Source organism: Novosphingobium sp. KCTC 2891 (genome assembly GCF_025938155.1).
Classification (GTDB): Bacteria; Pseudomonadota; Alphaproteobacteria; order Sphingomonadales; family Sphingomonadaceae; genus Novosphingobium.
This window is the reverse complement of sequence record NZ_JAPCZG010000012.1, coordinates 1-57,138: the sequence shown is the minus strand read 5'-3', so window position 1 is coordinate 57,138 and position 57,138 is coordinate 1. Positions and strand designations below refer to the sequence as shown.

52 protein-coding genes and 1 pseudogene are annotated in these 57,138 nt (G+C 63.5%); 32 read left to right on the top strand and 21 right to left on the bottom strand.

What is annotated here, in order from left to right; translation table 11 throughout:
* Nucleotides 1-225: 225 nt before the first annotated feature.
* Entirely contained in the window at nt 226-1,662 is a 1,437-nt protein-coding gene (locus tag OLX02_RS17595) for an NAD(P)/FAD-dependent oxidoreductase (RefSeq protein ID WP_202189422.1), read from the bottom strand.
* Here OLX02_RS17595 and OLX02_RS17590 point away from each other — a divergent pair.
* The 7 genes from OLX02_RS17590 to OLX02_RS17555 all read left to right on the top strand — a co-directional run bounded on the left by OLX02_RS17590 (nt 1,661) and on the right by OLX02_RS17555 (nt 11,119).
* On the top strand, nt 1,661-2,857 hold the full coding sequence (locus OLX02_RS17590) for an alkane 1-monooxygenase (RefSeq protein WP_202189423.1): 1,197 nt from the start codon (nt 1,661-1,663) through the stop codon (nt 2,855-2,857). The genes OLX02_RS17595 and OLX02_RS17590 overlap by 2 nt on opposite strands.
* Nucleotides 2,858-3,019: 162 nt before the next feature.
* On the top strand, nt 3,020-3,397 hold the full coding sequence (locus tag OLX02_RS20220; protein WP_040110214.1) for a rubredoxin: 378 nt from the start codon (nt 3,020-3,022) through the stop codon (nt 3,395-3,397).
* Between the two features lie 57 nt (nt 3,398-3,454).
* Entirely contained in the window at nt 3,455-4,909 is a 1,455-nt protein-coding gene (locus tag OLX02_RS17575; protein ID WP_040110215.1) for an aldehyde dehydrogenase family protein, read from the top strand.
* Nucleotides 4,910-4,955: 46 nt separating this feature from the next.
* Nucleotides 4,956-6,620, top strand: a complete 1,665-nt coding sequence (locus OLX02_RS17570) for a GMC family oxidoreductase (RefSeq protein ID WP_052209042.1) — start codon at nt 4,956-4,958, stop codon at nt 6,618-6,620.
* Between the two features lie 84 nt (nt 6,621-6,704).
* The gene (locus tag OLX02_RS17565; RefSeq protein ID WP_052209043.1) at nt 6,705-7,391 is read left to right on the top strand and encodes an OmpW/AlkL family protein; all 687 of its coding nucleotides are present in this window, start codon (nt 6,705-6,707) and stop codon (nt 7,389-7,391) included.
* 243 nt (nt 7,392-7,634) lie between these two features.
* The gene (locus tag OLX02_RS17560; RefSeq protein ID WP_040110216.1) at nt 7,635-9,395 is read left to right on the top strand and encodes an acyl-CoA dehydrogenase C-terminal domain-containing protein; all 1,761 of its coding nucleotides are present in this window, start codon (nt 7,635-7,637) and stop codon (nt 9,393-9,395) included.
* A 65-nt stretch (nt 9,396-9,460) separates the two neighbouring features.
* Nucleotides 9,461-11,119 (top strand): long-chain-fatty-acid--CoA ligase, encoded by a 1,659-nt coding sequence (locus tag OLX02_RS17555; protein ID WP_040110217.1) that lies wholly within the window; start codon nt 9,461-9,463, stop codon nt 11,117-11,119.
* A 5-nt stretch (nt 11,120-11,124) separates the two neighbouring features.
* Here the strand turns inward: OLX02_RS17555 and OLX02_RS17550 are convergent.
* The 4 genes and pseudogenes from OLX02_RS17550 to OLX02_RS17535 all read right to left on the bottom strand — a co-directional run.
* Nucleotides 11,125-11,337: pseudogene (locus OLX02_RS17550) on the bottom strand (IS630 family transposase); the annotation flags it as partial.
* 142 nt (nt 11,338-11,479) lie between these two features.
* Nucleotides 11,480-14,761 carry an efflux RND transporter permease subunit gene (locus OLX02_RS17545; protein ID WP_040110218.1) on the bottom strand — a complete coding sequence of 1,094 codons (3,282 nt, stop codon included), beginning with the start codon at nt 14,759-14,761 and terminating at the stop codon, nt 11,480-11,482.
* Entirely contained in the window at nt 14,758-15,858 is a 1,101-nt protein-coding gene (locus OLX02_RS17540; protein ID WP_052209044.1) for an efflux RND transporter periplasmic adaptor subunit, read from the bottom strand. Before OLX02_RS17540 ends, OLX02_RS17545 begins: the two co-directional genes overlap by 4 nt.
* Before the next feature lies 1 nt (nt 15,859).
* Entirely contained in the window at nt 15,860-16,435 is a 576-nt protein-coding gene (locus OLX02_RS17535) for a TetR/AcrR family transcriptional regulator (protein ID WP_052209045.1), read from the bottom strand.
* A 106-nt stretch (nt 16,436-16,541) separates the two neighbouring features.
* Here OLX02_RS17535 and OLX02_RS17530 point away from each other — a divergent pair, with 106 nt between their 5' ends.
* The gene (locus OLX02_RS17530; RefSeq protein ID WP_040110219.1) at nt 16,542-17,945 is read left to right on the top strand and encodes an efflux transporter outer membrane subunit; all 1,404 of its coding nucleotides are present in this window, start codon (nt 16,542-16,544) and stop codon (nt 17,943-17,945) included.
* A gap of 524 nt (nt 17,946-18,469) precedes the next feature.
* Here OLX02_RS17530 and OLX02_RS17525 read toward each other — a convergent pair.
* A complete protein-coding gene (locus tag OLX02_RS17525; RefSeq protein ID WP_011607925.1) occupies nt 18,470-19,039 on the bottom strand; it encodes a recombinase family protein in 570 nt (189 codons plus the stop codon).
* Between the two features lie 140 nt (nt 19,040-19,179).
* Here OLX02_RS17525 and OLX02_RS17520 point away from each other — a divergent pair, with 140 nt between their 5' ends.
* Both OLX02_RS17520 and OLX02_RS17515 read left to right on the top strand, forming a co-directional pair.
* Entirely contained in the window at nt 19,180-22,149 is a 2,970-nt protein-coding gene (locus OLX02_RS17520; protein ID WP_053556553.1) for a Tn3 family transposase, read from the top strand.
* 312 nt (nt 22,150-22,461) lie between these two features.
* Nucleotides 22,462-23,316 (top strand): lytic transglycosylase domain-containing protein, encoded by an 855-nt coding sequence (locus tag OLX02_RS17515; protein WP_264424904.1) that lies wholly within the window; start codon nt 22,462-22,464, stop codon nt 23,314-23,316.
* Between the two features lie 250 nt (nt 23,317-23,566).
* On the opposite strand, the gene OLX02_RS17510 is transcribed toward OLX02_RS17515, so the two are convergent.
* A complete protein-coding gene (locus tag OLX02_RS17510; RefSeq protein ID WP_264424902.1) occupies nt 23,567-24,073 on the bottom strand; it encodes a hypothetical protein in 507 nt (168 codons plus the stop codon).
* Nucleotides 24,074-24,177: 104 nt separating this feature from the next.
* Nucleotides 24,178-24,537, bottom strand: coding sequence for a hypothetical protein (locus OLX02_RS17505; protein ID WP_264424900.1), 360 nt, complete (start codon nt 24,535-24,537; stop codon nt 24,178-24,180).
* A 336-nt stretch (nt 24,538-24,873) separates the two neighbouring features.
* Between OLX02_RS17505 and OLX02_RS17500 the strand changes: the two genes are divergently transcribed.
* The 20 genes from OLX02_RS17500 to OLX02_RS17405 all read left to right on the top strand — a co-directional run bounded on the left by OLX02_RS17500 (nt 24,874) and on the right by OLX02_RS17405 (nt 45,044).
* Nucleotides 24,874-25,188: a hypothetical protein gene (locus OLX02_RS17500; protein WP_264424898.1), complete on the top strand. Its 315-nt coding sequence runs from the start codon at nt 24,874-24,876 to the stop codon at nt 25,186-25,188.
* Nucleotides 25,189-25,263: 75 nt separating this feature from the next.
* Complete coding sequence (gene traL, locus OLX02_RS17495) at nt 25,264-25,548, top strand: type IV conjugative transfer system protein TraL (RefSeq protein WP_022674957.1); 285 nt, start codon at nt 25,264-25,266, stop codon at nt 25,546-25,548.
* A 1-nt stretch (nt 25,549) separates the two neighbouring features.
* Nucleotides 25,550-26,155 carry a type IV conjugative transfer system protein TraE gene (locus OLX02_RS17490; RefSeq protein ID WP_264424895.1) on the top strand — a complete coding sequence of 202 codons (606 nt, stop codon included), beginning with the start codon at nt 25,550-25,552 and terminating at the stop codon, nt 26,153-26,155.
* Nucleotides 26,155-26,949 (top strand): type-F conjugative transfer system secretin TraK, encoded by a 795-nt coding sequence (locus tag OLX02_RS17485; protein ID WP_264424893.1) that lies wholly within the window; start codon nt 26,155-26,157, stop codon nt 26,947-26,949. The genes OLX02_RS17490 and OLX02_RS17485 overlap by 1 nt, the downstream gene beginning before the upstream one ends.
* Nucleotides 26,949-28,328: a TraB/VirB10 family protein gene (locus tag OLX02_RS17480; protein ID WP_264424891.1), complete on the top strand. Its 1,380-nt coding sequence runs from the start codon at nt 26,949-26,951 to the stop codon at nt 28,326-28,328. Before OLX02_RS17485 ends, OLX02_RS17480 begins: the two co-directional genes overlap by 1 nt.
* 10 nt (nt 28,329-28,338) lie before the next feature.
* Nucleotides 28,339-29,229: a DsbC family protein gene (locus tag OLX02_RS17475; protein ID WP_264424889.1), complete on the top strand. Its 891-nt coding sequence runs from the start codon at nt 28,339-28,341 to the stop codon at nt 29,227-29,229.
* Nucleotides 29,205-30,377 (top strand): hypothetical protein, encoded by a 1,173-nt coding sequence (locus OLX02_RS17470; RefSeq protein ID WP_264424888.1) that lies wholly within the window; start codon nt 29,205-29,207, stop codon nt 30,375-30,377. The genes OLX02_RS17475 and OLX02_RS17470 overlap by 25 nt, the downstream gene beginning before the upstream one ends.
* Before the next feature lie 5 nt (nt 30,378-30,382).
* Nucleotides 30,383-32,989, top strand: coding sequence for a type IV secretion system protein TraC (traC, locus tag OLX02_RS17465; protein WP_264424886.1), 2,607 nt, complete (start codon nt 30,383-30,385; stop codon nt 32,987-32,989).
* The gene (locus tag OLX02_RS17460; protein ID WP_264424884.1) at nt 32,986-33,336 is read left to right on the top strand and encodes a hypothetical protein; all 351 of its coding nucleotides are present in this window, start codon (nt 32,986-32,988) and stop codon (nt 33,334-33,336) included. The genes traC and OLX02_RS17460 overlap by 4 nt, the downstream gene beginning before the upstream one ends.
* Entirely contained in the window at nt 33,329-33,913 is a 585-nt protein-coding gene (locus tag OLX02_RS17455; RefSeq protein WP_264424882.1) for a type-F conjugative transfer system protein TrbI, read from the top strand. The genes OLX02_RS17460 and OLX02_RS17455 overlap by 8 nt, the downstream gene beginning before the upstream one ends.
* Nucleotides 33,914-33,953: 40 nt before the next feature.
* Nucleotides 33,954-34,427, top strand: a complete 474-nt coding sequence (locus OLX02_RS17450; RefSeq protein WP_124810742.1) for a S26 family signal peptidase — start codon at nt 33,954-33,956, stop codon at nt 34,425-34,427.
* Entirely contained in the window at nt 34,424-35,098 is a 675-nt protein-coding gene (gene traW / locus OLX02_RS17445; RefSeq protein ID WP_264424880.1) for a type-F conjugative transfer system protein TraW, read from the top strand. Before OLX02_RS17450 ends, traW begins: the two co-directional genes overlap by 4 nt.
* On the top strand, nt 35,095-35,361 hold the full coding sequence (locus tag OLX02_RS17440; protein WP_264424877.1) for a hypothetical protein: 267 nt from the start codon (nt 35,095-35,097) through the stop codon (nt 35,359-35,361). Before traW ends, OLX02_RS17440 begins: the two co-directional genes overlap by 4 nt.
* On the top strand, nt 35,361-36,380 hold the full coding sequence (gene traU, locus OLX02_RS17435) for a conjugal transfer pilus assembly protein TraU (protein WP_413630390.1): 1,020 nt from the start codon (nt 35,361-35,363) through the stop codon (nt 36,378-36,380). The genes OLX02_RS17440 and traU overlap by 1 nt, the downstream gene beginning before the upstream one ends.
* A gap of 8 nt (nt 36,381-36,388) precedes the next feature.
* Complete coding sequence (gene trbC, locus OLX02_RS17430; protein ID WP_264424873.1) at nt 36,389-37,165, top strand: type-F conjugative transfer system pilin assembly protein TrbC; 777 nt, start codon at nt 36,389-36,391, stop codon at nt 37,163-37,165.
* A 1-nt stretch (nt 37,166) separates the two neighbouring features.
* A complete protein-coding gene (traN, locus tag OLX02_RS17425) occupies nt 37,167-39,293 on the top strand; it encodes a conjugal transfer protein TraN (RefSeq protein WP_264424871.1) in 2,127 nt (708 codons plus the stop codon).
* Nucleotides 39,274-39,687: a hypothetical protein gene (locus OLX02_RS17420; RefSeq protein ID WP_264424869.1), complete on the top strand. Its 414-nt coding sequence runs from the start codon at nt 39,274-39,276 to the stop codon at nt 39,685-39,687. The genes traN and OLX02_RS17420 overlap by 20 nt, the downstream gene beginning before the upstream one ends.
* Nucleotides 39,684-40,514, top strand: a complete 831-nt coding sequence (locus OLX02_RS17415) for a thioredoxin family protein (RefSeq protein WP_264424868.1) — start codon at nt 39,684-39,686, stop codon at nt 40,512-40,514. Before OLX02_RS17420 ends, OLX02_RS17415 begins: the two co-directional genes overlap by 4 nt.
* The gene (locus tag OLX02_RS17410; protein ID WP_264424866.1) at nt 40,514-41,953 is read left to right on the top strand and encodes a conjugal transfer protein TraH; all 1,440 of its coding nucleotides are present in this window, start codon (nt 40,514-40,516) and stop codon (nt 41,951-41,953) included. Before OLX02_RS17415 ends, OLX02_RS17410 begins: the two co-directional genes overlap by 1 nt.
* A 25-nt stretch (nt 41,954-41,978) precedes the next feature.
* A complete protein-coding gene (locus OLX02_RS17405) occupies nt 41,979-45,044 on the top strand; it encodes a conjugal transfer protein TraG N-terminal domain-containing protein (protein WP_264424865.1) in 3,066 nt (1,021 codons plus the stop codon).
* Nucleotides 45,045-45,047: 3 nt separating this feature from the next.
* Here OLX02_RS17405 and OLX02_RS17400 read toward each other — a convergent pair whose 3' ends face one another.
* The 3 genes from OLX02_RS17400 to OLX02_RS17390 form a co-directional block, all read right to left on the bottom strand.
* On the bottom strand, nt 45,048-45,245 hold the full coding sequence (locus OLX02_RS17400; RefSeq protein WP_264424863.1) for a DUF4346 domain-containing protein: 198 nt from the start codon (nt 45,243-45,245) through the stop codon (nt 45,048-45,050).
* 170 nt (nt 45,246-45,415) lie between these two features.
* The gene (locus tag OLX02_RS17395) at nt 45,416-45,784 is read right to left on the bottom strand and encodes a hypothetical protein (protein ID WP_264424861.1); all 369 of its coding nucleotides are present in this window, start codon (nt 45,782-45,784) and stop codon (nt 45,416-45,418) included.
* Between the two features lie 40 nt (nt 45,785-45,824).
* Nucleotides 45,825-46,490: an FCD domain-containing protein gene (locus tag OLX02_RS17390; protein WP_223806775.1), complete on the bottom strand. Its 666-nt coding sequence runs from the start codon at nt 46,488-46,490 to the stop codon at nt 45,825-45,827.
* Between the two features lie 193 nt (nt 46,491-46,683).
* On the opposite strand from OLX02_RS17390, the gene OLX02_RS17385 reads away from it, so the two are divergent.
* Complete coding sequence (locus OLX02_RS17385) at nt 46,684-47,475, top strand: FCD domain-containing protein (RefSeq protein ID WP_264424858.1); 792 nt, start codon at nt 46,684-46,686, stop codon at nt 47,473-47,475.
* A gap of 6 nt (nt 47,476-47,481) precedes the next feature.
* Here the strand turns inward: OLX02_RS17385 and OLX02_RS17380 are convergent, their stop codons facing one another.
* From OLX02_RS17380 to OLX02_RS17340, 9 genes are all read right to left on the bottom strand, one after another.
* Complete coding sequence (locus OLX02_RS17380; RefSeq protein ID WP_264424856.1) at nt 47,482-47,691, bottom strand: hypothetical protein; 210 nt, start codon at nt 47,689-47,691, stop codon at nt 47,482-47,484.
* Nucleotides 47,692-47,892: 201 nt separating this feature from the next.
* Entirely contained in the window at nt 47,893-48,108 is a 216-nt protein-coding gene (locus OLX02_RS17375; protein ID WP_264424854.1) for a DUF5818 domain-containing protein, read from the bottom strand.
* A 156-nt stretch (nt 48,109-48,264) separates the two neighbouring features.
* Nucleotides 48,265-49,170 carry a sigma factor-like helix-turn-helix DNA-binding protein gene (locus OLX02_RS17370; RefSeq protein WP_264424852.1) on the bottom strand — a complete coding sequence of 302 codons (906 nt, stop codon included), beginning with the start codon at nt 49,168-49,170 and terminating at the stop codon, nt 48,265-48,267.
* A 73-nt stretch (nt 49,171-49,243) separates the two neighbouring features.
* A complete protein-coding gene (locus OLX02_RS17365; protein ID WP_264424850.1) occupies nt 49,244-49,579 on the bottom strand; it encodes a hypothetical protein in 336 nt (111 codons plus the stop codon).
* A gap of 17 nt (nt 49,580-49,596) precedes the next feature.
* On the bottom strand, nt 49,597-49,800 hold the full coding sequence (locus OLX02_RS17360) for a hypothetical protein (RefSeq protein ID WP_062345031.1): 204 nt from the start codon (nt 49,798-49,800) through the stop codon (nt 49,597-49,599).
* Nucleotides 49,790-50,008 (bottom strand): hypothetical protein, encoded by a 219-nt coding sequence (locus tag OLX02_RS17355; protein WP_264424846.1) that lies wholly within the window; start codon nt 50,006-50,008, stop codon nt 49,790-49,792. The genes OLX02_RS17360 and OLX02_RS17355 overlap by 11 nt, the downstream gene beginning before the upstream one ends.
* A gap of 38 nt (nt 50,009-50,046) precedes the next feature.
* The gene (mobF, locus tag OLX02_RS17350; protein ID WP_264424844.1) at nt 50,047-53,088 is read right to left on the bottom strand and encodes a MobF family relaxase; all 3,042 of its coding nucleotides are present in this window, start codon (nt 53,086-53,088) and stop codon (nt 50,047-50,049) included.
* A 3-nt stretch (nt 53,089-53,091) separates the two neighbouring features.
* Nucleotides 53,092-55,422: a type IV secretion system DNA-binding domain-containing protein gene (locus OLX02_RS17345; protein WP_264424843.1), complete on the bottom strand. Its 2,331-nt coding sequence runs from the start codon at nt 55,420-55,422 to the stop codon at nt 53,092-53,094.
* Entirely contained in the window at nt 55,409-55,699 is a 291-nt protein-coding gene (locus tag OLX02_RS17340; protein WP_124810858.1) for a ribbon-helix-helix protein, CopG family, read from the bottom strand. The genes OLX02_RS17345 and OLX02_RS17340 overlap by 14 nt, the downstream gene beginning before the upstream one ends.
* Nucleotides 55,700-56,106: 407 nt before the next feature.
* Between OLX02_RS17340 and OLX02_RS17335 the strand changes: the two genes are divergently transcribed.
* Nucleotides 56,107-56,382 carry a hypothetical protein gene (locus OLX02_RS17335; protein WP_264424840.1) on the top strand — a complete coding sequence of 92 codons (276 nt, stop codon included), beginning with the start codon at nt 56,107-56,109 and terminating at the stop codon, nt 56,380-56,382.
* Nucleotides 56,383-56,512: 130 nt separating this feature from the next.
* On the opposite strand, the gene OLX02_RS17330 is transcribed toward OLX02_RS17335, so the two are convergent.
* Nucleotides 56,513-56,824 carry a hypothetical protein gene (locus OLX02_RS17330; protein WP_264424839.1) on the bottom strand — a complete coding sequence of 104 codons (312 nt, stop codon included), beginning with the start codon at nt 56,822-56,824 and terminating at the stop codon, nt 56,513-56,515.
* Between the last annotated feature and the right edge of the window lie 314 nt (nt 56,825-57,138).

The following is a 57,138-nucleotide window of genomic DNA, read 5'->3' as shown; positions in this document are numbered from 1 at the left end:
ACAGGCGCGGGCGCGGAAGGCATCCAGACGCGAGCCTCGCTACCCGTTCATTGACACCATCCATGATCGTCGAACTTCCTCTCCTGCTCTAGCCTGCCTTTTCCGTCGGCTCTCAGCGGCACAACCGAACTCCTATATTACAGAGATTGTCATTCCTGCCAAACCCAGCCGGAACGCTGGTGACCATTCCCCCGCAACGCCTCCGCCGGCGATGTGCAAGGCGGGTCAGATGACGGCCTCCTTCAAAGGGATGGCGGGATTGCTCAGCTTGCTAGGGTCGATATTCGTGCGCGCGCTGATGAATTGCTTACCAACCAGGAAATCCTGTGGCGAATTGATCGCTTCGACGCACTGGATCCGATCGCCCTTCAAATGGAAAATCGCAAAGCCTGCGGCACACGGGGTGCCTCGCAGAAGGACATTGTCGACATCGGTCGCCTGGCCGGCGATCTGCAGTTTCATGTCATATTGGTCGGACCACTGCCAGGGGACTTCGTGGGTCGACGAGGGGCCGCCGACAATGGCGTTGGCGGCCTGTCTGGCTTGTTCGAGTGCATTGGGCACGCTCTCGAGACGAGCGACGTGGGCGTAGTGGGGGATGGGGCGACGGGCGACGTCGCCGATGGCGAAGATGGCGGGATCGGATGTGCGCGCTTCAAGATCGACGAAAATGCCGGCGCCTGTATTCAGCCCGGCATCCCGCGCGATTTCATCATTGGGAACGGCGCCGACGCCGACGAGGACGGCATCGCACGCGATCGTTCGACCATCGTCGAGACGCACACCGCTTACACGCCCATCATGACCTTCGAACCCCGACACGGTGACACCCAGTTCGAAGTGGACGCCCTGTTTCGCATGGTATTCGTGAAAGAAGGTGGAAAGTTCTGGGCAGGCTACGCGGGCGAGCAGCCGCAGGTCGCGCTCAATCACCGTTACTTCCGCTTCAAGCGCTCGTGCGGACGCGGCCACCTCCAGGCCGATGTAGCCGCCGCCGACTATGGCAAGGCGCCGGCCGGCTCGCAGGGCGTTTTTGAGTCGTTCCGCGTCGCCCGCCGTTCTCAATTCCATAACCCCGTCTAGGTCCGACCCCTCTACCTGCAGCTTGATCGGGCGAGCGCCCGTCGCGATGATGAGATAGTCATATTGCAGAACCTCGCCGGTCGAGAGTGTCACCGTCCTGGATTGGCGTTCCAGCTTGTCCGCCCGAATACCCAGGCGCAGGCCGATCTGGGATGCTTCGTAGAACCCGGCCGGTTTCAGGAGTGTCGGAGCTTTACCCGGTTCGGCCCGGAGCGAAGCCTTGGAAAGCGGCGGACGATGGTAGGGAAGGAGGGATTCTTCACCAACGAGCGTTATCAGCCCCTCGAATCCAAGCTGGCGAAGGATGGCTGCCGCCGTTCCGCCCGCGTGGCCCGCCCCCAGAATCACGACATGTTCATCCGCTCGGCCCATAGATGCTCTCTCCTGAAACGCTGTGGTTTGACCGGCAGGGCGATCATTCTGATCTTCAGGCTCATTCGATAGAAAATTCGGATAGGGATAAAACCCCACTTTAGTTGGGTTGTTCCACGAGATGAAGTAGCCAAGAATACAAAGCGGCACGACTTGCCCAAAGTTAGAGACGCAGGAAGTGCGTGCGCATCGAGAGGAAATGTCCATGAGCACAACCATTTTGAGTGACGGCGCGCCTGATCGCTATGTCGACAGGAAGCGTTATCTTTGGGTATTGTCGGTCGTTTGGCCGGCAGCACCGCTAATCGGGCTTTATCTCGTCCACCTGACGGGATGGAGCATCTTCTACGCATTCACTCTGTTCGTCTGGTACGGCGCAATCCCGGTCTTCGACGTCCTCTTCGGCAAGGATCCGAACAATCCTCCCGAAGCGGCAGTTGCCCGCCTCGAGGCAGACCGCTATTATCGAGTTCTCACTTGGCTTACCGTTCCGGTGCACTATGCTTCGCTGATCGGCTGTGCATGGTGGATCACGACGCAGCCGATCGCGTGGTGGGAGGTAGTGGCTCTCGCTTTCTCCCTGGGGATCGTCAACGGGCTGGCGCTGAATACTGGCCACGAACTCGGGCACAAGAAGGAACCCTTCGACCGCTGGATGGCCAAGATCGTTCTCGCCGTGGTTGGCTATGGGCACTTCTTCATCGAGCACAACAAGGGCCATCATCGCGACGTAGCGACTCCCGAAGACCCCGCCACTTCTCGCATGGGCGAGAGCATTTACAAATTTTCGCTCCGCGAAATTCCGGGCGCGTTCCTGCGCGCGTGGAATCTTGAAAAAGTGCGGCTGGAACGTGTCGGAAAGGGTGTCTGGAGCCTCGACAATGAGATCATCCCCCCGCTAATGATTACCTTGGCAGTCTACACCGCGCTTGTTCTGGCTCTCGGTCCCAATCCGAAGTTGCTGGTGTTCCTGCCCATTCAGGTCGCCTTCGGCTGGTGGCAGCTCACCAGCGCGAACTATATCGAGCATTACGGACTGCTGCGCCAGAAGATGGCGGACGGACGGTACGAGCGCGCTCAGCCGCGTCACTCGTGGAACAGCAATCACATCGCGTCGAATCTCATCCTCTTCCACCTTCAGCGGCACTCCGATCACCATGCTCATCCGACGCGCAGCTATCAGTCGCTGCGCGACTTCAAGGGCCTGCCGGAACTGCCCACGGGATATCCGGGCATGTTCTTCATGGCGATGATCCCGCCGATATTCCGGTCAGTAATGGATCCTCGCGTTGTCAAATGGGCCAATGGCGATATCGACAAGATCCAGATTGATCCGGCGCGCAGAAAGCGAATCGCCCGCAAATACGGTGCATCGCAGGGTAGCCGGCTTCCCGTAACATAAGTTCATACCGCAGGCGATCTGACTCGACTCGATCGCCCTTCAGAAGGTCGGACGTTCCTCCCAGTAGCGATGCTGGATGCAAGACCTGGCGACGGCGCCCCAGGCGGCGTCGCCTTTTCTCCGGAATTCGTCCACCGCTTAACGCAGGAAGAAAGCAGCGCGATGACCGAATATAAATGCCCAGACTGCGGCTACATCTACGACGAAGCCAAGGGCAACCCACATGAGGGCTTTGCACCCAACACGACATGGGCGCAAATTCCCGACGATTGGGCATGCCCTGACTGCGCCGTTCGCGACAAGGCGGACTTCATCCCTCTGCTGGCGCAGGGCGCGAGTGCGACGGCGATCGAGGCTTCAACAGACGCCGAACCGTTCGCGAAATGGCACTGCGTGACCTGCGGTCACATCTATGACGAGGCGGTCGGCGACCCGGCGACAGGTCTGCCGCCTGGAACCCGATGGTCCGATGTACCTGCGGATTGGTACTGCCCTGACTGCGGCGCGACGAAAGAAGATTATGAGCGTCTCGACTTCTGATGGGCGCCGGGTGCCGCGCTGTGGCTCTGGTCGCTGCGTCAGCTTGAGGGGAACTCCATGAATATCCAAGCATTCACGCGCGCCATTTCCGACTCGGGCGGCGGCATGAAGGAGGTTCAGTCCCTTTTTGCCTGTCAACGCGAGGCAGCCGAACGGGACAGAGCGCGGTTCGGCCTGCAGGAACGCCTGGATAGCCTGACGCGGCTGAAGAATGCGATCAAGCGGCGCGAAGGCGACATCATCAGGGCGCTAGATGCTGATTTCAGGAAGCCGGAACCTGAGGTGCGGCTGACCGAACTCTTCCCGGTCTATCAGGAGATATCCCACGCCCGGCGGAACCTGAAGTCCTGGTCGAAGCCGCACAGCGTTCGAGGCTCGCTCGGCATGTTCGGCACGACCGCGCAGGTTCGCTACCAACCCAGAGGCGTGTGTCTGATCATCGCGCCCTGGAACTATCCGGTCAATCTGACCTTTGGACCGTTGGTATCCGCCTTGGCCGCCGGTAATACGGTCATGCTCAAGCCGTCCGAGCTGACGCCGGCGACATCAGCCGTCATCCGGCAGATCGTGGAGGAAACCTTCCCGGCGAATCGGGTTGCCGTCTGCGAGGGCGACGCCTCGGTCTCGCAGGCACTGCTCGACCTGCCTTTCGACCACATTTTCTTCACCGGTAGCCCACAGGTCGGCAAGATCGTGATGGCGGCAGCCGCAAAGCACCTGACCTCGGTGACACTCGAACTCGGCGGCAAATCCCCAACGATCGTCGATTCGACAGCCGATATCGACGATGCAGCGCGCAAGATTGTCTGGGGGAAGTTCTCCAACAATGGCCAAACCTGCATCGCACCCGACCACATCTATGTCGCACGCGATCAGGCGAAGCCCCTGGTCGATGCCCTCCGCCGCGAAATCCGGGGCGTATACGGGGAGACGGAGCGCGATCAGAAATGCGGTGCGGATTACGGGCGGATCGTAAATTCTCGGCATTTCGATCGCCTCAGCGCGCTGCTAGACGATGCAACCTCGCGTGGCGCGCTGGTCCTCGAAGGCGGGGTCCGCGATCCGGATCAGAAATATCTCTCGCCAACGCTGATCGGGGGGACCGACCCCGAAATGGCAATTTCGCGGGAAGAAATTTTCGGGCCGATTCTGCCAGTGATCGAATATGACGATATCAGCCGCGTTATCGATACAATCAACACCGGCCCCAAGCCGCTCGCTCTTTATATCTTCAGCAAGCATGCCCCAGCTTGGGAATCAATCATCGAAAGGACCAGTTCCGGCGGTGTTTGTATCAACCAGAACGTCGTCCAGTACCTGCACCCCAATCTGCCGTTCGGAGGGGTCAACAACAGCGGTATCGGAAGCGCGCATGGCTTCCACGGCTTCAAGGCATTCTCGCACGAACGCGCAGTGTTGAGGGACAGGTTCTCTGTTTTGCGGCTTCTGTTTCCGCCCTACACGCCCGCCGTGAAGCGATTGATCGATATTACGGTTCGCATTCTAGGCTGAGCGCCCAGACAGAGAGTGGTCTTGGCACTACAGATCGGAGACATGGATGTTTGATTATATCATAGTGGGTGGGGGATCCGCTGGTTGTTTGCTAGCAGAGCGCTTGTCGGCAAACCCTGACATAAAGGTCTGTCTGCTCGAAGCGGGGCCGCCGGACCGCAGCCCGCTGATCCACATGCCCATCGGGATCGCGCTTCTTTCCAAGAGCAAGACGCTCAACTGGGCCTACGAGACTGAGCCGCAGCCCAACCTCGGCAACCGGAGACTGTTCTGGCCGCGTGGAAAGACACTCGGCGGCTCAAGCTCGATCAATGCAATGGTCTATATCCGTGGTCATCGCGAGGACTATGACGCCTGGGGAGAGGCGGCCGACCCAATCTGGTCCTTCGATAATGTCCTTCCGTTGTTCAAGGCGATGGAGGCGAACGAGCGATTCGGATCCGACGCGCACCACGGCGGTTATGGCGAGCTTCATGTCAGCGATCTTCGGACCGTCAACCGGCTGAGCGAAGCATTCGTGGAGGCTGGGCAAGAAGCGCAGTATTCGCACAACGCCGATTTCAATGGCGACACGCAGGATGGGATCGGCTTCTACCAGGTTACGCAACGCAAAGGGCGGCGTTGGAGTTCCGCCCGAGCCTTTCTGTCAGGCGCAAAAGGGCGGCCTAATCTCCGAATAGTAACCGGAGCGCGGGCAACGCGGATCATTCTGGAAGGGCGCAAAGCTGTCGGGGTGACCTATGCGTCGGGTGACAAGCTCACCGACCTGCGCACCAGGGGCGAGGTCATTCTGTCGGGCGGTGCGATCAATTCACCACAGTTGCTGATGCTTTCCGGCATCGGCGACGCGGCAGAATTAGGGGTGTTCGGCATTCCGGTCGTCGTCGATCTGCCGGCGGTTGGAAAAAACCTGCAAGATCATCTCGACATCACGATCATGCACGAGGCGAGCGATCGCACGCCGATCGGGGTTGCCCCATCATTCATCCCGCGAGCGCTGGCTGGCGCATTATCCTATGTGTTCCAGAGGCGGGGGTTTCTGACGAGCAACGTTGCCGAATCCGGCGGATTCGTCAAAAGCTCACCCTCACAAAGTCGCCCGAACCTGCAGTTTCACTTCCTTCCTACTCTGCTGAAGGACCACGGCCGCCAGATCGCCTTCGGCTATGGCTACACGTTGCATGTCTGCGATCTGTTGCCGAAGAGCCGGGGACGGATCGGGCTAAAGAGCCGGAATCCGCTCGACGATCCCTTGATCGATCCCGCCTATCTCTCGGCTCCCGAAGACATCGAGACGATGGTCTGGGCGGTAAGGATCGGGCGTCAGATCCTGTCGGCGCCGTCGATAGCGACCTTTTCGAAACGCGAGCTGGTTCCCGGATCGTCAATCGAGAGCGAAGCTGACGTCATAGCGGACATCCGCCATCGGGCCGAAACGATCTACCACCCGGTTGGGACATGCCGGATGGGAAGAGATCCGCATTCCGTCGTCGATCCGGCGTTGCGCGTCCGCGGGGTGGAGGGCCTTCGTGTCGTCGATGCCTCCATCATGCCCACCCTCGTCGCCGGGAACACCAACGCGCCAACGATGATGATCGCGGAACGGGCCGCCGAACTCATTCTCGGGAAAACAAGGCTCATGGCGGGCACGGAGGAGGGATCATCCTCCACCGTATCGCTAGGTGCCAGGCAGCGAAGTCAGGTCGGATGAACGGGCATTCCGACGGCTGATCTGGCCGACAAATTACAGACGACGTCCTGCAGTGGCGGCGCATCACAAGGAGAGGAGAATAACATGACCTTCATTCGTAAGCCTGCGGATCCAACGGCTTTGCCGCTTGCCGGAGCATTGTTCCTACTGAGTGCCGTTCTTGCCACGCCCGCTTCCGCGCAGGACTCGCCGAAACTGAAGCGATGGGCTGTCACTGTGAATGCGACCGAGGTTTTTGTGGATGAGAACGCCCCGAACATCACTCTGGCGGGCGCACCTCTACCCGGCTCTAACGTGCGAATTGGAAACGCGACTACGCCGACTCTGGACGTCGGGTATTTTTTTACGCCGAACATCGCCGCCAATGTGTTTTTGGGGGTGCCCGCACCTGCCGAAATCGACGGCACCGGCAGCATCGGACCGCTCGGGACACTGGCCAAGGTCCATTATGGACCAGTAATCCTTTCGGCTCAGTATCATTTCAATAGCCAGGGCAAGCTTCATCCCTATGTGGGAGTAGGCGTCGGCCGTGTCCTGTTCTTCAACAAGCACGACGGAGCATTGAGCGATTTCAACATCCGCGACAGTTGGGCGCCGACTGGGCAATTGGGCGTTCGGTACGAACTCAATAAATCATGGATGCTGAACGCTGACGTTCGGTATGTTCCATTCTCCACGCACGCGTCAGGTTCGCTAGGTGGAGCGCCCGCGCTGACCCGGCTCGACATCGATCCCATTCTGACGAGCGTTGGGGTTACCCTTCGTTTTTGAATATATATTCGAATACATCGCATGGAAAACTATATGTTGACCCTAATGATGCACCGCCCATTGCGTATCCCGCAGGTCATTCAACATATGACGGAGTAAAATGACGATGGTGGAATTGTTGCCTAGTCGATCTAAGGGGGTTGTCAATGGTCTGGGTGAGGAGGCACAGGCCGTCACCTTTAAGATTTGATTTGTGCTCGCCCCGGCAAGCCCCTGCGAAACTGATCTTCCGAGAATGATACTATGACTATTTATACCGCTCCCGTCGCGGATATCTCCTTCCTGCTGCGGCGGGTGTTCGGCTTCGACGCGATCATGGCCAGCCTACCTGGCTATGAGGAGGTGAATACAGAGCTCGCCGTCACTATTATGGAGGAGGCTGGCAAGTTCGCAACCAGTGTACTGGAGCCGCTGAACCGCCCAGGTGACGAGGAGGGCTGCACGCTCGAAAACGGTGTCGTCACCACCCCCAGCGGCGTTGCTGCCGCTTACCTCGCTTTCGCGGAGGCTGGCTGGTGCTCGCTCTCGGGCGACCCTGCCTATGGTGGCCAGGGTCTGCCGCGGGTGCTACAGATTCTGCTCGACGAGATATTGTCCTCGGCCAACCTGTCCTTCGGACTGTTTCCCGGCCTCACCCGCGGGGCGGCAGAAGCCATCGGCCATCATGCTTCAGCGGAATTGAAGGCAGCCTTCCTGCCGAAGATGATCTCCGGCGAGTGGACTGGCGCCATGGCGCTGACGGAGTCCTCCGCCGGAACCGACCTTGGCTTGCTTTCGACCCGGGCCGTGCCGAACGCTGACGGCTCCTTCGCTATCACCGGCACGAAGATTTTCATTTCCTCCGGCGATCAGGATTTCGGCGGCAACATCGTCCATCTGGTGCTTGCCCGCCTGCCGGACGCGCCCAAGGGCGTGAAAGGCATCAGCCTGTTCCTCGCCCCGAAATTCCTGGTGAATGCCGACGGCAGCCTTGGTGCACGCAATTCCATGAGCGTCGGTGCACTGGAGCGCAAGATGGGCATTCATGCGCAGCCCACCTGTTTGATGAACTATGATGGCGCTACCGGCTGGCTGGTGGGACAGCCGGGCCGCGGACTGAATGCCATGTTCACTATGATGAACGCGGAACGGCTGTTCGTCGGCATCCAGGGCCTCGGCATCGCCGAAGCAGCCAATCAGAAGGCCGTCGCCTATGCCAAGGAGCGCCTGCAGGGCGGCGGCAGCGACGGCACGCCAGGCCCAGTGGCAATTATCGACCATCCCGACGTGCGCAAGATGCTGCTGTCGGGGCGCGCCTTCGCCGAAGGCGCGCGCGCCCTCGCGATATGGACGGCGCTGCAGATGGATATCGCCGACCGCCATACGGATGCCGCAGTGCGAAAGGAGGCTGACCTCCTCGTGGCGCTCATGACGCCGGTGGTAAAGGCCGCCTTCACCGATTTCGGCTTCGAGACCGCGGTGGCCTCCCAGCAGGTGCTGGGGGGGCACGGCTACATCCGCGAATGGGGAATGGAGCAGTATGTGCGCGATGCCCGCATCGCCCAGATCTACGAAGGCACCAATGGCGTTCAGGCCATGGACCTCGTGGGACGCAAGCTCGCCCTCGACGGCGGCACGCTGACCCAACGCTTCTTCGCCCTGATCCGCGCAGAACTCGACGCCGCGCTGCCAACCGCCGGTGAAGGGCTGGTGGCGCCCGTGGCGCAAGCCCTGGCGCGGCTGGAGCGGGTGACGCAGCGCCTCGCCGGGAGTGGCGGTGGAGCGGAACTGGGTGCGGCGGCCACTGACTATCTGCGCCTGTTCGCTCTCGTCTCCTTCGGCTGGATGTGGGTGCGCATGGCCGCCGCCGTGCCGGCCCTGGACGAGGCGACGGCTGTGGAAGTGCGCAAGACCGCCCTTGCCCGCTTCTTCGTAGAGCGCATGCTGCCGCAGACGCTCGGCCTGGAAGCCGCACTCGCCAGCGGCGCGTCCTCGCTCATGGCGCTCGACGCCGACGCCTTTTGAAGATCTGGCCGAGACGACCGACGCCCGGAACCCACGCACAAGCACCAAATAATCGGAGGGAAACAATGCTCGGAACCATGATGGACGTGCCGCTGCTGGTGTCAGGGATACTGAGGCATGCTGAGGCGTATCACGGTGACGCCGAAGTCGTATCCGCCACGATGGAAGGCGGCCTCCACCGCTACACCTACGCGGACCTCGCCCGGCGCAGCCGACAGCTCGCGAGTGCGCTCGCGCGCATGGGTCTGGAGACCGGAGACCGCGTCGGCACGCTGGCGTGGAACGACTATCGGCACATGGAACTGTATTACAGCGTGTCCGGGTCCGGCTTCGTGTGCCACACCATCAACCCACGGCTATTCCGCGAGCAGATAGCCTACATCATCGAGCATGCTGGTGACAGCGTGCTGTTCTTCGACCTCACCTTCCTGCCCGTCATCGAGGAACTGGCGGACCAGTTGAATGGCCTGAAGGCGGTGGTGGCGATGACAGACACAGCGCACATGCCTGAATCCGACATCCTCGCGCAGAAGCTGCCAGACCTGAAGTGCTACGAGACCCTCATCGACGGCGAGCAGGACAGCTTCGACTGGCCAAGCTTCGACGAGAACACTGCCTCCGGCCTGTGCTACACCTCGGGCACCACGGGTGACCCCAAGGGCGTGCTCTATTCCCACCGCTCCAGCGTGCTGCACGCTATGGCCATCACTGCGCCGGATGCGCTGGGGCTCTCTGCCAATGACGTGGTGTGCCCCATCGTCCCCATGTTCCATGTAAATGCATGGGGCCTGCCCTTTGCAGTGCCCATGGTGGGCGCCAAGCTGGTACTGCCCGGCGCGCGGCTCGACGGGGCGAGCCTGTACGCATTGTTCGAGGCGGAGGGCGTCTCGTCCACCGCCGGCGTGCCCACCGTGTGGCTCGGCCTCTTGGATTGGATGGACGGCCACGCCAAAGAGTTTACCTCTCTCAAGCGGGTGATCATCGGCGGGTCGGCGGTACCAGCCATCATGATCAGTCGATTTCACCACAAGGGGGTGGAGGTGCGACAGGCCTGGGGCATGACGGAGACCAGCCCTCTGGGCCTTTCCGCGGCGCTGAAGCCCAAGCACCGTCTCCTGCCCGCAGAGGATCGTTTGGCGCTGGAATGCAAGCAGGGCCGGCCGGTGTTCGGCATGGAGTTCCGTGTGGTCGGCGGCGAAGGGCGCGAGGTGACGCACGATGGCAGGAGCTTCGGCTCGATGCTGGTGCGTGGACCGTGGGTGGCCGCGGCCTATTTCAACGCCGCCGCTGGCTCCGCCCACGAGCAGTATCCAGGCTGGTTCGACACCGGCGACGTGGTGACCATAGACAAGGACGGTTTCATCCAGATTGTCGACCGCACCAAGGACGTTGTGAAATCCGGTGGCGAGTGGATCTCCTCAATCGATCTGGAAAACATCGCCCAAGCTCACCCAGCCATAAAGGAGGCGGCCATCGTCGCCCGGCCGGACACCCGTTGGGGAGAGCGCCCGGTGCTGGTGGCAGTGCTGAAGCCCGGTGCCGAATTTAGCCGTGCCGAAATGCGTGCCCATTACAAGGGCAAGACCTCCAAGTGGTGCGTGCCGGATGATCTTATCATCGTTGACGAACTGCCGCACACCGCCACCGGCAAGCTCTCCAAAAAGGACATCCGGCAAATTGTATTGGAAGACCCTCGTACCTTTTCCTCGGAGTGGCGAACATGAGAACGGATTACTTGCAACGTTTGGTGTCCGCGCCTGACGGCGGCGATGTTTGATCGGAATCGGCTTTCTAGACGAAGGGGTGCGGGTCATAGGTGTTGTTCCGAGATAAAACAGTTGATGGCGTCCTGCAGATCGACGACGGAGTGGAATATGCCGTTTTTCAACCGCCGTCGGGTGAGCTTGGCATAGAAGCGTTCGACAGCATTGAGCCATGAGCAAACGTTAGCAAATCCTATCCCGGTTTCCACCAACCCGGCCGCAGGCCAGTCAGTGTCTCCCTCAATCCGAGCGCTTGGTGGTCAGTTCGTATCAATTGCCGGATTTGCCGGTGACGACGCGCCATCGAAGATCCGGGGCGCTTCATATCCGCAAGAACCTCTCGTAAAGAAGGGGTACGACAAAGATGGTGAGCGCGGTCGAGGCAAGCGTACCGAAGATAAGCGAGATGGCGAGGCCGCCGAACACGGGGTCGGGAAGCATGATGGCCGAGCCCAGCACAATGGCAAGCGTAGTCAGCAGGATCGGGCGCAGGCGCACGGCGCCGGCCATGCGGGCAGCCTCCGCGAGAGGCATGCCATGCTTCTGGTTGTCCTGAATGAAGTCGATAATGAGCAGCGAGTTACGGATCACCACGCCGGAGAGTGCGATGATGCCGACGATCGAGGTCGCGGAGAAGTCGGTACCCAGCAGCCAGTGCCCCGGAAAGATACCAATGATCCCGAGTGGCACAGCGGACATCGCGATCAGCGGAATGAGGAACGACTTGTAATAGGCGACGAGCAGGAAATAGACTGCGGTCAGCGCAGCGCCGAGCGCCATCAGCATGTCGCGGTAGATATCGAGCGTCATGCGCATTTCACCATTCCAAAGAAGTTGGTAGCCGTTGATGATATCAGGCGCGGCCTCGCTGAGGCTGAGATTACCGATGGCGAGTGGCTGGCCGTCGGGCGCGTGCATCCTGGACAAGCGGCGGTTAAGATCGAGCACGGCATAGACCGGCACGCTGTGCGAGAGTTCTCCCCCGATGAAGATCACGCGCTCATTGTCCTTACGCTGGATCGGCTTGTCGGCCTCGGTCGGAGTGCGTCGGACGAGTTCGGCCAACGGAATCTGACGTCCCTCCCGACCGGTCACATAGAGACCCTCGAGTTGGGACGGCGCAGGCTGCTCTGCTCGCGGCACATAGGCCCGGATCGGAACGGGATTGCGCTCAGGATCGATATGCGCGCGCCCGACTACCTGACCATCGTAGACGAGGCCCAGGACATTAGCGATATCCGCGGCCGATACGCCGGAAAGTGCCGCTTTTTCACGGTCTGGCACGAAGCGCCATTGCGCCACGTCGGTGGGCTCGCTGTTTGAGATATCGACCATGTCGTAGGTCTTGGCAAACTCGGCTTCGACCTGTTTAGCCAGTCGACGCAGGCCTACCAGATCCTCGCCGTGTAACTCCGCCAATACCGTGGCGCGCACAGGCGGCCCCGGCGGATCTTCGACCAGCCTCACCTGGGCGCCCGGATAACGGGCACGGATGGCATCGACCTTCGTGCGCAACTCGCGAACAAGCATGATCGAACTTTCCGAACGATGTTGCTTGTCCACAAGGTTGACGCGGATTTCGGCGACATTCTCGCCCGTTCGAAGCGAGCTGCCCTGCATCAGCCCATTGAAATCCGGGACGCCGGCCTGTCCGATCCAGTTCTGATAGTTCGTCACCAGCGGATCAGCGGCAAGAAGTCCGTCGATCTCATGGACCATCCTGGCCGTGTTTTCGACCGGGCTGGCTTCGACCATGGTGATGACGATGTTGAAGGTGTTCTTGTTGTCCTTGGGCAGAAAGCCCATGGCGACGCCGAGCGGGGGCACTGGCCCGCCCACGCCGGATGGGCGGATGAACTGCCAACCGCCTTGCGCCGCCGATAGGAGCAGAGCGAGGATTGCACCGATCATCAGGGCCCGGCGCGCGCTCGAACGCTCCTGCAACGGCTTGATCAGCCAGAGATAGACGTCCCGCAACTTGTCGGGCTTGCGCTCCTCATGGGTGTTTGCCTCTGATTCTGCCTCGCTTCCATCATCCAATATGCCGCCGGTCGGAGCCGGTCGCTTGACCCAGCGGTTCGCCGCCCATGGGGTGACGATATAGGCGACGACGATGGAGGCGAGCATCGCGATCGGGACATTGTAGGCGATGGGGTAGAAATAATCGCCAGCCATGCCGGTCACGAGCAGCAGCGCCGCGAACACCAGCATCACGGCAAAGGTCGCGAGATTGGTGGCGCCGCCGATTTCGTTGGTGGCGAGGACGGTCACGTCCTCCTTCGCGGCCGTAGAGTGGCCATGATAATGGCGGTGGATGTTCTCGATGACGACGATCGACGCATCGACCAGCAAGCCCAGCGCCAGGATCAGCGCGAACAGAGTGATGCGGTTGATCGTCACCCCGCCAAGCAGATCGGCGCCAAGGGTGATCGAGAAGATGACGGGCACCGTCACCGAAACGATCAGCGCCTCGCGCCAGCCGAGGAACAGCAGCATGATGAAGCTGACGGTGATGAGCGCGATCGCCAGATGCTCCATCAGCCCGTCGACGGCCTCGTCGGCTTTCTGGCCGTCGTCCCGGGTGGTGACGACATGGACCGCGCGGGGGATGAAGCTCGCCTGCATCCGTTCGACTCGGTTGGCCACGGCTTCGGACACGGTGACGGCATTCTCACCCTTTTTCTTCGCCACGGCGATGGTGACCGCGGGCATTTCGCCTTCGCCCAGCTTGGCGCGAGGGTCGCCAGCCGCGAAGGCGAAGCGGCTGAGATGCATGATCTCGTCGCGCGGGCCGTCCGACACCGTGGCGACATCGCCGATCTTGATCGTGCGGCCGTTGCGCACGCCGATCACCAAGTCACGAACCGCTGCCGCCGATCCCAGTTCGCCGGCATAGCGTAGTCGTTCGAGTTTGCCCGCCTCCACCGGTCCCGACAGGTTAAGGCCTACATCGGAGGCGGCCAACGCTCCACGCGCTTCGGCGAGCGATATCGAGAAGGCTTGGAGCCGGACCGGATCGAAGGCGACATCAATCTCGCGGTTGCGGCCACCATAGACGGACACCACCGAGACGCCTGGCGTGCTCCGAAGCCGTTCGGCCACCGAATCCGCCAGTCGCTTGAGCCCGTAATCGTCATAGGTGGGGGAAGCGAGCGTCACGGTGACGATGGGCACGTCGTCGGCGTCGACGGCCTGGATCAACGGGATACCCGCGTCCGCTGGAAGCCGGCCACGGTTGGCGATCACCCGGTTGTAAAGCTTGACCAGCGAATCTTCGGGCGGCTGGCCGACCTTGAACTGGACCTGCACCATGCCGACGCCGGGCTGGGCCACGCCATAGCTGTGATCGACGCCGGTCATTTCGCTGAGCACGCCTTCGAGTGGAGCGACCACCAGCCGGTCCACCTCCTCGGCAGTCGCGCCAGGCAGCGCCACTGTCACCATCGCGCCCGGTACCACGATTTGGGGATTTTCCTCGCGCGGGGTCAGCGCTACGGCCAGCGTTCCCAGCAGCAGCGAGGCGAGCAGGAAGACGATGGTCAGCTTGGAAGTGATGAACGTCTTTGCGAGGCGGCCCGCGAGATTGAGCGGGGCTTCTGTCATCGCGCCGCTCCGTCGGCAAGGCGCGCGCCGTCTCGGACAGTCGGGTCGACGCGGGCCAGGATGCGCTCGCCTGTCGAGAGGCCGGAGGTCACGACGACACGATCACCAACAGGGTCGCCCAGCCGCACCCATCGGAAGGTGACGCGCTGGTCCTTGCCGACCACGAACACGCCGGTCAGCCCGCCGCGATCGGCGACCGCGGCGGCAGGGACGGAAACAGCGCTTCCGCTATTGCCCTGGTCGCCCACCGAAGGAAGCCGGACACGTCCGAACATGCCTGGCATGATCCCGCTATCGGCGGGAAGGACGACCTCAACTGTATAGCGCCGCGTCGCGGGATCGGCCGAGGGGACGACGCCCCGGACCCGGCCGGTCACGGGGCGATCCTCTCGCCCGTCGAGCAGCACCGGAACCGTCGAGCCGGGCGCGAATAGCCCGAGGCTCGCCTGGGGAGCGGCAAAGCGGAACAATAGTCGACCCCGGCTTTCCACGGTCACCAGCGGCGAACCGGGCATCACCATGTCGCCGTCGTGAATCTGCCGGGAGACGACGACACCGTCGATCGGGCTGACGATGGAGGTATAGCTGCGATCCGCTTGCGCTGTGGCGAGCGCCGCCTGTGCTTGGGCGACTCCGGCCACCGCCGCGTCGTTGCGGAGCTGCTCCTTGCGATAGGCATCCGTTGCGAGGGCCCCGCTCTGGGCGAGTGGTGCATCGCGCGCGACGTCGCCACGTGCGTCATGCTGCTCGGCGAGAGCCGCATCCAGCCCGGCGCGTGCGCGGCGAACCGCGGCCTCGGCTTGCCGGGCGTCTATGGTCGCCAGGATCTGTCCGCGCCTGACAGGCTGGCCATCGTAGAGACCTGCCGCACGGATCGTACCCGAAGCGCGAGCGACGAGTTGTGCCCGGTCATCGGCTTCGACGGTGCCGCTTGCCGTGGCGCCGTCCATCGATGCCGCCGGAGAAGCGGTCGTCACCGGAAGATCGACCGCCGGAGGTTCCGCCGATTGCGACGCTTCGTGTCCGCTGCCGCAACCTGCGAGCAGCAATGGGAGTGACAGGGCAAGCGCCTTCATCGGCGGGAAATCGCGGCCCATGTCAGGCCTCCACCGTCGCGGGTTGGATCAGGGCTAGGAACCGCGCCACCACCCGATCCACTGTGTCGGCTGTCTCGCTTTCTCCGGTCAGCCCGGGCGCTAGAGGCAGAACCAGTACTTGCCCCAGGGCGAAGCCGACTAGCGACAGCGCGACTTCCCTGGCGGGCACGTCCAACCTGCCTTTCCGCACTGCCGCGACGATGGAATGAAACGGCTTTTGGAGCACTGTGCGCGAAAGGGCGGCGATGCGGGCTTCGTCCCCGTCCAGCAATTCCCGATAAAGCAGACGGGCGAAGATCCGGTCGGTCATGAGCATCTGGACGAACCATCGAACGAAGGCTTCGATCTGGTTCGAGGGATGCCGGGCCAGCCACGCATCCAGCTCCTGGGCGCGGGCCTCGAACACCGAGGCAAGCGTGGCCTCGATCAGGTCGGCCTTGTCCCGGAAATGGTAATAGAGGTTGGCCTGCGTCACGCCGACCAGCTTGGCGATGTCCCGCATCGACACGGCCTTATAGCCGCGCTCCGCGAACAGGCGGGCGGCTGTGTCGAGCAGTTGGGATCGCATATCGGACATCAGAAAAGCTCACTTGTTGAACGACCGTTAAGTGCGCTAGTAAGCGATTCGCCGATGGCTGTCCAGCGGGCTTGTGCCGAGGCGATCCGAACCGGAGATTCTGCCAATGCGTGTGCTTCCTCTTGTCCCGCCGCTCCTGCTGATACCGATGCTCGGTGGATGCATGATGGGGCCGAATTTCCATGGGGCACCGCCGCCGCCGGCTTCGATGAGCAAGACCTTCGTGCGCGCCGATCAGGCCGCGATGCCGGTACCGCCGCAATTGACGCCATGGTGGCGGACCTTGAACGACCCGCTTCTCGATCAGCTGATCACACGCGCGCTGTCTTCGAACCCGTCCATCGAGGTGGCCGAAGCGCGCGTCCGACAGGCGCGATCCCAGATGCGCGGCGCGCGCGCGGCCCTGGCGCCGGTTGTCGGCGCCGGGGCCGGTGCGGGGAATATCCAGGCACCGGGGTTGGTGACGGGCGGAGAGGCCAAATCCTCGTCGCTGTTCCTCGCGGGGTTCGACGCGCTGTGGGAGATTGATCTCTTCGGCGGCGCGCGACGGAACATCGAGGCGACGCGCGCGCAATTCGGCGCGGCGCAAGCCGATGCGGACGATACGCGTCTCACTCTGACTGCAGAGATCGCGCGCCAATATATCGCGCTGCGCGCAAGCCGGCAGCGTCTGGAGATTGCCCGCTATTTGCTCACCAACCAGCAGAAGATCGCCGATCTCACCGCGCAGCTCGAAGGGGCGGGCAAGGTGTCGCGTATCGAGCGCGAGCAGACCGACCGCGGCGTGGAGGCCAGGCGACAGACGGTTGCTGCCCTGGAAGCGGAAGTGAACGATCACAAGGACGCGATCGCCGTGCTGGCGGGAGAGGCACCGGGTGCGCTCGACACCATGCTCGATGGGCCCGGCACGGTTCCGCTTCCTCCGGTCGAGGTGGCGGTAGGCGATCCTGCGGCCATGCTTGCACGGCGTCCCGACATCAGGGCAGCCGCGCAACGTCTTCACGCCGCAAACGCCGGTATCGGCGTGGCGGAAGCTGCCCGGATGCCCAGGGTCAGCCTTGCCGGCGTAGTCGGTCTTGGCGGCGCGCTGAAGGGCGATATCACGAGTGCGGACAATCTCTGGTCGGTCGCGGGCCCGACGATCCAGTGGAATCTGGCCGACTTCGGGCGCGGGCGGGCAGGTGTGGATCAGGCTGTCGCCGGTCGCGATGAGGCTGCAGCAGGGTATCGCGCCACGGTGCTCGCCGCCCTCCAGGATGCGGAGGGCTCGCTCAACCGGTTCGGCGAAGCCCGCAAGATGTTTGCGATGCAGGCGCGCAATGGCCTATCAGCCGTTCACAGCAATGACCTTGTCCAGCAATCCTGGCGCGTGGGGCGATCTTCCGCGCTCGTGGCTCTGGCCGCCGAAAATGAGCAATTGGCGGCAGAAGATCTCCTGGTCCAGGCTCGCATGGCTCTGACAACGCAGTTTGTTGCGCTCCAAAAGGCGTTGGCGATGGGGGTGAACTGATAACCGTCGAGTCTGGGAGATGATAACGGATTGTATATCATCTTCTCTGGCGGCTGCATGTTACATGGTATTTGATGCGGGTGATCTCGTGTTCGTCGGCTTTTGCATCGTAAGAGCGGTGTCTCACACCCACCTTGTGCGTGTGGGGGTGAGTGCTGTGGCGCGTCGCCATGGGTTGGATCCGTCGCAGATTTGCGCCTGGCGCAAGAACTTGCATCGGCAGTTGGTGGACCACAGATTGGCGCCGTTAGCGGCAGAGCCGGTCTCCGAAACGTTTGTGCCAGCACTGATCGAACCGACCGTTCCACCGGCACCTGCCGCTTCTCCAACTCCGGCGCGACGCGGCAAGCGGCGACGGCCATGGAACTGGAGATCGACGGCGTTGCGGTGAAGATCGCGAGTGGCGCCGATGCTGGAATGATTGCGGCCGTGATCGAAGCGGAGGGCATAGCGTGGAAAGTACGCTAAACAACGCTAAGCGAGAACGCATGGCGAACGCTCGATGCGAACGGACGGGCGCTTAATCAGGCGGGCCGTTCGATTCCCATCCTACGCATTTCGCGATAAATGGTCGATCGGCCGATGCCGAGTTGCCGCGCTGCTTCGGTAGGCGAGATACGAGCTTCGACCAGCTTGATGGCCGCATCCACTTTGGACATGTCCAGCGGCTGACGGCCAGGCTGTTTGCCCTTAGCACGGGCGGCGGCAATACCATCTCTGGTTCGCTCAGAAATCAGCCGTCGCTCAAAATGGGCGATGGCCCCAAACACATGGAAGATGAGCTCGCCGGCAGCTGACGAAGTGTCGATCTTTTCTTCAAGGCTCAGGAGCGCGATGCCCTGACCGCGTAGCGTCTCAACCGTGGTGAGAAGTTCGGCAAGCGAGCGCCCAAGCCGATCGAGGCGGACCACCGCCAGCGTGTCACCCTTGCGGGCATAGGCGATTAGCTCAGCCAGACCGGGCCGTTCCATGCTCTTACCTGAAATGACATCGGTGAAGATTTTGATGGCGCCAGCCTTCTCCAGACGCATGGTCTGGCCCGCAACGTCCTGATCGCCGGTGCTGACGCGGGCATAGCCCAGAATATCACCCATGCCGCACGTCTCCCAAACGGTCGTTCTGTGGACGCTATGGAGGGCAGCCGCTGCGCCCCACCCATATCCGTCCACATACTATGTCTCTTTACTCCTCGCTGTCCATAGGCCCAGATGACCTTTTGTGGACAGGAAACGGCATGACGAAGCGCAAGCATCAACTCCTGACCGAGAGCGAACGCGATCAGATACTCGCCATCCCGACCGATCGCGACCATTTGGCCCGGCTCTATACCTTCGAGCCTTCCGATATCGAGATCATCGGCGCGCGACGGGAGCGACGGAACCAGTTGGGCGTGGCGCTGCAACTCGCGCTCCTGCGGCACCCGGGCATCACGCTTGCGCAGTTGATACAGGACAGGGGAGCAATACCCCATGATCTCGCCGCTTTCGTCGCGGAGCAACTTGGTCTGCACGTAACCGAGCTGGCCAACTATGCGGCGCGGGATCAGACAATGACGGATCATGCCCGTGAGCTGGCGGCGCGTTTGGGGCTTCGGGGGCCAACCCGCGCCGATATTCCCTTCATGGTCGAGGCGGCCGCGAGAACGGCATGGGCGACCGACAAGGGGATGACGATTGCGATGGGCGTGGTCACCGCCCTGCGCGAGGCCCGGATTTTGCTGCCGTCCATCTCCACCATCGAACGCGCCAGCAGCGCGGGACGTGCCCGCGCGCGCAAGCAGGCCGCCCACGCCCTGATCGCCGATCTCAGCGCCGAACAGGTCCAGGCCCTCGATCAGCTCTTCGACGCCGCCGGCGGCATGAGCCATCTCGCCTTGCTTAAGACCATCCCCGTCGCGGCCAAGCCCGATCACGTCCGCCAGATCCTCGACCGTCTGAGGCAGGTGCGGAAGATCGGCATTTCCCCCGACGTCGCGGGCCGCATCCACGCGGACCGATTTCGGCAATATGTCAGGGAAGGCCGTGCGTCGCCTGCCTATATGATCGAGCGCTATATTCCCTCCCGGCGACGCGCCACGCTCGTTGCCTTCCTGCTCGATCTTGAAGAACGGCTGACGGACAGCGCCCTGGAGATGGCGGACAAGCTGATCGGCGGCATCTTCACCCGCGCGAAGAACGCCCAGGCGCGCAGCTATGCCGCCACGTCGAAGAACGTGGCCCGGCTGATGCTGATCTTCCGCAGGACGATCGACGCGCTCACCGATGCAGTCGATACTGGCGAAGATCCTATGGAGGTCCTGGATGCCTCAGTAGGATGGCACACCCTCCTGAAGGCCAGACCGGAAGTGGCGACGATCGCGGAAACCGCCAATCTTGATCCGCTGAGGGTCGCGGCCGACCGCTATGCGACGTTGCGCAAGTTCGCCCCTGATCTGCTTGAAGCGCTGCAGTTCAGGGCCGGAAAGGGCAGCGCGAAAACGATTGCCGCTATCGAGATGCTGCGCGACCTCAATAGGTCGGGCAAGCGCGATCTGCCTGCCGACGCTCCGATGCCCTTCCGCAAGGAATGGCAGAAAATCGTCATGGGCGATGACGGCAAGATCAATCGGCGGCTCTGGGAAATCGCGACTATCGCGCATCTGCGCAACAAGCTGCGCTCCGGTGATGTCTGGGTGGAACGATCGACGGGATACCGCCAGTTCGACAGCTACCTGCTAAGCGAACCGAAGGCCAAGCCGATCGTGTCGGCTCTTGGTCTGCCACCCACAGCCGGCGAATGGCTCGAACAGCGGGGCCGCGAACTGGACTGGCGGCTGAAGAAATTCGCCCGGAGCCTGAAGCGCGACGCTCTGGAGGGTGTGCGATACCGCGACGGCCGCCTCCAGATATCCCCCGTTCGCACGATCGCAACGCCCGACGCCGAAGCCCTGGCCGACCGGCTCGATGCGATGATGCCACGCATCCGTATCACCGAACTGCTACATGAGGTGGCGCAGGAAACTGGCTTTCTTTCGGCGTTCACCAACCTGCGCACCGGCGAGCTATGTCCCAATGAAAATGCGCTGCTCGCCACGATCCTCGCCGACGCCACCAATCTCGGCCTGTCGCGCATGGCCGCCGCGAGCCAGGGCGTCACGCGCGATCAACTCCTATGGACCCATGACGCCTATATCCGCGACGAGAGCTACCGCGCGGCGCTCGCCGTCCTCATCAACGCGCACCACCGCCTGCCATTCTCGCGGGTATGGGGCGACGGCACAACGTCCAGTTCCGATGGTCAGTTCTTCAGGGGCGCGAAGCGCGGCGCATCGGGCGGCGACATCAACGCCCGCTATGGCGTCGATCATGGCTTCAGCTTCTACACCCATGTTTCCGATCAGCGCGGGCCCTACCACGTCAATGTGATCTCGGCCGCCACGCATGAAGCGCCCTATGTCCTCGACGGCCTCATCAGCCATGGCACCGATCTCAGGATCGTCGAGCATTACACCGACACCGGCGGAGCGACCGATCATGTCTTCGCCCTGTGCGCGATGCTGGGATTTCGCTTCTGCCCGCGCCTGCGCGACTTTCCGGACAGGCGGCTTGCGCCGATCGCGCCGGTTTCGGCCTATCCGTCCATCGCCCCGTTGTTGGGCAAGCGTATCCGCACCGACATCATCAATGAACAATGGGACGACGTGCTGCGCCTCGTGGGGTCGATCAAGGCTGGCCACGTCGCGCCGTCGGTCATGCTGCGAAAGCTCGCCGCCTACGAACGGCAGAACCAGCTCGACGTCGCACTACAGGAGATCGGCAAGATCGAACGGACCCTGTTCATGCTGGACTGGCTTGAAAATCCCGATCTGCGCCGGCGATGCCATGCCGGCCTTAACAACAGCGAGCAGCGCCATGCCCTGACGCAAGCGATCTACACCTTCCGCCAGGGCCGCATCATCGACCGCAGCCATGAAGCTCAACAATATCGGGCATCAGGCCTCAACCTAGTCATCGCGGCGATCGTCTATTGGAACACGATCTACATGGCCGACGCCGCCCAGCATCTGCGATCGGCAGCGGCCCCGGTCCCCGATGATCTGCTTGTCCATACGTCGCCGGTTGGCTGGGAGCATATTGCCTTTTCCGGCGATTTCCTCTGGGATCGAGCCGCCGCTTCCGCTGGCCGCAAGGCCCTCAATCTTCCGCCGGACAGCCGCGCCGCCTAAGCGTTCCTCGGTTGTTCTCCCTTAGCGTTGTTTAGCGTACCTTCCACGCTATGCCCTCAATATAACGTCATCGCCTTCGGTGGCGGCGGGACGAGAATCTATGCAAGGCATTGATAGATGAGGCGACGCGTAGAGTTACTATTTGCGTGTCATAATTCGGTTCATCCTGAGGCAGGGCGACCTATCTGTCTTTGGGCGGCGGCTTGGCTCGCCTGATGGGTTTACGCAGAGATTGACTCTGCTTTCCATATTTGATTTTCTAATCATGCGCAGTCCCGATCAGATCCGCACGCTACCTTGAAAGGGTGCGTCGTGATTTCATCCAACTGTAGTTTGATCGTTGTTGCCGCAATGATGTGCGTTTCGGCCGCGAAAGCTAGAGAAGTTGATCTTGTCCATTTTTCTCCGTTTTCCGTTACTGCCAGCAATGAGCAGGGGGCGGTCGGATTCGCGCTAAGCACCCATTTTGAGGGTTTGGTTGAGCCGGCGCCCGATGCGCGCCGCATTAGTGAGAGAACCCACGCTATTGGCGGAAACGACCCGTCAGGACTTTTCGAAACGAACCATCTGGCAATCCTGGCGCCTTCCACCTCGTCATCGTGCCTGCAAAATGGGTATCGCCCGACCTGGTGGTTGTCGCCTGAGGTGGAGAACCGCCGAGTAGCCTATTTTGCAGCAATGTCCGCGATAGCTTGCGAAAGCGGGCTTCCTGAAAGCCTTTTGGACGCGGTCATTGCTCAGGAATCGGGATACAAGGCTTGGGCACTAAGTGGGGCGGGTGCGATGGGCATGATGCAGGTCATGCCGGCAACAGCGAGAAATCTGGAGCTAAGGAACCCTTGGGATGCGCTGGCCAATATGAGGGCAGGGGCACGCTACCTTCGTCAGCAGCTTGATCGCTTTGGACGCGTCGATCTGGCCTTGGCCGCGTACAATGCAGGGCCCGAACGTCGTTCACTCGCGCTGGGCAGCATTCCTGCAATCCCGGAGACCCGTAATTACGTGCGGGCGATCACAACCAACTGGGTGCGCCTCACGAAGCTTGGGAGCTCAAATTCGACCGTTGCCGCGCGGGCTATGGCGGCCAACATCGCAGTACGAGCATCAGGCTACCGCGAGGTATCCCTCATAACCTACGACGGCACGAATGCGGCAAACCCGATATAGTGCGCATACAAGACTGCGATCGCCAGAATGCTCGGAAACCCCAGAAAGTAAGCTAACTGGAAGTGCAACCACACGCGCGGCAACCAGAAGAGCCATCCCGCTACCGACTTCTGCGGGGGCCTGAGCACACCCGTTCGAACGTCATAGCACGTCTTGAGCGCCGCACAGGCCGAGCAGATCGCTGCGAGCAGTGCGACAGCGCTGTATAGCTTCTGCCACGCCAGAACGGTCTCAGGCGCTATGTTGCCCATCAGGCCTGCAAAGTTTGGTCGTTCTGCATGACCCGCTCCTGGTGCGAGAGCAGCAGATCATAAGCCCTGCGGGCGGCCTCATGGATGATAGCTGGCCGCAGGTCGACCTCGATCGAGCCGCGCCGGCAAGTCATGACCTCGAGATAGAAACTCTTGAGGCTCTCGGCGGCGAGGAACACGGCCTGGTTGGCGTAGGCGTCAGGATCGTGCAGCAGGGCAACGCTGATCTTGGCCCGAACGTGATCCATCCCGAGTTCGTTGAAAATCCGGTCGCGCAGGCCTTCCGGAAGCGGATTGGTCTTCTTGAGGATCTTGTGCAGCCTAGGTCGAGGTATCCGCATCCGGTCCGCCAGATGCGCGGGCGGAATACCCTGCCGTGAGAGCTCGGCGTTGATCAACTGCTTGTATTGGTCCTGTTCCCCAGGTCCCGGGTTCGGATTGGCAAAGAGAAACACCGGTTCCGTCTCGGGATCAGTGCTCGGCTTGAAGACGGTCTCAGGCGTCAAGTTCCTGTGAGGCATTTTCCATCCCTCCCAAGGCAAAACGTCTATGGGATGGCATAATCTGTCAAGAGTCTTAAGCAGCGCGTAACTTTGCTCCGGAGCTCTACCTAGATCAGATTGTGGCGTTCGGCGAGGTAGACGGCGAGCGGGACGAGGATCTTATCAACCCCCTGTTTATCCGCGATCATCTTTACCTTGTCGCGCAGCGCATCGTAGTTGGTCGACCACTTTGGCGAGACCTCAATCCATACGACAACGTCGCCGTCGACCTCATACTCGCTGAGGAACAGGTCCAGCTCTTCCTTGGAAATCCCGTGGGATTTAAGGCGTTCGCAGGCCCTTTGCACCGTCATGCGCATCGTCTGGAAGCGCCCGGTCCGCTTGGAATAGGCGCACATGGCTTCGGCCAGCAGGTCGAAGCACTGCTGGCTCAAGTGGATCCGGACATTGCGGTTACCTGCGGCCATAGGCGGATCATCCAGGACATCTGACGCTCCGCATAATGGTCTGAAATTGTAAATTTGGCGAATCCGGTCATTTCACAGCGAGTCGCGCGCGCCGTGTCCTCCAGCGGGAAACCGAATTCCCGGTTGGTCAAAAACGTTTCCCGAAACGGAAAACGCAGTTCCCGCAAAAGGAATTCCATTTCCCCAATAGGGAAACAAAGTCTGCCTCCAATTGCCGTTTCGAGAAATCTTCCGATTCGCCGGTGAGCTTCAACGTCCTGTTAATTGCTCCCATCAGCGCACCTCTGTTCATTCTGAAGGCCGTGAATGACGCGGCTTTTGGAAAAAGGACGAGAGATGAAACTCAACACACACGGGAAGGGGCAGACCCTGCTCCAGGGCGCGGCGGTCGTCGCCGTCGCCGCTGTCTTCGGCAGCGAGGTCGCGATGGCCGGCGCTGACGCGACCTTCAACACGGCGCTTACCGCCTTCACGGGCTTCCTCGAAGGTTCGGGCGGCAAGATCATCACCGTGCTGAGCCTGGCCGGCGGCATCGTCGGTCTCGCCTCGGGCCGCTTCAGCCTGGCGCAGGTCGCCATTCCGGTCGGCGTCGGTGTCGGCGCCGGGACTGGCGTGCCGATCGTCACCGCCGCGGTAACCGCAACGATCTGACCCAAGCGGTCCCCCCTCCGGCCTCGCATTCGAAACGAGGACTGGCCGGACAAACTGGAGGGCGGTGTCGCCATTATGAATCGCTATACGGTTCCCGCGCATCTCGATGATCCGGAACTCATCGGCTTTTGGACGCTCGATGAGTTCCTCGCGATGATCATTCCGTTCGCATGGGGGATCCTGTCTCAACATATTCTGATCGGGATTTCAGCAAGCGTGCTGGCCTGGTGGGGATTGCGCAAGTTGAAGGCGGGACGCGCCGTCTCGTGGATCATTCATTCGGCCTACTGGTACCTTCCGGGTGCCTTCATGGGCCTCAAGGCGACGCCGCCCTCCCATCTTCGACTGATGGCGGGCTGACATGGATCTCTCGATTTCCCACGGCCAGGCGCAGCGGCTGCTGAAGCAGCGCAACCTCCTGGCGATCACGGCAACCGGGCTGTTCGGCCTGAGCGTGCTGCTGACACTGACCGCGGCTCACCGCGACCGCGAGGTCGTGCTGCAGCCGGTGCTGGCAAAGCCGCTGACGCTTTCTTCCAGCCATGTCGACAAGGATTATCTCGAGCTCGTGACGCGCGATGCCGCGCTGCTCACGCTCAACCGCTCGCCGTCAAACCTCCAGTACTGGATGGATTCGATCCTGGCGATCACCGATCCCAGGACGCACGGCCGGATGAAGGCCGAGCTCATGAAGGTGTTCAATGAGCAGAACGGCTCGAGCGTCTCGCAGTATTTTACCATCGAGCAGCTGAGCGTCGATCCCGATGCCCTGACCAGTGAGGTCAATGGCGTCCTCCACACTGTCGTCGGCTCCAAGGAAGTGACCGCCGAGGCGCGGACCTTCCGCTTCGTGTGGAGCTACTCGGGCGTCAGCCTCAAGCTCGCCGGGTTCGGGCGCGTCACCAAGGACGGCGCCGGTTCTGACGGCGGCAAGACCAGCAACAAGAGCGATGGAGGAGAGGGGTGATGGCCCAGCTTGGATGGGGCGCGATTGGGGTGGGCGCAGTGCTCGCCGGCAGGCCCTATGCGATCACGGGGCGACCGGTCGGCGCGGCGCTTATCTGCCTAGGCACGCTGTGCCTTGCTGCTCCCGCCATGGCCGATCAAAGCATTCCTGCCGCCGACAACGGCACGGTCGCCTGCATCGCCTCGGCCAAGGACCTCACCCGCATCAGCCTGGCCGGCGATCAGTTTGCCTCGGTCTCGAAGATCAGCACGGGCAACCCGGCCGAGGACTTCAAGATCGTCAACGAGCCGATGCGCGGCGACATCTATCTCTCGGTCCCCGACGGCTTTGTGAAGCCCAACCTCTCGTTCTTCGGCACCACCCGCAAGGGCTACGTCTACAAGTTTGTTTGCCAGGTTCGCGGGAATGACGCCGAGCAGGTCTTCGTCACCAATACCGCGATCAAGGCCGAAGCCGCACGCGACTGGGAAGTGCGAAGTTCGCCCGAGGACAGCGCGGTGCGCCTCGCGCAGGCGATGTACCGCAGCGAGACCATCGAAGGCTTCGAGGTGCGCCAGGACGTGCTCGAGCCGGTGACGGTCGGCAAGCTCGAGGTCCAGCAGGTCGGTGAATACCGCGGCGCCGACCTCAAGGGCCTGGTCCTGCGCGTGCGCAACACCGGTCGCGGCGCGCTGCCGCTCGACGAGAACATGCTCGCCGCCAAGGGCGCGGTCGCCTTCATGACCCCGGTCAGCGAGCTCGCACCAGGGCAAGCTGCCGCCGTCTACCTCATCCAGTCGAATGGAGGCCGCTGATGGATTGGAAGAACCCCTTCCGCAAAGGCCCCAAGACGCTCGATGGGCCTGCCGGCGACACCGAAGGCAGCGATGCCTCGCCGCTCGGCGATGCGATTCAGGCCAACGAGGCGGTCAAGAAGAAGCAGATGCTGCTACTCGGCGCAGGCGGCCTCGCCGCGCTGCTGATCGGCTCGACCTACATCTTTTCAGGCGGCGCCAAGAGCAGCGACGCACATGTCAAAAAGGAAGTCGGCGAGGTCTCGGTCGACGAGATGGTCAACAAGAACATGGCCGAGAAGGAGTGGCGCGCCCAGTCCGAGGCCCAGATGATGGCGATGGACAACAACATGCGCGCGCTCGCCGCCCGCGCGCAGCGCGCCGACCAGCTCGAAGCGCAAATGGCGCAAAGCCAGGCGCAAGGTGCCGGGGTCTCGCCGGACACCGAGCGGGTGCTTTCCGCCTATCAGAGCGAGAACGAGCAGCTCAAAGCCGCGCTCGCGGCAGCGCGGCAGTCGCCGGTCATGGGACAGCCAATCGTCGGACCTGGCGCGACCCCGATCGGGCCCAACGCCATGTATGGCCGCACCAGCTCGCCTAGCTACCAGAGCGCGCAGACGACCCCGGCGGGGCAAGCCGCGGCGGCCGCTGCGGGCCTGCCAAGCGGTCGGGGCAGCGAGGTCAGCCTCGTCTCGTTTGGCGAAGGCGGGAGCGGGACCGGCAGCCCGGTGCCGAAGGGCAACACGGTCTATACCGACAGTGCCAACTACCTTCCGCCGAACTCGATCGCGGTCGCCAAGGTCATCGTCGGGGTCGATGCCGCCGCCGGCGTGCAGAGCCAGACCGACCCGCTTCCTGTGGTGCTGCGCATCACCGGCCCGGCGCGCTCGGTCTATGACAATGGGCGTCTGCTCACCACCAACATCGCCGGATGCCTGGTCAATGGCGCGGCGCGCGGCGACCTCTCTTCCGAGAAGGTCTACGTCAAGCTGCAGCGGATGACCTGCCCGCAGCCAAACGGCCGCTACGCGGTCTCGGACGTGAAGGGCTTCATCGCCTTCGGCGGCAAGACCGGGGTGAGGGGGCGCGTGGTCAGCCGCGAAGGCTCGCTCATCGGCCAGGCATTCCTCGCCGGGCTCGCTGGCGGGTTCGGGCGCGGGTTCTCGGCCAACACCAATTCGATCCTTCAGGGCACCAACGTCAATGTGAACGGCCAGCGCCAGAAGCTCGGGCCCGGAGAGATCCTCCAGGGCGGGCTTGGCGAAGGCGTCGCGACCTCGGCCGACACCGTTTCCAAATACCTGATCGAGCGGGCCGAACAGTACCAGCCCGTGATCGAGATGCCGACCGGGATCGATGTCGAAATCGTGTTCCTCGAGGGCGTGTTCATCAACGGATGAGGAGGGTGCCATGAAGCTGAAGTCACTGAGCTTGAAATCCCTGAATTTGGGGCCCAGCGCCCTTCGCAAACTCGCGATGCCGCTCGCGGCGATCGCGCTTGGCAGCGGGGGCTCGCTGGTCTGGGCGAATGCCAATGCCAATGCGCCAAACGCCTCATCGGAAACCGATCTTGCGGTGGCCGCGGCGCTCAAGGAGCGCTTGCCGCGTACGCAGGTGAGCCGGGTCAATTGCCAGGTGGTTGACGGGGTCTGCGAGGTCACGGCCGGATCGCAGCTGTTCTACGTCGACAGGACCGCGCGCTATCTTCTGATCGGGCGGGTCTATGACATGCAGACCCGTCAGGACCTGACCGCCGTGCGGCTGCTCGAGGTCAACCCCGACCTGCTGGTTGGCGGGGCTGCGGGCAGCCGACAGGAAGCCCAAGAAGTCGAGACCCCGCGTCGGGGCGTGAATACGCCATCGGCGAGCGGTGCCCCCCGGATGATGTCGCTCGCCGCACTGCCCGAGGCGGGCGGCATTGTCTGGGGAGCAAGCTCGGGCCCGACCGTCACCGTCTTCAGCGATTTTCGCTGCGGCTATTGCCGGGCGCTGTCGGGGGTTCTCGAGACCATGAACGTGCGGGTGATCGAGCGGCCGATCTCGGTGCTCGGCAGCCGCGACCTTGCCAATCAGGTGTTCTGTGCGCGCGACCGGCGCAAGGCGGTCAAGGCTGCCTATGCCGGCGCCCCGATCACAGACACCCGCGCCTGCGACACCTCGCCGCTCGATGCCAATGAGCGTTTCGCCCGCGAGCAGGGTCTGGCCGGCACGCCGGTGATCGTCCGCTCGGACGGGGCGGTGATCGAAGGCTTCCGCCCGCGCGAGGTCCTCGAGCAGTGGCTGAAGGGCGCCCGCTCGTGACCGCGCTGACGCCGGGGCAGCTTGCCGGTCTGGGCCGCGCAGTGACGCGCAAGTCGCGTGGGCAAGTCTCGCTGCCGCCAGTCGCGATCGACCTGGCCGATGTGATTGCGCTGTGGCACGAGGTCGCCGCGAGCTTCGCCAATGCCGAGGGCCGGCTTGTCGCCGCGCGGGATCTCGAGCGCTTACGCCGCCGGTCCTGGCAGGTTTCGCACGGGTACGCGGCGCTTGGCGAAACCAACCTCAGCCTCGAAGCGGGCCTTGCCTTCTGGCGCCTCGCCCTGCGCCTCGGCAAGCTCGCCGAGCGGCGCCAGGCAGGCGGCCTCACGCGGGCGGCATCTCTTGCTGCGCTCGGTCTCGCCGCAACCCAGCTCGCGGCCTGCACCAGCCTGTTCGGCGGCAACATCAAGGGAAGCTTCGCCTGCAGCGCACCCAACGGCACCTGCGCGCCCTCAACGGTGATCGACGACCAGGCCCTGTCGGTGATCCAGAACGCGCGGCCGATGACGCCCGCAGGACCCTATATGCGTTCGCCCACCGCTGCGCGGACTACCGCCGCCGCCTATGTCCCGACCGGATCGGGGCGCATCACGCCGGCGCAGGGCGGCATGGCCCACCGCGAGCGCCGGGTGCTCCGCGTGGTGTTCCCATCGTTCGTCGATGGCGGCGGCAATCTCCATGAGCCGCGGATCGTCCATGCGGTGGTCGATGACGGGGCCTGGATGCAGCTCTCAGGCAGCGAACCCACGGCGATCGACCAGATCGAGGGCCGCACGGCGAGCCTTGCCAGCGCTGCTTTCACCCCGCCGCCCTTGCCGGATGCAGAGACCCTGCCGAGCGACCTGTCGCCCGCACCAGAGGTCAAACCGGCACCGGCTAGGCCACCAAGCCCCGAAGCCGTTGCAGCGGCGCGCGCCAAGGGTGCAGCGCTGAAGGCAGGCAGCGCGATCGACGCGATCCGCGCCGAGGTACAAAGCCGGCTTGCTCAGACCGCGAAGTCGCCCGCAGCAGTGGCGCCGGTGGCGGCCCTTGCACCAAACGCGGCACAAGGCGCGGCACATATTGCGGCACCTGTCGATGCGGTCAAACCCGCCGCCGCCACGACGCCGGTCAACGCGCCGGCGGCTTTCAGCGCCAAGGTTGAGGAGTAGGACCGATGGCTTCGCGGGGCTTTTGGGACCGGTTCCTCGACATGGTGTTCGGCGAAAGCGCGCATCCCGAGGCGACACGGCCCGTTCTCGGCGCGCCGATGCTGTCGAACTGGCTGCCCTATCGCAGCTACGACAAGAAGAGCCGGATGTTCATCAACACGGAATCAGTGGGGTTCATCCTCGAACTCGCGCCGATGATGGGGGCGGATGAGCGCAGCGGCGAGATCCTGACCCAGTTCCTTTCCGACGCCGTGCCGCCCGGCTGCGAGATCCAGCTCATCCACTGGCAAAGTCCATCGGTCGGGGAACGCATCGCCGACTGGGTCATGCCGCGCGTCGTCGCCAAGGGCGTCTACGGCCGAGCGGCCACCCACCGCGCGCGCTGGCTGCGCCGGGCGGCGTGGATGTCGATATCGCGCGATGCGCCTTTCTACCTGCGCAATACCCGCGTGATCCTCTCCGTTGGCGCACGGCTCAGCGGCCCCATTGGGGCCGATGCACTCGGCTCGGTTCGCGAGAGCCTCCACGGCACGCTTCAGGCGCTGTCGATCCCTGCGCGCGACGTCGGACCGGTCGAACTGATCGCCTTTCTCGACGATTTCCTCTGCCCCGCGGTCGACAACGCCGACCGGCCCGAACACTATTCCGAGCTCGACCCGATCAACATCCAGTGCGTGCGCCGCGATCTCGAGACCCAGGTCACGCCGGATCGCATCGTGCTGCAGACCGAGCGGTTTCGTGCCACAGGAGAAAGCCAGGACGGCGCGCCGGTGATCGGCGAGGTGGTCCCCGACAAGTTCGACTGGCGCTTCTTCTCGGTCCGCAATCTGCCCAAGCAGTGGGCGCCCTGGGACGTCCAGAAGATCATCGGCGACGTCATCAACGACAAACTGCGCTTCGGCTGCAACGTCATGACCGTGCTTGGCCTGGTCTTCCAGGACGAAGAGGCCGCTCAGTCGCGCGCCGGGCTCAAGGTCATGCGCACGACCAGCCTGGCCGACAGCCGCTCGGCCCGGTTCCTGCCCCAGCTCTCCGAGCAGCGCGATGAATGGCAGTACGTCCAAGCCGAAATGCGCCAGGGCCGCAAACTCGCGCAGGTCTATTACGGGGTTGGCGCGCTCTCGCCGCTCGGCAAGGGCGACGTCAACGAGCGCATGGTGAAGTCGGTCTACAAGGCCTCTGGCTGGGACCTCATCGACGAGCGCTACCTCCAGGTCATGGGGCTGCTTGCCGCCATGCCGCTCTCGTTCCCCAACGGCCTGTCGGCGGATCTGAGGCGCATGAAGCGCTTCAAGACCATGCTGACGACGACGGCCGCCTCGATCGCGCCGCTGCAGGGCGAGCATACCGGCGGGCACATTCCGCACGTGCTGCTGATCGGACGGCGCGGCCAGCCCTTCTTCTGGTCGCCGTTCCAGAACGCGGCCGGCAACCACAATGTCGCGGTGTTCGGAAAATCCGGCTCGGGCAAGTCGGTCTTCCTGCAGGACGTATGCGCGGCAATGTCGGGCGCCGGCGCCAAGGTCATCGTGATCGACGACGGGCGCTCGTTCGAGCACATGGCCAAGGCCTTCGGCGGCGCCTTCGTCGAGTTCAAGCTCTCCTCGGGGTTCTCATTGAACCCGTTCGACATGATCGATGGCGAGGCGCTGTCCTCGGACGAGGACGGCGAGGACTACGAGGTCGAATGCCTCGCCATGCTCAAGTCGATCGTCGGGCAGATGGCGCGCCAGCAGGACCGCCTGTCCGACACCGAGCGGGGCCTGATCGATTCCGCGGTGAGCAGCGTCTGGCGTGAAAAGCAGCGCGCGGGCAGCATCGACGACGTTGCGGCGGCGCTGCGCGCGCTCCCATCGCCCTTTGCCGGCGATCTCGCCGATGCGATGTCGCCGTTCCTCAAGGGCGGCACCTATGGCCGTTTTTTTGAGGGTTCCTGCTCGATCGATCTCTCGGCGGGCCTCACCGTGTTCGAGCTTTCGGACCTCTCTTCGAAGCCCGAGCTGCGCTCGGTCGCGCTCACCGCGCTCATGTTCCTGACATTGAGGGTCATGCGCGATCTCGACCGTTCGGTGCCGAAGCTGACGATGATCGACGAGGCCTGGCAGCTGCTCGGCGGCGGGCAGATGGGTCAGGCGATCGAGACCTACGCCCGGACATGCCGCAAGTATGGCGGCTCGCTCATCACCGCGACCCAGTCCCTCAATGACTTCTACAAGTCCGAAGGCTCGCTCGCGGCGCTCGAGAACTCGGACTGGTCGATCGTCCTCCAGCAGAAGGAGGAGACGATCAATGATCTCGCCAAGCACCAGCGCTTCGAGATGGACCACTACACCGAGAGCCTGCTGCGCTCGCTCAAGCGCAATGGCACCGAGTATTCCGACGTCCTGATCAAGGGACCGGAGACGCTCGCGGTCGGCCGGCTCGTGCTCGATCCATATTCGGCAACGCTCTACTCATCGAGCCCCCGGGTCTTCTCCGAGATCGAGGAGAAGGTGCGCGCCGGCCTGCCGCTCCCCGATGCGATCGAGCGGGTGGCCTTTCCCGACTTTGTTCCGCCGCAGCCCGGTGCCCCCGACTTTGCGGACGGCGAACTTGCCGAGGCCGCCGAATGATCGCGCTCCTTGCCCCTCGTCGCCGGCCCATGCGCCTAGCCGATGCCTGCTACCATGGCCTGCGCTTTGCCGGTTGGCTCGCAGTCACGCTGGGCTGCGTCGCAGCGCTTTGGCTGCTGTTCTTCGTGGCGCTCGGCAATTTCAGCTTTGGCGGGACCGTGCTCCAGCTCGAGAACTTTGCCTCGCGCTATGTCGCTGCCAGCGCCGAGCGCCAGGACCGCTTCGCCCATGTCTTCTGGCTGACCAGCGCCGGGCTCTTCGCCGCGGTCGGCTACTTTCGCCGCCACTCGCTGCTCACGCGGCGGACCGCGGGAACCTCACATTCCAGGGAGAACTATCATGGCTAAAAGCCCCCGCATGTCCGCGGCTACAGCGACCAGCTCCACTGCCGGCCCGCTGTTCGAGGCTGAGGTAAGCACGCCCCCGTCTGCGCCCCGCGCCCGGATCGGACTCGTCCCCGTGGCCCTGGTCGGCGCGCTGGTTGCCGCAGGACTTTGGGGCGCCTGGGTCACCAAGAACGTTCTGGGGGCAGGGGACCGGCCCGCCATCGCCAAGGTCCAGCTTTCAGGCATTGTCGGGGAATATATTCAGGCTCAGGCCCGCTCGGCCACCCCGCCCGAGCAGGTCACCACCGAGACGCGCGCGTTCATGGGCGAGGTCCAGAAGAACCTCGAGCGCCGCGGCGCCGCGGGCCAGATCGTGCTGGTGGGCGAGGCCGTGCTGGCCGGCAATGTTCCCGACATCACCGCCGATGTGCGCCGCGAAGTCTACACGAAGGTCAAGATGCCGCAGCCTGCCAATCCTTCGGCGGGCGAGGTCATGGGCGCAATGCGCGCAGCGATGAACGGGCAGGGGACCCCGCAAGCAGCGGCCCCCATGCCGGGCGCTGCCTTGGGAGGACAGGGCAGTGCTCCCGTCAACTGAGCCGCTCACTCCCCGATCCCCGCACGCCCGGCGCTGGCTGGTGATCGGCGCGCTTGCCGCGACGCTGGCGGCCAGCTCCTCGCTGGCGAGCTGGCGCGACGACCATGCGATCCTCATCAACACCACGCAGTCGCTCCCCAATTGGGCGTTCTGGATCGACAAGCACCGCCGCCCGGTGCGCGGGGACTTCGTGGTCTTCGCCCCGCCGCAGACTCCGCTCATCACCGCGCATTTCGGCTCGGTCTCGCCGCCCTTTGCGAAGCGCGTCTACGGCATGCCGGGTGACATGGTCACCCGCGAGAACGGCGTGGTGCGGATCAACGGCGCCGAGGTCGCACGGCTGAAGCCCGTGAGTTCGCGCGGCGAGAGGCTTGCCCCCGGACCGACCGGGCGGATCCCTGAGCACTGCTACTATGTCGGGACTGAGCACAAGGACGGGCTTGATAGCCGTTACGCCGATATCGGCTTCGTCTGTTTGGCACGCATCATCGGCACTGGGGACTCGGTGCTGTGAGCCGGTTGGCTCTTCTGTCCGCCACGGGCGGTGCCGCACTGCTGATAGGCTGGCCGCTGATCTCGGCGGTGAGGGCCGCCGACTATGGCCAGATGGGCCAGACTTTCCCGATCATCGAGGCTGATCTGCTCACGACGATCGAGACCAGGCTCAGGACGCTGGAGGCAAGCGGCGGGATCGAGCGGCTGCAGCGCGAGATGCAGGAACAGGCGGTGGCGAGTGTGCGGCGGCCCAAGCGGGTCGATGGCATGACTCCGGCGAGCGTGAAGCGCGAGTGGCTGTTCGATCCCTCGATAGTGACCGAGGACGATATCGTCGACGCCAAGGGCAATCTGATCGCCGCGCGCGGCACCCGGGTCAATCCGCTCGATATGGTCCAGCTGCGCCAGGCGCTGGTCTTCGTCGACGGCGACAATGCGGCCGAGCTGCAATGGGCCCTGCGGACCTGGAGCGACACGGCGGCCAAGATCGTGTTCGTCGCGGGATCGCCCTTCGACGCGATGAAGCCGTGGCAGCGCCGCTTCTACTTCGACCAGGGCGGCACGCTCACCGCGAAGTTCGGCATCCGCCACACCCCCGCCGTGGTGAGCGCAACCGGCTCGAGCCTCAAGATCAGCGAGGTGCCGTTGCCGCACCAACCGGCGACGCCAAGCGGAGGCAAGATCTCATGACCCATCCGCACATCACTTTCTTCAAGACCCCGATGGCCGCGCCCGAAACAAGAACGTTGCGGCGCATGCGCCGGCTCTGGATGGCGCTGTGCTGGTCGCTGGCGCTCGCCGTGCTGCTGCTCCCAGCGTTGAAGACGCTGCTGGGCCCTTGGGCTGCGCTTCCCGCGCTGCTGCTGACGGTCGCGGCGATGCTCCACGGGTTCGTCTATTTCCGCGCCAAGGCGCGCGCCGACGATGCCTTTGGGCGGGAGGTGCAGCCATGATGCGGGTTCCCGCGAGATTCATGGCGCTGCTCGGCGCGCTCGCGCTCGCCTTTGCCGGAACCAGCCCAGCGCGGGCCGACACGGTCACCTGCCACGGCAAGTTCATCAATCCGATCACCGATGTCTGCTGGTCGTGCCTGTTCCCGCTCTCGATCGGCGGACTCTCGATCTGGAAGGGCTCGCGCCCCGATCCCAAAAACCCCTCATTCCCCCTGTGCGCCTGCGGCTCGCCGATCCCGCGCATCGGCATCTCGGTGGGTTTCTGGGAGCCGGTGCGGCTCGTCGATGTCACCAACAAGTCGTGGTGTTTTCCCAATCTCGGCGGGATCCGGCTCAACCCCGGTTTCGACATCGGCGAGGGCCATGTCCAGGGGCGCAGCCAGATCGGCGGCAAGACCCAAAACTCCTCGCAGTGGCAGTCACACTACTACGTCTATCCGCTGCTCTACTGGATGGAGATCCTGACCGATTTCCTCTGTTTCGAGCAGACCACCTTCGACGTCGCCTATGTGACCGAGATCGACCCGCTGTGGCAGGATTCCGCGCTGACCTCGATCATCAACCCCGAGGTGGCGCTCTTTGCCAACGGAATCGCGACTGCGGCCTGCGCGGCCGACTGCGTTGCAGCAACCGCGAAGCTTCCGATCGACCAGATGTTCTGGTGCGCGGGCTGCAACGGCGGGATGTATCCCTTGAATGGCCATGTCTCGGCCCACGTCACCCCGATCCAGGCCTCGCGGCTCGTCGCCGAACGGATGCTCTACAAGATGCACCGCGAGGCGCTGGCCTGGGGAACCATGGGGTCCAAGGCGCTGTGCCACAAGTACCTGATGCCGGTGATGAGGAAGCAGCAATACCGGCTGCAGATGACCAACCCGATCTCGATGGTGAAGGGGCGCTACGCCTGCGCGCCGGTGGGTGCGGCCACCATCATCCCCCAGACCGGCAAGGGCTACCCCGTCAAGGGCGAGGACTTTGGCTACCTCGTCTGGCGCAAGCGCAACTGCTGCATGCTGTGAGAACACCCATGACCTTCGCGCGGCTCCCGCTCAAATCCCGCCTCCTTGGACTTGCAGGCTTCCTCGCCCTGACTGCGGTCTCGGCCGCGCTCGCCCAGACCATCGCCCAAGATGTCGGGGGCCTCGACCTGAAGGCCGTGAAAGCGCGCGAGACCGAAGCGACGGCCGATGCGCAGACCCTGGTCGATGCCGTTGCAGGCAAGGGCGAGGCCCACCGCGGTGAAGCCGAGCAGCTGCGCGAGGAGGGCCTCGCCGCCGTCGGCCGCATCAATCCGGCCGATCTTCCCAAGGGTCCAGGCGGCGCAGTCGACTTCGATGAACTTCTGAGCGGGGCCGCCGCCAATACCAGGACGCCGATGGGCGAGGGGCCGATGTTCATCGTCTTTGCCAGTCTGTCGATGCCCGAGGCCTCGCTCACCCGGCTGATCGCCGACACGACCAAGGCGGGCGGGGTGGTGGTGTTCCGCGGCTTTCCGGGCGGGAGCACCAAGGCCTTTGCCGATGGGCTGAAGCGTGTTGTGACCCACGAGGGCGAGGAAGCTCACCTCGCAATCGACCCGCGCCTGTTTCGCGCCTTCAAGGTCACGGCCGCCCCGACCTTCGTTGCCGTTGGCCGCGAATACGAGCTCTGCGACGGGCTCGACTGCACCAGCGTGACACCCGATCACGACCGGATCACCGGCAATGTCACGGTCGAATACGCGCTCGAGACCTTCGCCGGAGGCCGCGGCCCCGGGGCAGGCGTTGCGCGCGTCGCGCTCGCCCAGCTGACCAGGGGCCAGTGAGATGGGCGGGCGCCGCTTTCCCAAGCGTCGGCGAACGGCGGCCTTCCTGGCCCTGGCGCTGCTCGCGCCGGGCTCAGCCAGCGCGCAAGTGTACATCCCGCCGCCCGACGACCTCATCGAGCCGCAGCCTGCACTCCCGCCCGCGACCGACCCTGGCGTGCCACCTCCAGCCCCGCCGCCACCTTCCGCGCCTGCCAGCATGACCTGGGACGAGGCGAAAGCGCAGGCGCGCGAGCTCGGATCGATGGTCCGCGGCGCCAACCAGGGGATCACCGACGCGCCGGGCGCTGCCGGGCAGATTCCGGGCTATCAGGCGAACTATCCCGGGCTCACCCAGTATTACGACAACCCCGGCAATATGTATGCCGACGGGGCGGCGGCAGGCTACAATAGCGATGCCTATCGCACCGCCAATTCTACCACGCGCCCTACCGTCGATGTGAAGCGCAGCGACCTCTCGCGCGCCAACACCGTCACCGAAGACCCCAACGCCTACCTCCAGGGGATGAGCGCCGACGGCTCGACCGGCAACTGCGTGCCGCTACCGCCGGGCTCCGGCACATCCAACATGGCCGAGTGGACCTGCAACGTCGGTTCGACCGTCGTCGAACAGCCCAAGACCTGCACGCGCAGCCTCTCTGTCTCGGCGTGGAACGAGACGCTTTACCAGTACCTGTGTGTTACCGCGCCAGGCTTTGCCGGCTGCGCCTCGCTCGAAGGGAGTAGCCTGTGCCGCAAGACCGGAACCTATCCGGTGCCGCAGTACAATCTCACCGTCGATTACTACGACTGCGATGGCTCCGTCAGCGATCCCAACGTCTATCTCATGGGCACGGTGCCCAAGCCTCCGCCGGCCAACGCTTTCCAGGTCGTCAGCAATGTCTACCGCTGCAACAACGACGGCCTGACCGCCGCGCTGACCTTCGATCCGGTGACCGGCTTCCCGCTGCAATATGTGACCGGGCTACAGCAATGCGGCTCGCTCGCGTCTGAGCCCAGTTGCACCCGGAGCAGCCCAAGCGCCGCAGGTCTGACCGATAGGCAGCTGTGCAAGACCTGGGACTTCATCGGCGATCCTTTCGGCGGCGGAGGCTACCTCACTTGCGCCGAGCCGGCCGCCCCCGAAGAGGTCTATGCCTGCAGTTCCAATGTCGCCGGGATCGTGCCCGAAAGCTCGGTCTCGAAGTGGTTCACCGAAACCTGGACCGACAATGCCTGTTCTCTCGATCTCGGCACCTGTACGCTCGCCAGCGGGACCTGCACCGCGCCGGGTGAGACCCGGCTGATCGACGGGGTGCCGGTGACCCGGCCCTGCTGGGAAGCTACCCGGACCTACCAGTGCCAGACCGTGGTCGGTGGCGGCAACGACTGCGGCAAGCTCGATGCCACCCCCGGCTGCACTTTCCACCACGAGACCTGTCTCGACGATCCGCCCAGCAGCGACGGCTCGTGCAAGGTTGCCGAACGGGTCTACAAGTGCCCGATCCCGGGAAGTACCCAACAGCCAGCGCAGTACATCTGCGGCGGCGACGTCTACTGCGTCAATGGCGACTGCGAGCCGATCGTGCGCGAGGCGTCCGACGAGTTCAAGGATGCGGTCGTGGCGCTGAACGCGCTTGGCCAGGCCAACACCGAGTTCGACGAGTCTACGCTGACCCTGTTCAAGGGCACCGCCGAAAGCTGCGCACACAAGGTCTTCGGGCTCGCCAATTGCTGTTCGGGCAAGGGCGTGCCGCTCCTCACCCCGCTGCTGTGCAGTCCGTCCGAAGTCCTGCTCGACCAGAAGGACGATGCCGGGCTGTGTCACAAGATCGGCACCTACTGCTCGTCGAGCTTCCTTGGCATCTGCCTCACCAAGCGCGACGTCTATTGCTGCTTCCAGTCGAAGATCAGCCGCATCCTCCAGGAGCAGGGCCGCCCGCAGATCGGCAAGACCTGGGGCACGCCGAAAAAGCCGCTCTGCGACGGGTTCACCATCTTCGAATTCCAGCAGCTCGACCTCTCGGTGATGGATTTCCGGGAGATCTACGCGGAGTTCGTCGATGCAGCGAAGCTCCCCGACGAGGCCGCCACGCTCATCGAGATCCAGGCAAAGATCGAGGCCTACTATGCCGCCCACAAGCCGTAACGGCGGGGGCACCTCGCCCCCTTCAGCACCTGGCGCCACGGTCATCCCGCTCAGCGCCGTCGGCGCGCTTGCCGACATAAGCATGGTCGAGTTCTTCCTCGGCATGGCGCTTTCCCGCCGCGCTCCGCAAAGTTCGGGCGAACTGGCGGCCGAAGTCTCGGTCTGGTTCGACCGGCCGGTGCGCGCCCGCGCTCTCAAGGCGCCGCTTGAGGCCATGCTCGGCCGGGGCTGGGTCGCGCCGGATGCCGAGACCTACACGCTGAGCGAGGCAGGCACCGCCGCGCTCACCCCGTTCACCCACGCGCTGGTGCGAATGCTCGACGGCGGCCGCCGCCTGCTCGACCTCGCTGTCTTCATGTCACTGATCAAGGAATTCGAGAGGAGCGGATCATGAACCCCCGCCATATGTACAAGCGCCGCATTGCCGCCCTGTGCCTCGGCGTCAGCCTGATGCTTTCCGGCACTGCCCCGCTTCACGCTGCCAATGAGGACGGCGTCGAGGTCAAGCAGTCCGAGGACGCGCTCTACTGCAAGGAGCGCAAGCTCGGGACCTGGTTCTACTGCGAAAAGCCCAAGGAGGAACCGCGCAAGGCCGCTGCAACCGCGCTACCGCCGGCGCGCGAGCGACTCGCCGCGATCGGCACCCAGCTCGAGGAGCTGAAAGCGCGCGCGATCCTTGAGCCGAGCCCGGAAAACGTCACTGCCTATGTGCGCTTCCAGCGCGAGCAGCTCGACCGCTCCTCGATGTTCGCCGATGTGTGGCAACGTGCGCTGTGGCAGGATCCCGGGCTCGACTACACACTCCAGCGCCCGGTCTCGACGCTCGGCAAGCGCGCGTGGATCGACCAGCGCAAGTCCGACCGCGACCGGGTCATGGGCCAGCTCTCGCAGCGCTACGGAGTGTTCTACTTCTTCTCCTCGAGCTGCGGCGCCTGCGACATCTTCTCGCCGATCCTCAAAGCGGTCAGCGACAAGTTCGGGCTCGCCGTCCTCGCAGTTTCGATGGACGGCGGCCCGTCGGCGACCTTCCCCGGCTACATGGTCGATAGCGGCCAGTACGAGAAGCTCGGCATGGGCACCGAACGCCAGGTCCCGGCGCTGGTGCTGTTCGATTCCGTCACCAAGCAGCCAATGCCGATCGGCTACGGCATCCTCAGCCAGGACGAGATCATGGACCGCGTGTTCCAATTGACCCAGGTCCAGCCCGGGAGCGACTACTGATGCGCGCGCGGCTCAACCAGGTCTCGCGCCGCGCGCTCGGCACCGTGCTCGGCGCGGCGGTCCTGCTGGCGTCGCCAACACCGGCCGTGGCCGGCGTCGAGGGCGAGATGCAGAGCTTCATGTCGGACATGGGCGCCCAGGCCAATGTCACCGGCCCCAGCGCCTACCAGGGCCAGTCGGCAGGCTACTATTCGATGGGTTCGGTCTGGTCGCGCTTCCCCCAGAAGAACATCCAGCCCTTCAATATCCAGCTGCCCCATGCGCGCGCTGGCTGCGGCGGCATCGACCTCTTTGCCGGGAGCTTCTCGTTCATCAACACCGCCGAACTCGTCGCCATGCTCAAGGCCACGGCCAACAATGCCTTGGGCTTCGCCTTCAAGCTCGCGATCGACACGATTTCGCCCGAGATCGGCAAGGTCATGGATGAGCTTGCCCAGAAGGTTCAGCAGATGAACCAGATGAACATCTCGTCGTGCGAGACCGCGCAGGCGCTGGTCGGCGGGCTCTGGCCCAAGACCGACACGGCGTCCTCGGTGATCTGCGAGGCGATCGCCAACAGCCAGGGCGCGGTCTCCGACTGGGCCCGCGCGCGCCAGCAATGCAACAACGGCGGCCAGCGTGAGGCGCTTAAAGCTGCCAATTCCGACCCGGACATGAAGGAACAGGCCGGGATGCCCAACAACTATACCTGGGAGGCACTCGGCAAGAAGTACGGCGGGTTCGACACCCAGTTCCGCGAGTTCCTGATGACGCTCGTCGGCACGGTGATCTACGATCCGCAAGGCTCGGGCGGCAAACCGCGGGTCCAGTTCATCGGCCCCGCCGATCCGGCGCTGATCAGCGCCATGCTCGATGGCACATCGGCTACCCCGCACAAGTACTGGAGCTGCGGGGGCGATACCACCAAGTGCATGGCGCCCACCGAGACCGACATGGTGATCGGCCCCAACGCGGCGATCAAGGCGCGGGTGCGCACCCTGATCGAGATCATGGCGCTGAAGGTGCGCGATCCAGGCGCTTCGCTGACCCCGGCCGAGGTCCAGTTGCTCGGCATGGCGAGCGTGCCGGTCTACAAGATCATCACGGTAAGCGCCGCGGCCGAGTTCGGCATTTCCGCGCAGGAGATCAACGACCTCTCCGAAATTGTCGCGGTCGATCTCGTCACCACCATGACCATGCGCTTCATCGACATGGCGGTGAACGCACGCTCGGACTTTAACGGGGCTGACGCGGATAGCTTACGCGAGTGGCGCGAGGGGCTTTACGAGACCCGGCGCAATTTCCTCGGGATCGCGGCGCGCACCTCACAGCGCTTCGACCAGACCTTCGCGCTGATCCAGCGCACGCAGATGCTGGAGAAGACCCTGCGCACGCAGCTTTCCCCGCAGATGTCGGCGGCGCTGCGCTTCTCACGCACACTTAACCAACAGGTCCAGTAGACCGCGACGAAGGAAGGCACCCCTCATGCTCGAGGTCTTCACGGTCGGGGGCGGCGACTACCTCGTCAACACCTTCAATGCGATCGCCGCGTGGACCGGCTCGGGCGGGTTCAAGGCGCTGATCCGCGTGTGCATGGTGATAGGGCTGATCTACGCGCTGCTCGTCACCGCCATGGATCTCGACTGGCGGGCCTGGTTTCGTTGGTTCATCCAGTCGACGCTCATCTATCTCGTGCTGATGGTTCCGACCGTGACGGTGAAGGTCACCGACCGCGTCAATCCGGGGTTAGCGCCGGCCACCGTTGCCAATGTGCCGATCGGGCTTGCCGCGATGGCCTCGTTCACCAGCCAGGTCAGCGACTACCTGACCCGCACCGCCGAGACCGTCTTTGTCATGCCCGCCGCGCTCAATTACTCGACCGGCGGCTTCGTCTACGGTGCGCGGATGTGGGACAAGGTCCGCGGCTTCGAGATCCGCGATCCGGTCTTCAAGGCAAACGTCGACGGCTATCTCAAGCAGTGTACCTATTACGATATCCTGCTCGGCACCAAGAGTTTGAAACTGCTCAGCGAAGCGCCCGATCTCTGGGCCGAGCTCGGGGTCAATGCCGCGACCAATCGGGGGATGAAGTACCTGACCGATACCGGCGCGGGCACCGTCGATATCGAGGGCAAGACCTGCGCTGAGGCCTGGACGCTGATCAACAACCAGTGGGATGCGCAAATCAACGCCTACGCGCTGCCCTTTGCCCACACCATGTATCCCAAGCTCACCCAGGCCGCCGCCGGGGCCAAGCTCGCCGCCGATGTACCGGTGGTCTCGCAGCTCCTGACCGGCACGGCGATGACCCGGAACCAGTTCTTCAAGCAGAAGAGCATGGTCGATGCCTTCGAGGCCGCGCAGCTCGATTTTGGAAATGCAGACGCGGATTCCTTCGCGCTGCAGCGCGCGGACACCCAGACCCGTAACGCGATGACGACCGCGGCCGAGCAGGGGCTGATCTGGATACCGGTGCTTGGCGTCGTGCTGACCGTGGTGTTCTATGCGCTGTTCCCGATCGTCTTTCCGCTGCTGCTCTTCCCGCGCACCGGGATCGCGACGCTCAAGGGCTATTTCTCGGGATTCTTCTACCTTTCGGCCTGGGGACCGATCTACGTCCTCATCCACTCGTTCATCATGGACCGGCTCGCCAGCCAGACCAATGCGCTTGCCGCCGGCAGCGTGAACCTCGCCAACTGGGCGGGGATCGATGCGGTGAACCAGGACGTCGCTACAATGGCGGGGTTCCTGATGATGTCGGTGCCGGTGCTGGCGCTGATGGTGATGCGTGGCACCATGTCGGTCGCCAACAACCTCGGCTCGATGCTCGCGCCGGTCCAGGCGGGTTCGGATGCCGCTGCGCTCGAGCGGACCACGGGCAACTATGCCTATGGCGACGTCAGCTACGGCAACCTCAATGCCGACAACCGCCAGATGTCGCAGTGGAACACGGCGCCGAACCTGCTCGCGGGCAGCGCGCACTCGGGTTTCCGCGAAGCCGATGGCCGCATGTTCAACGAATATGGCTCGGGCCATACGGTGATCGACACCAATGCCGCGATCTCGCAGCTACCGTTCAAGCCGACCATGACGCGGGGCTACGCCTCGGACCTGCGCTCGCAAGGCCAGTGGTACATGAACGAGGCCGACAAAATCGAGAACGGTACCTCGACCAGTTGGAGCAGTTCGAAGGGCCGGTTCGGCAGCGCGGTCACCGCGACCAGCGATGTATCGGGCTCGCGCCGCGAGAACGGCTCGCGGGCCTCGGACACGCACAATGTCGGGGGCAATGTGGTCGTCGAAGGCGCCTCGGGCAGTTCTACCCGCGAGGTCACCAACAACGACCTGATCCTGCGCGAGGGGAACAGCAGGAATTACTCAGACTTCGAGAACCGCACTTTCGGCTACTCACTCGGACTGGGCGGCAGGCTCGGTGGCAGCACGCCAAGAGCCGGAGATAGCGGTGGCACGACAAAGGGGGGGAAGGGCGCGGGCCTCTCGGGATCGCTAAGCGTAAATGGCTACGGCCGGAAGGAATGGGGGGAAGATTCGCGAGCCTCGTCAGAGCGTTCCTCGACCAATCAGACCACCCGAGGGACCGACAAGTCGGACGAGACCAGCGACCGCGTGGTTGTCAGCGGCTCCAGCGGCGATGTCCAGTCGTCGGGCACCTACAACCAGAGTTCGGATTACACCGATCATTCGCACTCGCGCACCAACACCGATGGAACCGACTGGCGCACCTCGGAAGCCGAGGAGCGGCGGGCTGCTGCCGCGCGCTACCGCGAGATCGGCAGCCGGATGATGTCGGAGGCGAGCTACGCCGAGACGCATGGCTTCCAGGTGTCGAGCGACATGTCCAACCTCATCCAGGATCGCTACGAGACACTCCAGCGCGAGCATCCCGAATGGCATCTGCCGGACTTGTCCAACCCGCGGCTCGACTACCGCGACCTTTCGCGCCGCGACCAGGCCATTGCCTATCTCATGGACGACCTGATGGGCGATCTTCGCGCCCATCGCATCAACGAGCTGAGCGACGTCGCGGTGATCGCGGGGTCAGGGGCACTGGGATCGAACGGTGACCTCGGTATGCCGGGCACGCCGCGCCTGCCCGCCGAACCTGATACCCCCGCGCTTGTGCCGTCGCCGCTCGAAGGCGGGACCGTCATGGCCGTTCCCCATGGGCCGGTCGACGGCGCTGCTCTTGCCAAGGATCTTGGCATAAAGGTCAAGCCCGGGGCGCGCCTCGGCCATATGGATGGCGCGCTGGTTCCGGCGATGGGCGTTGTCGCCGAGGAAGCGCGCGCCCTTGGCCTGCCCACGCCAGTGGTGACCTCGGGCAATGACAGCTCCCAGCACAAGGCAGGGTCAGCCCATTACGACGATCGCGCGCTCGATTTTCGCGGCAACAACATCTCGAATGAGCAGGGTGAGCAATGGGCCGCCAAGGTCCAGGGGCGCTTGGGAAGCGCTTATGCCGTCGACTTCGAGCGGTTCCCTGACGATCCCGCCAGGGATCACCTCCACGTTGCCAAACGTCGAACCTGACAGTTATCCGAAGATGCGGGCTTCGATCACGATGAAGACCACGAAGCTCACTGCGAGAACCGCAAACACGATTGTGTTGGGCTCGAAGGCGAACCGGCCGCTTGCCCCTTGTCCACCGAGCGGCTCGCCCGTTACGGGGTCCACGTCTACCCCTTGAGAATAGATTGGGGTTCCATCCAGTCCATAGTGGTCATGGTCCATCGAGGGTCTCCTCGCCCCGGCCATGATTACCCCGAACGGACTGTCTTTTCAATCATGTGCCAGGAACAATTGGAGCCCCCCGCGACACCATCGAACCCCCTCACGCTCTCGCAGCGCCAGGGCGCTGAAGAAAGGGAAACGGATGCCTCGGCCGCTTCAAATCCAAAGGCTCAGGTTGGATCTTTGGACAAATGCTGCCGGTAGCGAGCAGCTGTAGCCGCAAGCCTGGCGTCAAGTTGAGGACTTTGCCACTTGCGGGTGGTGTGTACATTGGCGAGCGCGTCGATGTTCATCAGATAGGTGAAGACCTTGTTCGTGATCTCAATCATCAATTCGCGCATTTCGGCATCGGAAATGCGGGAAAGATTCGTCCAGGGAATCTCTCCGTAAGGGGACACGACCTTGACGTCGGTATAGTCACCAGATTCACTCGCAGGGAAAATGCCGGAATGAAGGTTTTCCAGTTCTGTGTTTCTCACGCAGAGCTGGACGAGCGAGAGAGCGACCTGGCGCCATTCTTCTTCACCGAGGGTTTGCATGGTTTCGGACTCCGCAGGGCACACCCAGCACGGCGGTTGGTCACCCGCCGCCCTCGATGCCGAATGACATTGAAGTGAGCAGGCTATCCGCCCCAGAAGGATAGCTCTCGATCCGCGCTTCCCCGGCCCGCCGGATCTGCGCCGCGGCTTCCTCGAGATGGAACGCCGCCGCATCGCGGGCGCGCAGCGTATCGCCCGCCTTCATGTAGTCGATGAGCCTCTCGTGCTCAGCGAGCGAACTGCGCGCCTCGTCGAGCTCGAAGTAGTTTGCGCCGGCGATCCACACAGCGGGTGGAATCGCCTTGGCATAGCTCGCCCAGGCCGTCTGATTGCCGCCAAGGCGGACCAGTTCGAGGTGGAACTGGTAGTCGAGGTAAGCGCCCCCGAGCAGGTTCGCAGGCTCATCGGCATCAAGGCCGCGCAGTGCCGCGTGGATCGCGGCGAGGTTTGTGAAGTCGGTTGTATTGGCACGCAATGCGGCCTCGGCAGCCGCCATCGCATGGATTGCGCCAGCAAGCGCCAGGTGTTCGACGATGCGATCGATGGTCCAGTCGATGATCGTGTAGCGGCCGTGGTCCCGGGCGAGGAGACCAAGCTCGAGAAGTTCATCAGCAAGTGAGAGTGCCCCGGCCTCCGGTAGATCATCGAGTCCGGGTATCTGGCTTGCATGGTCGAATCTACGCCGTTTGCGGGGCTCGCGCAGCACGGCAAAGACGCGCGGTGCAGGGCAAGTAATCCCTCCAAGCGGCCTTGGCTTTGACCTTGTCACCTTTTGTCCGCCCTCCGACATCGCATCCTTCGGATAGTCCGAACCATCCTGATTGGAAAATTCTAAAGGGTTTGTGCTATGTAGCCAACATGCAACGGGGCGGGACTGCTTTCCCCTTGGGGACGATCGATTGGCGAAGGCGCAATCTCTTGTCGAAAGGATTTTCCTCGAACTGAGGTTCGGGGTGCTTGCTGCCCACTACCTGCCTGGCCAGATTATCAGCAAGGACCAGGTCTGCGAAGTATACGACTGCCGTCCCGTCATGGCCGCCGACGCGCTCGGCGCGCTTGTCGCGGAAGGTTACCTGTCCCGGCACGGACGCGGTGAATTCACGGTACGGACCTGGACAAGAGCCGAAATCACAGACCTATATGACATGCGGGCCTCGCTCGAGGCAATCGCAGCGGCCCGCGCCGCCGAACGCGCGAGCGAGGCGCAGATTTCCTGGCTCCAAAGCCTGGTGGGCAATGCGGGGGATGTATCACCGGTCAATCCAGACGATCTCGAGCGCGTCACGCTTTCAAATCTCGCGTTCCATCTTGAGGTCAGGAAAATGGCGAGGATACCGCAGCTTGCGGAGATGATCTGCCTCGTCCTGCCCAATGCGCTCCACCGGCTGATCGTCTGGTCACAGCATGGCGAAGACGGCGAACATTCGGCGCGCACTCACCGCAAGATTGCCGCAGCGATTGCCGAACGCTCTTCATCGATGGCTCGGCTGCTGATGCGCGAGGACGTTTATTCCTCGCGCGAGGCGGTTCTCGCCGCGATCGACAGTCTCGTGGCACGCGACGCGCCGCCGGTCGCCAATATCCGCCGCATGGACCAGACGATCGCGATCAATGGCCGCACTTTCGGGCAGGGAACGCGCGAGCCCGCAGCCGATGGCCGGACGATCGCGTTTGGTGCGCCACTGTCCTAGTCACGCCTAGCTTGCCGGTGAATCATCCGCCTTGAACATGAAGCCGGAGGTTCCGGACAGTCCCGTTCTGTCACAGACCAGCTGCTCGACGACGCTCGCCATGATTGTTGCCGCCTGTTCCAGACCGGCGGCTTCAAGCGTATCGAGCAAGTCCCTGGCATCGCTGATGATGATATCCAGCGCGTTCCGGCTGATCGGAAGCCGCTCAATCGCCATGGTCGTGCCCCGAAATCCCCTGTTCACACAAGTCTTTGTTGAGACGGGACTTTCTGTCAACGCTTCAACACGTAAATTGCCAGAATAATGTGTCGGGAATGGTGCGAACCGAGTAGTTGCCCATAGTTCAATGAGACAGACAGTTCGAAATACAGGCCGCTGGCTCAATCGAACATCGTCCATTTCGTCGCAGCGTGGAAGTTATGTTTCACCTACCAGATAGTCGACATCGATCCGGTCGATCTCGACGATGCGTCCACGCACATTGACCCGCCCCGTGAGGCCATCGGGAACTTGACCGTCAGCAAATCCGAGCCGCCAGCGCACACCGTCATCGTCACGCAGAATCGGGCCGCGAGGACCATGCTCGATGGTGCCGACGATCGTGTTGGTTGAAAGGCGGCGATTTTGGTTCATTACTTGTAGCTTAATAATCCATTTTGGTGAAATTTCTGAACCGCACCCGATCGGAAACCGCCGCTCCTAGCGTGGAATCACGAAAACCCCCAATAGCAAGGAAAGCATCCACGTCCCGCCATTTTTCAGATTGTATGCTGTCCTCGGATTTCGATGTCACCGTTGCAACCGGCGGAGTCTATGCTCCCGCTGGTGATAACTCCACAAGTAGACGGGGCAGAACAGCAGGATGAGGCCAGAGAACCAGTGAACTATCGCTGGCGTCCCGTTCTGGAAACGGGGCGGCGTTGCCACGACCAGGCCGTGCAGGAAGGTCTGAACCGGATCGCTCAGGCCGGCGCCGCCCACCAAAGCAGCGAATAGCATATAGAAGAGACCGTCGCCTCGTCGGATGCGTTCGGGATCGACCGGAAAGTCGCGCAGCATGATCGGCAGCGTCATTGCAAGGCTGAACCCGAGGAAACCCCCTCCGCAGCACAGCAGCAATGCCCCCGCTACGCCAAGCTGAGCCGCCACTTGATAGACAATGGTCGTGTTGAGGCCGAGCGCCGCCACGTAGGCACTACAAAGCACTGACAGAACGATACCTGAGACCAGCGGTGGCTCTTGCGTTGAAGGCTCACACTTGCGGTCAATCCGAACATGCCTGTCCTGGCTCTTTCGACGGACCGGCGGCGTTGTCGCGACTGCTGGCGCAGCAATACGCGTTTGAGGCACCGGTCCAGGCTTGCTCTCGAACCCTGCCCGTGCAGCCCGTTCGGGGAAAGCCCGGCAGGCGTACCACCGCAGGCGCCGCAGCGCCTTCATCTCGATGCGCCGTACCGCTTCCTTGCCGATATTGAGATCTGCACCGATCTCGCAAAGGGTGTGCTCGCCAAGACCGCCGAGACCAAAGCGCATCCGGATGACGCGCTCTTCGCGGGGCGACAGCCGTGGCAGCACCGTCTGCAGAAATTGGTGATCGATCAAACGGTCGATTTCTTGCGCTGTCGGGAGTCCGGGCATGTCATGGCTGAGGCTGGCGAGATCATCCTGGTCGTAGATGTCTATGGGTCGGGGCATGGTGGATACTCCTACCTGAAGGCCCGGTTCGGCGCGGCCCGGTGGGAGGTGACCCGGACCGCGCCGTTTCCGATCAGGCGTAACGCGGCCGGTCGACGCATTCGATGCAGTCGACCTTGCGCTCTTCGCTGACGGAATGGTGGTGGCCCGTGGCGTCCTTCTCCGGACAGTCCGAGCAAAGGCCGTTGGCATCGTGCTGGGCGCGAGTGGCTGCGTCCTTCAACTCCTGTTTGCGCGCCTCAAGTGCTTCGCGCAGCCGGGCGAGGGTCGCCCTGGTCTGTTCAGGGTTTACCCGACTGTCGAGCTGGCTCTGGGTAAGCGTTGACGCCCCGGGAGCGGGCTCGGCGGCGAGGGCAGGGGTGGCGGCCGCCGCAAGCAGCGGGGCGAGCAGATAGGCATATCGTTTCATGGCTAGTCTCCTTGTGTCTAGAAAAAGCCGGTCCGGCGGCCGTATGAGAGGTCGCCGCGCGACGAATCCCCGAGCGCCGACCGGCGCACGCTCAGGGTGACGCCCCGCCTTCCGCGGGCGCGGAAGTGGAGATCCTGGGGATCGATGTTGTTGCGTTCCGCCCAATCCTGGGCATCGCGCTCGCTCGCAAAGTCGCCGACTTCCTCGTGTTCATAGGCCATGGTCGCTCTCCATCGGCTCGCCATCGGGCGGTTCAGGGTCGGGGTCGTGATCCGGGTAGGGCGCAACCGGCGCAAGAAACGCGACCGCAGCGGCGGCAAGGGCGACCGCAACCATCGCCAGGATGACCAGGCCCCGCGCCGCGGGCTCGGGCAGGACAAAGGCAAGGACGGCCAGCCAGACGAGCGTGGAGTGCGCGCGGTCGAACACCTGGGCCGCCGCAGCAGGTGCGAGGGAGAGGAAGCGCCTCACAGGTCGAGCCCCAGCGACTTTTCCGGGCGCAGTTGACGCACCGGGGGTTCGGGAACCTTACCGAGCACCGCATCGAGCTTGGCCTTGAGCTCGGGGCTCATCTTCAGCTCGGGCAACTGCCGCGCGTCGACCGGGTTATGGTGGCGGGGTTCGACCTCGACTTTGCCGGTCACCTCGAGCGCGGACGTCTTGTTCCCGGGCGTGCGGTCGAGCTGCTGCTTCAGGCCTTCGAGATTGTTGGTGACGACCATCATGTCGTCGGTCGCGCGGGTGTTGAGCACGTTCTGCGTGCGCTGGGTCGCGAGGTTGCGCTGCGCCGAGGAGATCACCTCGATCGCTTGCGCCTTGGTCATGCCCTGCGCCATGTGGGCATTGAGCGCATAGCCAAGGTCGAGCCGGCGCAGCATCGGGTCGCCAGGGGCGAGCACCAGTTGTCGCTTGTCGGCAAGCTCGACCCGTACGCCTTCAGGCCGTGCCTCGAGCACTGTCGCATAGGTCGACTTGGCAATGTCCCGCCCCTGGTCCTTGTCGCGCCAGAACACGGTCTCGCCGTCATGGATCTTGAGCTCTCTCTGCTCGTAGAGCCCGATCCGGTCGAAGCGGTGATCGGGATCGATGCGGGTCGGGTCGATGACCTTGCGCCGACCGCCAACCTCGAGCACGACCTTGCCGTCCTTGCGGATCTCGCGGACCTCGTACTCCCCGCGTTTCAGCCCCAGTTCGCGCACGTCCATCCGCGCGTCGAACACCTGGCCCACCCGGTAGGTCGAGGCAAAGCGCAGCTCTTCGCGCGTGGTGTTGGCGCTCTGCAGCGTGGTGAGCATGAGACCCGGCCCGGTGAGCGTGCCTTCCTTGAGCAGCCCCGCCTGGACCCGCGCGTTGATCTCGGCGCGGTCTTCGCGCCCGGCCGTGAAGATGGCGGTCGCCTCGCGCTTGTCAGGGCTGAGCGACAACCACAGCTCGGCCGCGCGGGCGACGTGGTCGGGCCCCGCTTCGATCACCCGGCCATGCGCGGCAAGAAGGTCGAGCGCGAGGCTCGCATGGCCCTCGTTCGAGAGCCCGGCGACGGCCAGCAGCAGGGGGGAGTTCTTCTGGCGGATATTCTCGTCCATCCGCACGGTTGCTTGCCCCGCGGCCTGGCTGACGGCGAACATCTTGCCCTGTTCGATCGCCGACAATTGCTGGCGATCGCCTATGAACGGCGCCTTGGCGAGATCGAGCTGCTCGGCCAGCGCAGTCAGCCGCAGCATGTCACGCGAGGAGACCATCGAGCTTTCGTCGGTAATGATCACGGTATTGGCGAGCGCCGCCTTGGCGGCCTCGAAGCGCTCGCCCGATCCCGCGGCAGCAGCCCCGCCATAGGTGCTGAGGAACTTGGCGATCGTATAGGCCTCGATCCCCGCCTCGCGCATCTGCTCGGCCGACATGCCCTGGCCGCCCCCGCCGCGCAGGTCGGCGACCATCTTGTTCTGGAAGGCGAGGCCGACGAGCTTGACGCCTTCTTGCCCGAGCACCTTATCGAGCGCGCCGAGCAGCGTCGACTTGCCCGCCCCCGCGACGCCCTGGACATTGAGGAAGCGATCGGCGCCGGAAAGGATCGCGACGCCTGCGGCCAATTGGCCTTCGTTGAGCTGCCAGGTATCGATCCCGGCCCGGGTCTGGCCGAGTTCGCGCGCCGCGTCCTGAAGCCGCGCCATGGCCTGCTCGGGCGGCATGAACGAGCGGCCCTGTCCGGCACCTGCATCGATGCGGTCCAGAATCTGTTGTTCCATCGCGAGCGCCACCGGCGTCGTCACCAGATCGAAGTGCCCGTCGAGCCGCTCCGACTTGCCGGGGATCAGATGGCCCTCGCGAATAAGTTCGCCAATTCGTTCGACCACGGCTCCGCCCTCAAGACCCTTGATCTGGAAGCCCAGCGCAGCGCTGAGGATGGCTGCTGGCGAGAACGCCGCCTCGCGCTCGGACAGGTGGCGGATCGCCGAGGCGGTCGCGTGCTGCGCCTTGATCGTGCCGGCGGGGAGGAACAGGGCGGCCGCGCCGCTGGCCGCGAGCGGGCTCGGCGTGCGCAGCGCCGCGCCAATTCGGGTCGAGACTTCACCGAGCGCGGCGGTCGCGGTTTCGCGGAAGGTTGGACGTGCCTGCAAGGCGGCACGTTCACGTGCCTCAGCGACAAGTGAATTCCCGTCAAAGCCGAGTTCCTGCGCACGCTGCTGCCAACTTTCGGTCAGCGCGCCGCGATCATCGACTGCCAGCTTGGGGTCGCGCGTATAGAGGGTGATCTGCTTCTTGGTTTCGAGCCGCGTTGCGCCGGTTTCCGCGATTTTCGCCTCGATCTCGGTTGTGCGCGTCGAGAACGCCTTGATGACTTCGCTCGGCACGCCCTTGATCTCGAACGAGCCATGTTTGCCGACGGCCTCGGTCTCGTAGCCAAGCTTCTGCAGCTGAGCGCGGAAGGCGGCGTGGTAGAACTGGCCGATCGTCGTGTTGTTCTTCCAGATCTCGCCATTCCACAGTGCCTTCCAGGTGCCCTTGGGATCGCGGGTCAGGTTGGCGACGACGGCGTGGATGTGGCCCTGCGGATCGAGCGCACGGCTCGTGTCATGGGCGAACAGCGCATAGACGAGGTTGCCGGTCTTTTGCGGCTCGCCGCTGCGCGAGCGATCGTAGTTGCGGCTCTCGGCAAACTGCTTCTCGACGAGCTGCGACATGGTCGATTTGACCGCGGCGAGGTGCGCATCGAGGATCCGCTTGTCGCCGCTCACCAGCGCCAGGATCGAGGCGGACTTGGGCATAGAGAAGGTGAGGTCGAGTCCCAGGCGCCGCCCTTCGACCTGCCCGACCATCTCGCCATCGGGCAGCCGCCCATTGAGGATCGCTTCGAACGCGCCCTTCTCGACTTGGCCCGAGAGGCCCAGGTCGCGCGCACCTTCGCCGCCCCAGAGCCCAGCCTCCGCGTGTTCCTGCTCGGTGTAATAGTTGTCGTTGGCGAAATAGGCGGCTGCCCCGCTCGACGACCTGACGGATGCGATGGAGTGCATGGCTTACATCTCCGGTCCGTCGTCGTGGGAATGCGAGCGATCATCGATCTCCCGTGCAGCCTTGCCGCCGCGCTCGGCGGACTTCTCGTCATGGACGGGATCATTGAGTTCGCGGGTGACGCCCGCGCGCTGCGCCGCAGCCTTGGCCGAAGCATGGTCCGCGGCCTTGTCCGGCACTTCCTGTTCGCGCCCAACATTCCGCTCGCCCTGCGGAGCCTGTTCGAGCCTGAAGGCCATCTGGCTGCCCACACTGGGATCCTGTGCGGGCCCTTGGGGTAGGTTTTCCGGGGCGGGATGTTCCTGATCACCCTGCTCGGATGCAAGCGCGCCAGAATCGTTTTCGAGATCGTCGCTGCGCAATTCTCGCTCGGGTTCGCCGCGCGGTTCACGTCCACCTACTTCCGTCTCTTCGGCGTCATCTGCCGGCGGCGGCACGAACTCGATGGGCTGGACATTTTCACGCAGAACATAGCCATCGGCGACCTTGGGATAGTCTTTGTAGGTGAGCTTGATCCGCGCCGCGTCGAAGCCTTCGGGGAAGACAAGGAAACCGCGCAGCGATGGGAGGCGCATGATGTCATCGGGAAGGACCAGCGGCTGCACTTCGGAGCGCGGAGTTATCGTCGCGGCGTCGCGGATGTTCGAATAGCCGTAGCTGTAGGCCTCATCCATCATCCTGACTTCGCGGTGGCCGATATAGTCGGAGCAGTGCTCGGCGGTGTCGCGGTCGGCGGCCGCGAGGATCAGCTTGGTACGCGCGAGCGATGCCAGGTTCTGCGCGCCTTCCTTGCCATAGGTCTCGGCCAGCTTGGCAAAGGAGTGGATGCCGAGCACGAAGGCGCCGCCAAAGCCGCGCGCGGTCTGCAGGCCGTCCTCGATGGCCGGCAGGCGGTGGAGCGCATGAACCTCGTCGAAGAAGAACCAGGTGCGCAAGGACCGGGTACGCGGCAGGCGCATCAGCGTGTGCACCGCAAGGTTCATCCACAGCGAAAGCAGCGCCCGATTGAGCACCAGTTCGTTATGCGAGGAGGTGATGAACAGGATCGAGCCGGGCTTGTCCTGGTGCCGGATCCAGTCGCAAATCGAGAACGGCTCCTTACCCTCGGGCAGGAACAGCAGCGCCTGGGCATTGGTATTGAGAACCGCGCGAACGGACTCGGCCATGCGCGCGGCGACCGGAGCGGTGAGCGGCTCGGCAATGGTGTTGCGGAGAAGCTCGTGGACCTCTTCGAGATCGGCCATCATCAGCCGGTAGGCAAGCGCGGCATTGGTGGCCTGACCGAGCTTCATCAACTGGACGCAGGACTGCACGAAGAGGGTTCGCGCGCCCAACATCCAGAACGGGTCCGAACCGCCGCCGTCGGTCGGCAGGATGGCTGCGGCGATCGCGGTGAAGTCGGCGTAATTTTTGCCCTCGTCGAACAGCGACCAACTTGGGCAGCGCTCGTCCATCGGGTTGAGGATCGTATCGGTTTCGGGGTTGTAAAAGGCTTCGACGTAAGCGCCGGTGAGGTCGAACACGACCGCCCGGTCGCGCCGCCTGCGCATCTGCGCAATCATGTCCCGCATCTGGGTCGTTTTGCCCGTACCGGTCGAGCCGATCATGATCGTATGGGCTTGCTCGGTGCGCCATGGAAACGACACGCCTGCGATGTTGTAGACGTGGTGGATGCCCGCCTCCTTGCGCGTCGCGAAGCTCATTTTCAGGACGTCGTCGAGCGTCTTGCCGGGCATGCGTTCGCTCACTTCCTGTGCAAGCGCGGCGCGGTTGTGCTCGTTGATCACGGCGGAAAGATCGGCGGCATCGACCAGCATGGCGCCGCGCTGGTGGCGCTCTTCGAGGATCGCCTTGCCGCGCCGGTGCGAGAGATTGACGAACCAAACTGAGATCGGGATCGCGATGAACAGCGAGATGAACAGCGAACCCCAGATCGCGCGCATCAGCTTGTTCCAGGCAATGACCACGTCGGGGTGCGAGGCGATCATGCCGATGGGGGCAGGGATAACCTCTCCGGAGGGGAGGGTGAGGTTCAGGATCTTCTTCGGATTGAACTCCATGAAGCTCCATCCCGCGGCGTAGATCCGCATCAGGATCATCTGCACTTCGTGCTCATGGAGCAGCAGCGCGAGGACGATCGAGAGGGCCAGCAGGAAGGTGAAGAACCACACCAGCAGCGGCATCTTGGCCGAGGCAAACCACATCAGGAATTCGTGGGTGATGAGCTGCGAGCCGCGGGTGAAATTGCCGGCGTTACGCGGCATGCTTCCACGCGCCGAATGATGCTTGAGCTGACCCGGGCGGGCCTGGTCGGACCAGGTGTCAGGACGCGGCATAGAGCGCCTCCACGCGGCGGTCGGCTTCCGCCATCAGGGCCTGGTGTGCATCGGGAAATTGGCGCTGGATGAGGAGATCGATTCCGAGGAACAGATACTCGGACGAGAATTGGCGCCGCCGCTCGGTTTCCGTGCTGCCGTCGATGGTCGCAAGGTAAAGGGTCAGCGCATTGCGCAGGATGATCGAGGGCGTCAGCCCGCGCGCCTCCTGGACCTTCTCGACACCTTTTGCGAGTTCGCGCGGTATCCGTACCGTAATCCGGACTTCATCAACCATCCCCAGACCCCTCGTGGAGGCCTGGTGGGAATTGCGCGCGCCCCTTTTAGTCCAGCATGGGCCGTCTGGCAATCGCGCAGCGGCGCGACGGTCCTTGTCGGACAGGGTCGGACCGAGAAACGGCGGAGTTCTGCCGCTTTGCGGGATTGTCCGACCCAGTCAGACAGGTGGCAACATCGCAAACCCACGCATTTCCGCCATTTCCCCTACGGTCCTGCCGTGTACGGTCTGCATCCTTCCCCCTTGATCCTGCAGTGATGATGGCTCGCGGGTTTGGTGGTCTTTCGCGAATCCGAAGCTGGCCTTCCAGGACGTCCGCAGGCGTCGTGCCCGGCCTGAATTGCACTCGGAATCCGGGGGCGATCTCGGCCCGGTAGCATCAGGGCTTGCCAAACAGGGGAGGGGTCATGATCCTCGCGCGCGGGAGGTTTCAGCACCAACCACGAGGTATCATCATGGCCAGGAAAGGAAGCCTTGAAGCAGAACGACAGGCAATCGCGAAGGAGCGTCAGGCGCTGGAAGCGCGCGAGACGAAACTGCGCGAGAGCGAACGGGCGGCGAGTGTCGAACTGATGCACAAATCGGTTCTCGGCAAGGCGCCGTTCGAGAGGGTCGAAGCATTCTTCGCCGCTCTCGGAAAGCTCGGTCTGGACGAAGCGGAGAAGCGCCTGCGGGCAAGCTGAAACCGGTCTCGGAAGAGACCAGCACAGCCGGGGTTCGATGCCCCGGCTGTGCTTTATCTGGACACGCAAAAAAGGGGGGGGGCCGGAGAGCCCTTCAAGAGCCCTCCGGCGCGGTGCGAAATGCGGCATGTCAGAACGGGCAGTTCGCGTCCCACTCGGGATCCATCACCACGCTCATGAAGCTTGCGGCGCGGGCGATGTTCGCTTCGTCGAAGTCGTCGGCCATCATGCCCGGGACGGAATGGACGATCCGGTCGATCAGGTCCTGGGGCAGGGCGTTGTAGTCGCCCTCGTCGATGGCGAGGAAGCAGCCGAACTCGTCCTCAATGACGTGCTGGTCGAAGAAGCTGTGCTGGGCCCGGATCGTCGCGGCGCGCACCGCTGCGTCATAGCTGATGGGGTCGAAAGCCGGGATGTCGAGGGTCTCGGTAAGAGCGTTCATGTGAGCCTCCTGTCAAAGGAATTGAAGAGGTCTCCTCAGGGATGGCCGAGCTTGGTCCGGGTCAGGAACGGGCCGCCCGCGGCCCGCCGCGCGAGCGGGGGTGGGGGAGCCGATTTTTTCGCCTTCTTCAGGCGTAAAAATTGGGGGAACCGCCCTTCTTGACGCGGGCCAATGGCGGCCATCATGCTTGGAAGTCTGCGAGAGTCTTTTAATCGCTAACCTGTCAATCAGGCGCAGCGGGCATACCACCCTGATCCACGATGACGCGGTCGCGGATGCCTGCAGGTCAATGTCTCGTCAGCTACTGGTCACCG

What these genes read in the sequence shown, in the direction of transcription:
- OLX02_RS17590 (WP_202189423.1), top strand. Translation starts at nt 1,661, where the DNA reads ATGAGCACAACCATTTTGAGTGACGGCGCGCCTGATCGCTATGTCGAC.
- OLX02_RS17595 (WP_202189422.1), bottom strand. Translation starts at nt 1,662, where the DNA reads ATGGACATTTCCTCTCGATGCGCACGCACTTCCTGCGTCTCTAACTTT.
- OLX02_RS20220 (WP_040110214.1), top strand. Translation starts at nt 3,020, where the DNA reads ATGACCGAATATAAATGCCCAGACTGCGGCTACATCTACGACGAAGCC.
- OLX02_RS17575 (WP_040110215.1), top strand. Translation starts at nt 3,455, where the DNA reads ATGAATATCCAAGCATTCACGCGCGCCATTTCCGACTCGGGCGGCGGC.
- OLX02_RS17570 (WP_052209042.1), top strand. Translation starts at nt 4,956, where the DNA reads ATGTTTGATTATATCATAGTGGGTGGGGGATCCGCTGGTTGTTTGCTA.
- OLX02_RS17565 (WP_052209043.1), top strand. Translation starts at nt 6,705, where the DNA reads ATGACCTTCATTCGTAAGCCTGCGGATCCAACGGCTTTGCCGCTTGCC.
- OLX02_RS17560 (WP_040110216.1), top strand. Translation starts at nt 7,635, where the DNA reads ATGACTATTTATACCGCTCCCGTCGCGGATATCTCCTTCCTGCTGCGG.
- OLX02_RS17555 (WP_040110217.1), top strand. Translation starts at nt 9,461, where the DNA reads ATGCTCGGAACCATGATGGACGTGCCGCTGCTGGTGTCAGGGATACTG.
- OLX02_RS17545 (WP_040110218.1), bottom strand. Translation starts at nt 14,761, where the DNA reads ATGACAGAAGCCCCGCTCAATCTCGCGGGCCGCCTCGCAAAGACGTTC.
- OLX02_RS17540 (WP_052209044.1), bottom strand. Translation starts at nt 15,858, where the DNA reads ATGGGCCGCGATTTCCCGCCGATGAAGGCGCTTGCCCTGTCACTCCCA.
- OLX02_RS17535 (WP_052209045.1), bottom strand. Translation starts at nt 16,435, where the DNA reads ATGTCCGATATGCGATCCCAACTGCTCGACACAGCCGCCCGCCTGTTC.
- OLX02_RS17530 (WP_040110219.1), top strand. Translation starts at nt 16,542, where the DNA reads ATGCGTGTGCTTCCTCTTGTCCCGCCGCTCCTGCTGATACCGATGCTC.
- OLX02_RS17525 (WP_011607925.1), bottom strand. Translation starts at nt 19,039, where the DNA reads ATGGGTGATATTCTGGGCTATGCCCGCGTCAGCACCGGCGATCAGGAC.
- OLX02_RS17520 (WP_053556553.1), top strand. Translation starts at nt 19,180, where the DNA reads ATGACGAAGCGCAAGCATCAACTCCTGACCGAGAGCGAACGCGATCAG.
- OLX02_RS17505 (WP_264424900.1), bottom strand. Translation starts at nt 24,537, where the DNA reads ATGGCCGCAGGTAACCGCAATGTCCGGATCCACTTGAGCCAGCAGTGC.
- OLX02_RS17500 (WP_264424898.1), top strand. Translation starts at nt 24,874, where the DNA reads ATGAAACTCAACACACACGGGAAGGGGCAGACCCTGCTCCAGGGCGCG.
- traL (WP_022674957.1), top strand. Translation starts at nt 25,264, where the DNA reads ATGAATCGCTATACGGTTCCCGCGCATCTCGATGATCCGGAACTCATC.
- OLX02_RS17490 (WP_264424895.1), top strand. Translation starts at nt 25,550, where the DNA reads ATGGATCTCTCGATTTCCCACGGCCAGGCGCAGCGGCTGCTGAAGCAG.
- OLX02_RS17485 (WP_264424893.1), top strand. Translation starts at nt 26,155, where the DNA reads ATGGCCCAGCTTGGATGGGGCGCGATTGGGGTGGGCGCAGTGCTCGCC.
- OLX02_RS17480 (WP_264424891.1), top strand. Translation starts at nt 26,949, where the DNA reads ATGGATTGGAAGAACCCCTTCCGCAAAGGCCCCAAGACGCTCGATGGG.
- OLX02_RS17475 (WP_264424889.1), top strand. Translation starts at nt 28,339, where the DNA reads ATGAAGCTGAAGTCACTGAGCTTGAAATCCCTGAATTTGGGGCCCAGC.
- traC (WP_264424886.1), top strand. Translation starts at nt 30,383, where the DNA reads ATGGCTTCGCGGGGCTTTTGGGACCGGTTCCTCGACATGGTGTTCGGC.
- OLX02_RS17460 (WP_264424884.1), top strand. Translation starts at nt 32,986, where the DNA reads ATGATCGCGCTCCTTGCCCCTCGTCGCCGGCCCATGCGCCTAGCCGAT.
- OLX02_RS17455 (WP_264424882.1), top strand. Translation starts at nt 33,329, where the DNA reads ATGGCTAAAAGCCCCCGCATGTCCGCGGCTACAGCGACCAGCTCCACT.
- OLX02_RS17440 (WP_264424877.1), top strand. Translation starts at nt 35,095, where the DNA reads ATGACCCATCCGCACATCACTTTCTTCAAGACCCCGATGGCCGCGCCC.
- traU (WP_413630390.1), top strand. Translation starts at nt 35,361, where the DNA reads ATGCGGGTTCCCGCGAGATTCATGGCGCTGCTCGGCGCGCTCGCGCTC.
- trbC (WP_264424873.1), top strand. Translation starts at nt 36,389, where the DNA reads ATGACCTTCGCGCGGCTCCCGCTCAAATCCCGCCTCCTTGGACTTGCA.
- traN (WP_264424871.1), top strand. Translation starts at nt 37,167, where the DNA reads ATGGGCGGGCGCCGCTTTCCCAAGCGTCGGCGAACGGCGGCCTTCCTG.
- OLX02_RS17420 (WP_264424869.1), top strand. Translation starts at nt 39,274, where the DNA reads ATGCCGCCCACAAGCCGTAACGGCGGGGGCACCTCGCCCCCTTCAGCA.
- OLX02_RS17415 (WP_264424868.1), top strand. Translation starts at nt 39,684, where the DNA reads ATGAACCCCCGCCATATGTACAAGCGCCGCATTGCCGCCCTGTGCCTC.
- OLX02_RS17410 (WP_264424866.1), top strand. Translation starts at nt 40,514, where the DNA reads ATGCGCGCGCGGCTCAACCAGGTCTCGCGCCGCGCGCTCGGCACCGTG.
- OLX02_RS17405 (WP_264424865.1), top strand. Translation starts at nt 41,979, where the DNA reads ATGCTCGAGGTCTTCACGGTCGGGGGCGGCGACTACCTCGTCAACACC.
- OLX02_RS17400 (WP_264424863.1), bottom strand. Translation starts at nt 45,245, where the DNA reads ATGGACCATGACCACTATGGACTGGATGGAACCCCAATCTATTCTCAA.
- OLX02_RS17395 (WP_264424861.1), bottom strand. Translation starts at nt 45,784, where the DNA reads ATGCAAACCCTCGGTGAAGAAGAATGGCGCCAGGTCGCTCTCTCGCTC.
- OLX02_RS17380 (WP_264424856.1), bottom strand. Translation starts at nt 47,691, where the DNA reads ATGGCGATTGAGCGGCTTCCGATCAGCCGGAACGCGCTGGATATCATC.
- OLX02_RS17375 (WP_264424854.1), bottom strand. Translation starts at nt 48,108, where the DNA reads ATGAACCAAAATCGCCGCCTTTCAACCAACACGATCGTCGGCACCATC.
- OLX02_RS17370 (WP_264424852.1), bottom strand. Translation starts at nt 49,170, where the DNA reads ATGCCCCGACCCATAGACATCTACGACCAGGATGATCTCGCCAGCCTC.
- OLX02_RS17365 (WP_264424850.1), bottom strand. Translation starts at nt 49,579, where the DNA reads ATGAAACGATATGCCTATCTGCTCGCCCCGCTGCTTGCGGCGGCCGCC.
- OLX02_RS17360 (WP_062345031.1), bottom strand. Translation starts at nt 49,800, where the DNA reads ATGGCCTATGAACACGAGGAAGTCGGCGACTTTGCGAGCGAGCGCGAT.
- mobF (WP_264424844.1), bottom strand. Translation starts at nt 53,088, where the DNA reads ATGCACTCCATCGCATCCGTCAGGTCGTCGAGCGGGGCAGCCGCCTAT.
- OLX02_RS17345 (WP_264424843.1), bottom strand. Translation starts at nt 55,422, where the DNA reads ATGCCGCGTCCTGACACCTGGTCCGACCAGGCCCGCCCGGGTCAGCTC.
- OLX02_RS17340 (WP_124810858.1), bottom strand. Translation starts at nt 55,699, where the DNA reads ATGGTTGATGAAGTCCGGATTACGGTACGGATACCGCGCGAACTCGCA.
- OLX02_RS17335 (WP_264424840.1), top strand. Translation starts at nt 56,107, where the DNA reads ATGATCCTCGCGCGCGGGAGGTTTCAGCACCAACCACGAGGTATCATC.
- OLX02_RS17330 (WP_264424839.1), bottom strand. Translation starts at nt 56,824, where the DNA reads ATGAACGCTCTTACCGAGACCCTCGACATCCCGGCTTTCGACCCCATC.